Raw genomic sequence first — 55,185 nt, 5'->3', positions numbered from 1 at the left:
GGACTCGTTTGGCGTCGCCGATGAAGAACAGGTCAGAGGTCAGGTCGAAGAACCGTTCGAGTTCCGTACGGCTGGCTTCGAGTTCGGCATTGATGGCTTCGCGGTCGCGGGCGGCGGCGAGCATCGCCTCCAGCGAAGGAACCATCCGTTGCACCCGATGTTGTGCCGTCTCCGGCAGGTTCGCGGGGACCGACAACGTGCCGAGTTCGGTGCGCCCGTCGCACAGCGAGTACACCGCTGTGTGCTCGGTGGCTTCCGCGCGTTCGGTATTCAGCTTGACGAACGGCAGCCCGAGCATCTGTGCCATCCGCTTGCCCGCGGCGTCCAGCGCGGGCCCCAGATCGCCCGCACGCAGCATGAGCCTGCCCAGGTCGGCGGCCAGGTCGGCTTCACGGCGGCGCTGCTCCGACTCGGCGGCGCGCACTCGGGCCTGTCCGGCAAGGGCGTTGGCCAGCAGCGCGACGGGAAGAAAGATCAGGATCGACACCACATCCTGCGGGTGCCTGGGGATCAACGTCCCCATCGTCTCCATGTGGAAGTAGACGTAGACCACTGCACTGGCCAGCGAGGTGGCCACCGCCAGGCGGAAACCCCACCCGGCCGATATCACCAGCACTCCCAACAGGAACACTGCGCCGAATGCGTTTTCCGGCGCGATGCGATGCAGCTGCTTCACCAGCAGTGTTTCCGCGGTGATGAACGCGGCGGCCACCGATATGCCCAGCCACAGTGGAGGGGCAGTCGGCCGCACGACAAGCGCCAGCAGTCGCGCGTACAGCGAACGTCCAGGTTCAGGCGCACGCGACGGTGGGGAAATGCACTGCTGATTCATCTGGTTTCTCCAACACGGGATGCCCCCCGGATTATTGCCGGTGCCAAGCGGTCCCGCGCTATGGGCGCTACGTTCGAGTTCCTGTTGGTTTCAATGGCAGGCATTCCGGCTAGCCGGAATGTAATGACGGTTGACTTCTGCGAGGCTGAAGCAGTGTATTGCCGTGGGTTGCGATATGCGTTGTCTGATCGTTGACGACAGCGCCGACTTTCGCGATGCCGCGAGCGCCATGCTGGAGCGCGCGGGAATCGACGTTGTCGGAAAAGCATCGAATAGCGCTGAGGCGCTTCGATTTTACGAGGACATGCATCCCGACGTGGCGCTGGTCGATGTTGACCTCGGCGGCGAAGACGGCTTCGAACTCGCAGAGTTACTCGACCGCGTGAGCGCGGCGGCGAGCAGGCTGGCGGTCATTCTGGTTTCGACGTACGCCGAGTCGGACCTCGAAGAGATGATCCACGACAGCCCGGCAGTGGGGTTCTTGCAGAAGTTCTCGTTGTCCCCCGACGCCATCCGCAACTTGCTGGAGGTCAGCGAGCCTCGAGGTAGGTGATCACCGCGCGGACGCGGCGGTGGTCGTCACCGGTCTCCGGCAGATTGAGCTTTGTCAGGATGCTGCGGACATGCTTTTCGACGGTGCCCTCGGTGACCCAGAGCCGCCTGGCGATGCCGGCATTCGACCGGCCTTCGGCCATCAACATCAGCACCTCTTGTTCGCGCGAGCTCAGCACGGCCAGCGGGTCGTCGCGGCGGCGCGCCGATACCAACTCCTGTACCAGGGCGGGATCGACCACCGAGGCGCCCTTGGACACGCGTTCCAGGGTGTCGACGAAATCAGCCACATCGGTGACCCGGGTTTTCAGCAGGTAGCCGATGGCGTGCCCGCTGGCCAGCAGTTCGGTCGCATGCTCGACCTCCACGTGCGCGGACAGCACCATGATGCCGGTGTCGGGCAGTTCCGCGCGGATCACCTTGGCCGCGTCGAGGCCCTCGGTGGTGTGCGTCGGTGGCATCCGGATGTCGACGATGACGAGTTGCGGTTTGCGGTCGCGAACCAGGGCAAGCAACTCCGTCGCATCGGCGGCCTGCCCCACGACCTCGAAACCCGAACGTTCGAGCAGGCTGGCCAGTCCCTCGCGCAACAGCACGTCATCGTCGGCGACGACGACCTGCACGGCAGACATGATGATCCTTCCGGCTCCGGGATACAACAGGACGAACCCACCAATCTTGCACAAACTCACCGTTCGAGCAGCAAGATTGCGGCTAGCGGGTACGGCGCTCTCGCGCTAGCGCGAATGCCGAATTGCGGTCAGCGTTGACGACTTCGAGGCACCCGGCCGGGAGAGTTGTACCCCATGACCGCCGCCTCGCACTGGCTGGACGAGCCCCACACGACGAGCGCACTCGAAAATCCTCGCACGCTCGAAAGGTACCTCGTTGAGGCGGTCGGCACATTCGGGCTGGTCCTGACGGTCGGTGTGGCTCTGTGCAGCGGCCCATCCGTTGCGGCGCTGGGTCTGGGCGCGGTCGTGATGGTGGTGATCTACGCGGGCGCCTACCGCGTCGGCGCGCATCTCAATCCGGCCATCACGCTGGCGGCGACGCTGCGGGGCCGAGTTCCGATCGGTGAGGCGGCCGCACGCTGGACCACTCAGCTCGCCGCCGGATTGGGCGCGGCAATCGCCACTCGGCGGACTGTCGGAGTGGGGCAGTCGGCAGTGGGGATGATGTTGAGCGGGCGGGTGCTGGTGCTGGCGTACGGCGCGGAACTGTTGTTCACTTTCGTCCTCGCCTACGTGATCTTCGGTTGCGTGCAATCGCGGCCAGCGTCGAACAGCCTGTGGCACTTGACCGTCGGAGCGACGGTCATTGCGTGGTCGGTGGACTTCGCGGCGTTGTTTTCCAGCGTCTATCTGGTCAGCCAGGTGATCGCCGGAGCGTGCACGGCAATCGCGTTTCTCGCCATCGGTTCGGCGGCCCGCTGATGTTTCTGGAGCTTCGTATCCTCGGCGCGACGATCATCGTCACCTCGCCGTCGCATAATCGGCGTTGCCGCCGGGTAGACGACGACCATGACTACCGCAAAGTCGCTGTACCAAAGGTGGATCAACGAATTGTGGGCGGGCAAGCCGGTCGCGGCTGAGCTGGTCACCGACGACTTCGTCGGGCACTGGCCCGACCGCGTGGTCCGCGGTCCCGACGAACTGCAGGCAGTCGTCGACGAGACGCACGCGATGTTCACCGAGTTGCAGTTCGTCATCGAGGTCGAGCCGTTCGTCGAGCGTGATCTGGTCGCCGCGCGCTGGATCGGCACCGGGGCGACGGCACAGGGCCCTGCCCGGTTCACCGGAAACGACATCCTGCGCGTCGCCGACGACCGGTTCGTCGAGTACTGGACGGGCACGTCGACCGGCTAACCCGCCGCGTCCTGCAGCAGTTGACGCAACTTCTCGATCGGGTCCCCTGCGCCCGGGTTCAGCCGCAGCGGTCCGGTCGGCTCGTCGGGCTGCGGTGACGTCGTCGCACCTGCAGGCGGCGCGGGTGGCGGCGACGCAGGTGGCGGGGGCGGTGCGAGCGGCGCAGTGCCGAGGTTCGCGATCTTCGTGTTCAGTCGGTTCGCCGCGTCGTCGCGGATCGCTCGGCGCTCGGGGTCCGGATCGGCGTTGCCCGCGAAGCATCGGCCCGGCGCAGCGCCGATGACGCCGAGCGCACCGGTGTAGAAGCCGCGCGCGGCGTCCGGACGCCCCTCCCAGGCGGCCAGGTCCCCCTGGCGCTCCCGGACCAGTTCGAGGTTCACCCGTCCCTCACACGCCAGGCCCGGGTCGGCTCCGGCCAGCGCCTCGGAGAACCGGGCGTCGGCCTCGTCGAGGCGGCCCTCGAGCACCGCCAGCGTTCCCGCAGCGAACGACGCCTTCGCCGGTTCGACGACGTTGACGATCCGCATCGTCGACACGTCCGTGCGCAGCGCAGGCACTTGGCCATCGGCGAAATGTATGGCAGCCGCATGCCCCGCTATCACCGCCGAGATCAGCTTCGCGGCGGTCAGCAGCGTGGCAACGACCACCGGCGCCGAGAACAGCAGTAGGCGGCGGCGCAACCGCAGCCGGGTGGGCACATGCTTCACCATGCCGTCGTCCGTGTCCTGCGAAGTTCGCGAACGGTCAAGAACAGCTCGAACAGCAGCAGCACCGACGCCGGCAGCGTGAACACCCAGTACAGCTCCGTGGGCGCAGCCGCCACGAGCACCGTATTCGACTGTGTTCCAGCAGGATTCGACGTAACAGTGGTCTGGGGGAGCGGCTCACCGGCTTGCCGGTGCACGTAGGGGACCCCGAGCTGTTCGGCAACGAGCTGTAGACGAGCCTGGTCGAATGTCGGCGGGCCGCCGTAGCCCAGCACCGCTCCACCGTCGACCGTGCCTGCCACCGGCTGGAATTCGCCTTGCGGCACACTGGATCCGCTCACGCCCGATCCGAAGTAGAACACCAGGTTGGCCGAATCGCGGTACTGTTGCCCAGCGGCAATGAGTTGATAGCGCAACACGTTGGCGGCGGCGCCGGCATCGGCGGTCGACTCTCCGTCCGGTTCGTTGTATGGCGCCAGTCGTGCGATCACCGGCTGCAGGCTCCACACATCCTCGGAGAGCGGCCAATTCAGCGAGGCCCGCGACGAGAACACGATCACCGCGAACCGGGCGTGGGGGTAGCGGGCGAGCAATCCGTTGATGTCGGCGCGAATGCCGTCCATGCGTGACGCGTCCCCATAGTCGGTGACGCCGGCTTCCGGCGATCGGTCCACCACCAGGAACACGTTGACGTTTTCACCGCCTGGCGCTGACGCCGCAGTCTGCTGGCCGTCTGTCGCGAGACTTGGCCGCATCGCGGCGATCATCACCAGCATGACCGCCAGCGTCAGTCCGCACCAGCGCCACACGGTGCCCCATCGCGCCCCCGCCGAGGTGTGCAACTGGTACATCGTGATCAACCGGAGTGCAATGAGCGCGAACGCGATTGCGCCAAGCAGCGCCGGCGGCAGAACCGGGTCGAACCTCATCGCCGCAACACCGCCAGCGAGACGCACAGCAGCGCGGATGCGATGACGGCGACGGCGAGCGGAAGGTCGGGCGCATCCGATCGCCACCCGAGCGCCGTCGCGCCGCCGGGAAGGCCGGCCGCGGGTGGCCGCTGACCGATGCGGTCCAAGTCAGCGGGCAGCGTGGATTCCGCGGGGTCGTAGTAGAAGAACTGTCCCTTCGTGGCTTCGGTGATGGACCGCAGTCCGGCCTCTCGGCCGCGTGGCGAGGTGGTGACGACGTTGATCTGGACACCCGCTTTCGCCGCCATCTCGGTGACACGCTGGTCGACGAACAATGCGGGCCGACTCTCGTCGGGCGCTCGAATGGAACTGGGGCCCAGATAGATCACCGAACGGCCGTGGGTGCTCCTGGCGTCGAACGACGGGAACCCGGTCATGCACAACGCGAGGACATCGTCGATGCTGGGTGCGTAGTCGACGTAGGACACGGTCGGGGCGAACGCCGCGGCGTTGGCTCGACCCGCTGTGGCGAAGTTCCCGAATTGGCCTGCGGCGTACTGGTAGTCGCGGGTCAACGGCACAACGCGGCGCGTCGGTGAGGTCAGCCCGATGCGCTGGGTGCCGAACGTTTTCACCTTGGCCGCGTAATAGCTGAGGAACTCGGAGGTGGCCGTGTTAGCCAGCGGCTCCCCGACGCACAGCATGATGTCCTGCGGCACATCGCCTTCCGACGTCCACAACCATCCGGTGGGCCGCGCGCTGGCCAGCATAGCGGCGCAGAACACCGTCGACAACAGCGTCACGGTGACGACCATGGCGAGCATCCGCATGCGCGCGAGCCGGGCGTAGTCCGGTAGGCGGGTCAACCGCGAGGCGTTGGCCAGCGGCCGCAGTGTCCTGCGGGCATCCTCTTTCGCCGACAACACGGCCAGGGCGACGGCCCCTGCCAGGCAGCCGAATCCGACGACAGCGACCGGCCACCAACTCAGCTCCACGTCCGTATCAACTCCTCGGCCGTGCCTGCGAGATCGGCCATGTCCTCGCGTGACTCGGCGTTGAACCGGACGTCGTTGAGTGCGGCGATCACCGGACCGGCCGCGGCCAGTTCGCTGGCCATGATCGCGTCGACATGCATGTACTGGACCGGTGTCCCGGTGGCCTGATGCAGGAAGCTGCGCAGCGCGCCGCCGATACGTGCGCCTGCCTCCGCTGCGGTGAGGACGCCGGAGCGGTGCTGGGCGACCGCTCGACGGATGCTGCGGGAGAACCGCCTGCGCAACACGTAGCCGTGCCACGACCGGATCACCGGTATCCGACGCAGCTGTCGCGACGGCAGCGTCGAGACGAATACCACTGCGTACCAGGCGATCACCACCGCGATCAGCGTCAACGCCAACGACAGCCACCACAGCGAATACGGCGGTGTGCCGCTGACGAACCGCAGCAGGTCATCCGGCACGGGCGAACACCTCCGTCATCTCGACGAGGCGGTGCCGGATATCCCTGCTGCCGGCGATGATGGTGTGCGGTATGGCGTTCGCGGTCATGAATTGAGTGAGCTGTCGGGCTCTTTCCTTTTCGGCGCGGCGATACGCGGCGATGATCCTGGGACCCAGCGCGGCACCGCTCATCACGAATTGCCCGGTGGCCACGTCGTAGCCACTGTGGTCGTCGTCGGTGCCCGTCACCGCGGGCATATCCGCCACCATCGCCCACAACACGTCGTGGCGGGCACGCAGGCGAGCGACAGTGTCGGAGAGGCGGTCGTCGACGTCGGGCTCGTCGGACACCACGACCAGCAGCAATGGGTGCCGGTAATGCGTTGTGACATAGTCGAGTTGGCACGCGATGTCGCTGGGTCCCTGCTGTTCGCGGGTGTGGGTCTGAAATCGGTGCAGCATGCTCTCGATGTGTGTCTCACCCCGGCGCGCCGGGATGTTGACGCAGCCGCGACCGTCGCCGTACACCAGCCCGATCTGGTCGGCACGGCCGACGGTGATCAACCCGATTGCGCCCAGGATGTTGGTGGCGACATCGCGTTTCGTCTCTCCGCTGGGCGCCGACGCCGACATGTTGCGGCCCGCGTCGGCGACAAGCAGGATCTTGTGGTGCTTCTCGGAGACGAAGCGCTTTATCAACACCGCGCCGGACCTGGCCGACGCCTTCCAGTCGATGTCGCGGACGTCGTCGCCGGGGACGTACGGCCGCAACTCGTCGAACTCCATGCTGCGCGTGTGCAACAGGGCGTAGCGGCCGCCTTCCAACATGCCACGGGTGTCCGTGCCGAAATGCGCCTTGGCCCTGTTCAGATGCTTGCCCACGGCGATCTCTAGGGCACCCGCACCGCTTGCAGCACGGCATCGATGACCACATCCGGCGTGATGTTGGCGCTCACCGCCTCGAAGCCGAGAATCAGCCGGTGCCGCAGCACGCGGTGGGCGAGTCTGGCGATGTCGTCGGGGATGACGTGCGCGCGACCGGAGAGCACCGCGAGCGCACGCGCGGACTGGCACAGCGCGATGGTGGCACGCGGGCTGGCACCGTATTCGATAACGCGGCCAAGGTTTTTCGGCAGATACTGCTCGGGTGTGCGGGTCACGTTGACCAGCCTGCTGGCGTACAGCATCAAGGCGCGGTCCATGTGGACGTTGCGGACCGCGTGTTGCAGGCGGCGAATGTCGTCGAGGCCGACCACAGCGCGGGTGCGACGGTTGCGGTCGTACACACCCGCGTCCATCCGTGCCATCACCTCGACTTCTTGCTCCGAGGAGGGGTAGCTCAGGACGTCTTTGAGCATGAACCGGTCGGTCTGCGCCTCGGAAAGCGGATAGGTGCCTTCCTGGTCGACGGGGTTCTGGGTGGCGATCACCAGAAAGGGTTCCGGGATCGGGTACACCTGGCCTGCGATGGTGGTCTGGCGTTCCTCCATCGCCTCCAGCATCGCGCTCTGCGTTTTGGCGCTCGACCGGTTGATCTCGTCGAGCAGCACGATGTTGCTGTGCACCGGACCCAACTGCGTGACGAAGGAATGCGTTTCGGCTTCGTACACCTGCGTGCCGATGATGTCGCTGGGCAGCAGGTCCGGTGTGCACTGGATGCGCTGGAATCCGCCGTGAATGGCTTCGGCGATCACCCGGGCCGCCGTCGTCTTGGCCAGCCCGGGAACGCTCTCGACCAGGATGTGCCCGCCTGTGAGCAGTCCGATCAGCAGTGACTCACGCAGGTGCTCCTGACCGACCACCTTCGCCGAGAACGCGTCGGCGATCGCGCCGACGACGCGCTGGGCCTCGGCCACGTCGGACTGCACGCGCGCTGCGGTCATGGATGCCTCTCGGGGGGAACGAAGTGCGTTGAGTACCCGGGCCAGGGTATTCGCACACCGTCGTCAGGCGGTCAGCCGAAGCCCAAGGCCAGCGCCACCGCCACGGCCCACAGCAGCATCGTCAGGCCGGTGTCGCGCAACACCGGGATCAGATCCTTACCGCCGAGACCTCTCCGGACCGGACCGGACGCCCGTAACGCGAGCGGCGCCGCGATCAACCCCACCGCGCACCACGGGGTCGCCAGCATCAGCACCAGCGTCAGCGCGAACGCGACGAGCAGCAGCGCGTGGTACAGCACCCGGGTGCGGGCGTCGCCGAGGCGCACCGCGAGCGTGATCTTGCCGGACTCCGTGTCGGTCGGGATGTCGCGCAGGTTGTTGGCCACCAGCACCGCCGACGACAGCGATCCCATCGCCACCGCCAACGCCAACCCGACCCAGTCCACCCGCAGCGCCTGCGTGAACTGCGTGCCCAGCACCGCGACCAGGCCGAAGAACACGAACACCGCGACCTCGCCGAGACCGAGGTACCCGTACGGCTTGGACCCGCCGGTGTACAGCCAGGCCCCGGCGATGCACACCGCACCGACGGCGATCAGCCACGGCGCGGACGACCACGCCAGCACCAGACCGGCCACCGCCGCGACGCCGAGGCTCACCACCGCGGCCGTCAGCACCGCACGCGGCGCGGCCAGTTTCGAGCCGACCAGTCGCAGCGGGCCCGCCCGGACGTCGTCGGTGCCGCGGATGCCGTCGGAGTAGTCGTTGGCGTAGTTGACGCCGATGATCATCGCGACCGCGACGAGCAGTGCCAGCAACGCCTTCCACCAGCACGCGGCATGTAGCCAAGCAGCGCCACCAGTGCCTGCGATCACCGGCGCGATCGCATTGGGCAACGTCCGCGGGCGGGCACCCTCGACCCATTGCGCAAAACTGGCCACGAGCGTCATCGTCGCATGACGCACGATTGGGGCTGTCGGTCGCCCTGAAGTGTTAGCTCGGTGGGCGCGCACCCTGCTGCACCCGTCTGCGAGCAATCATCCGCTGAATCGGTTGGGGCCCAATGTGTTCGAGTGCTCGACGCGCTGCGACAACAGGCTACCGAAGTGGCCGAACGACGGACGCCGCGCGCAGATGCTGGCGAATTTGTCGATCACTTTTCCCGAGGTGCCGTCGGGGTGACACCTAGCGCAGTGTTGCGGTGACGGGCGCGGTCTGAGCAGTCGATTGGCGGTGAGGCGGACGGCAACAATTCGGCGTTGAGGATCTACTGAGGCTGGCATCGGATGCTGGTTTCGCCAGAAGGCAAACCAACACCATCACTGAAGGGAACATCCGAAATGTCAACGTACGCAACACGGTTAATGACCAAAGTCACCGCCCGCCGGATCATCGTCGGAGCCATGCTGTCACCAGCTGCGGCTCTGTTGGTGCTCAGCCCGGGCGCGAACGCAGCTGATCAGGTCATCAACGGGCCGGTCAAGCAGTCCGTGGTCCAGAAGCAAAACCTGAGTCAGGCGCCGGACGCCAAGATCCGCGATCTCACCAACGGCGGTACTCATATCCGATGCATCCGGATAAGAGTCTGGCACGACGGTTACGTACTCACACGTGTCCGCTGCGTCGGCTGGCGCGACTAGATGGACGTGACCATCGGGAACGGGGACGTGCCGCGCGTGGCGTGGCACGTCCCCGAGGGTGTGTTTAGACAATGTTGAGTGGTGCAGTTCCGGTGTGCATCAATGTTGGATCAGATCCGGGGTCCGTCTTGAATGCCAGAAGACGGGCTTCACATCTGCTTGCCGGAGCAAACTTCCACCAGCACGAAGTGCCGTGCATTCCTATCCTGGGCGGATATCACAGAGGATCCTGCGGCTCGGCCGGCTGCATCTCAAAAGTAAACTCGCGGTCGCCGATGCGGATATGGTCGCCATCGCTGAGGGTGGCGTTGCCGCGGATCTTGCGGCGCTCCACCTGAACCCCGTTGGCCGAGCCCAGATCGGTGATGACAAAGCTGGTTCCGGTGTCAACGATGACCGCGTGGTTCCGGCTTACCTTCGCGTCAGCCAGAACGATGTCACTGTTCGGTAGACGCCCGATCCGGGTAGCCGCACCCTTCAGCGGATAGCGACGCCCGGAGTCGTCCCGAAGAAGGGCCAAGGAGGACTCCACGGCAGAGGCGGTTCGCTTACCGAGGGTGGTCGCGGCTCGGGCGGCGGTTTTCTCGGCAGCCTTTTTGACGTCGAGCCGTTCCTGGCGCAGGACCTGCTCGTGGAGGGCACGCACCGCCGGGCTGGGTTCAATGCCGAGGTCGTCAGCGAGCGTTGTTCTCAAATGTCGGTAGGCATCTAGTGCGTCGGCTTGTCGATTATCGAGATAGTAGGCAGTGATCAGCTGTGCCCACAGCGGTTCGCGATAGGGATGTTCGACCGTCAGCGCTTCGAGCTCACTTATCACCGCATGGCCCCGGCCGCAGGCGATTTCGGCCTCAGCGCGGGCAGTGTGCGCCAGCACCTTGTCCTCCACAAGCGCGGTCGCGAACGCGTCGACAAAAGTGAACTCGCGCAGATCCTCGAGCACCGGACCGCGCCACTCGGCCAGCGCGGCCGACAGGTGCTGGCTCGCCTGCTCGAATTGGCGGGCTGCCGCGGCCCGCACTCCGGCGTTCTTCTCGAGGATGAATCGGCCGATGTCACAGTCCGCGTCGGCGACGCTTAGCCGATATCCCGGCGGCGCATTCGCCAACACCGTGCGCGAATCGACCCCCCCACCGGTTAGGACTCGGCGCAGGTTGGAGACGTATGTGTGCACAGTCGCACGCGCCCCCGGCGGAAGCCACTCATCCCAGGCCGCGGTGATCAACGACTCGATGCCCACTGGCCGATTACGGTTGATCACCAACATGGCCAGCACGGCTCGCTGCTTCGGCGTCCCCAACGACAACGACTTGTTGTCGACGGTCACCTGCAACTGCCCGAGGACACCGAACCCGATACCCTTCTCCGCCATACGCTTGGAGTCCTCCACGTCACCGATGTCAGGACGGGCTCAACGCGGTTCTGGCGCGGGCCAATTCAGGCAGGGCGCTGTCGCCGGCCATGTGTTCGGTCGCCGCGATGAGCAATGCCCGCGCAGCCGCCCCACGTAGATCGAAATCGTCCAGTGCTGCCCGCAATTCGAACAGCGGCGCGTCCTGACGGCGGGCCAGTGCCATCGCGGCCGCCAAATCCGTGGCCCGCAATTCAGGGTCGGGGTACGTGCGGGCCCGCACCCGAAGCAACTCAGCGTCGTAGACATGCATTCCGGTGCCCTCAGCAATTTGCAGTGCAGCGTCGACGCGGACGCGAGCCTGGTCCCGCTGGCCCGCGGTGATCATGAGTTGCCCGAGAATGCCGTCGTGGCGCGTTCCGTAGGCATAAAACCCGACGGAGCGCCAGAAGTCGATACACCCTGCGGTGGCGTCGATCTGAGCCGACAAGGCGGCTTCGTCCGCCTGCTCAGTGGCCATCAGCTCATACGAATCGATCAGGCACTGTTCGGTGGCGCCATACATCTGCCAGAAATCGAATCCATACCGCTCAGCTCGTTCCAGCAGGTCCGCGATAAGCTGTCGGGCGGTTTCGAACTGTCCTTGCCAACATCGCATTTCGATCTCAAAGTCGGTCACCGTGGCATGGTTGTACGGGCCTTGCGGGAAACCGAGTTGCTCGGCGTGCCTATAGGCGTTGGTCAAGTCCGCCTCGGCGAGTGCAAGATCACCGTGGAGTGTATGGATCAAAGCCAAGTGTTCATGCCCCACCACAACCGGGTCTTCGGGAATGAACCACAATGCTTCCATGCGGTGTTCGTCGTCTTCGGCTACGCCCGCGACCGCTTTCTCGAAGTTCCCCCGCGCAACTGCAAATTCACCGCGGTGGAAAGCCACCATCCCCAATCCGCATTCAATCGCAGGGGCGAACCACTGCCGCTCCTCGGCGGCGCTGGCTTGCAGGACTCCTAGCAGTTGCGCCGCCCGCGACAAGTCGGCGCGCGGAATGTAATAGCTGCACAGCGCAAGCAACGTCGCGAACAGCTGGTCGTCGCGCAGGTCAGTACCGGCAAGTTGCAGGCAGCGCTCGAATTCCTCGACCACGGCGGGGCTTTGGTATCCCTCGGCGGCAGCAGCGAGGAACCCACGCTCCAGACGGGGGGCGATCTCGCGGCGGTCGCGGTCACGGCCGGCCGGAGCGCTTCCGAGTTGCGTGATGGCACGCGTGAGGTAGTTGCGCGCCTCATCAAGTGCGCCGCGACGTCGGGCACTGGTGGAGGCCCGCTGGTAGGCGGAGGCGGCGTCGGCGTGGCGTTCGGCCTGCTCATAGTGGGTAGCCACCAGTCGCCAGTCGGGGTCACCTACGGCGCCCTCGACCAGCGCGTCGGCGACTCTGGCATGCAGCTCGCGCCGCACGCTGGGGGGTGCCAGTTCGGCGGCGACCTCACGCAGCAGTTCGTGGCGGAACCGCCATGCGTCCGTCCCCTGGGGCTCGAGAACTCGAGCGTCCTCGAGTTCGTCGACGACGACGTCGACCTCGTCGGCGCTCAACGCCGACGCCGCCTGTAGTAGACCTCGGTCGACGTGGCGTCCGATGACGGCGGCGGCCTGGACCACTGGCCCGGCATCGGGGGTCGCGAGCAGCCGCGCGAACAGTGGCTCATAGAGCGGGTCGGGCACTGGCGGCCGTTGGGCGTCCGCCGGTACACGCAGTCCGCTGACGACCTGTTCGATGTAGAAAGGCACTCCGTCGCAGCGCTCCCGCACCGACGCGCACTCTTCGGGAGTCACTGTGGGGTCCAGCGCCCGAACGAGTTCATCGGAGTGTTCATCGCTCAACGGCGCCAGATCGAACACCTTGACCGGCCAGCCGTCGGACAGCCACGTCCCCGAGCGCCCGGTTATGACCACCAGCAGCCGTCCTTCAGTACCGTGGAGCAGCGCGTCGAGCAGTTCGAGGCTGGAGGAATCGAACCAGTGCACATCCTCGGCGAGGATCAATCCCGATTCGCCTCCGAAGCACGCCAGGAGATAGCGCTGTACCGCCTGGGCGATCAGTTCCTGCAGCTTGCGGCCCTCGGCCGGCATCGGTCTGTAACCATGCTCGGGAGCGATGCCCAACACCGGCGCCAGCAATGGCACTGCTGCGGAATCGACGCGCTGGGCAGTGAGTTCGGCATGCAGCAGCCGCAGCCGCTGGGCCGGCTCGGTGTGCCGGTTGATACCACAGCGGAACTCGAAGAGTGACCTGACGGGATGCAGCCCCGCGTCGGGGTGTAGCGGGGAGCCCGCCAGCTCCAGGACCTTTCCACCGCCGCCCTTCACCAGTGCGGTGGCCGCGGCCGCGAGTCGGCTCTTTCCGATCCCCGCCTCACCGCGGAACACCAGCCCGGGTGTGGTCAACGTGCCCGCCTGCGCCCGACTCCAACTCTTGTGCAGCCGCGCCAGTTCTCGGTCGCGTGCAATCAGCGGCCCCAACGACGCCCCAGGGGGCTCGATCCGCTCACACACCACCCGGTAAGGGCGCACCGCCCCATCGACCGTTTGAAGGGGCACGGCGTCGAAGGGTTCCACCTCGAAGGCGCGCCGGATCAGCCGCTCCACCGAATCGGAAACGAGGACGACACCTGGGGGGGCCAAAGCGGACATCCTCGTGGCCAGATTTGCCGCCAACCCGTAGACGTCGTCGTGAGCCTTGTCCAGGTACACCAGCCCACGGTGTACGCCAATCCGAATGTCAATCTGGGATTTGAACCGGCGGCTGGCCTGTTCGCTGAGCCGGGACACCTCACGCATGATCTCCAGGCCTGTCTCCACTGCCCGACGGACGTCGTCTTCGTGAGCGTTGGGATAGCCGAACACGACTAGCAGTCCATCCCCCTTCGCGGAGTTGACGTGGCCCCCAAAGCGGTCGGCAACCTGCAGCACAAGATCGTGATATCGGGCGACCAACACTCGGTAGGTCTCGGCATCGACGCGCATCGACAGGGCGGTCGAGTCCGCCAGATCAGTCGACAGGATCGTCAACCGCCGAATTTGACCACCATCGGTTGGAACAGACAGCAAATCTTCGGCGTCTGCATTCCCGTCGTCGACCGCCAACACCTGATCGGCTAGCGCCGTAGCGACCACTCGATCATCGCTATTGATCGCCGCCACCGCCCGATCTAGCAAGTCGTCGATCGAGGCTCCAGCGCTTACGGGTTCCGAACTGGGCCGCACAGGGTCCTTCCCCGGTGCCAACCTTGTTGTGTCCACCGAAAGAGACGCCTCTTCCGGCAATGGCGCGTGGCCCTCTGAGCCTGTCTCGCTACCGACAAGCGTCGCAGGACGCGTTGGCGCAGGCTCTTCGCACGAAGCAGCCGCATTGGCACTCGACAGCACCGCCCGGGCGGCCTCAGCCAACTCCAGCGGCGTTTGATAACGCTCGGCGGGATCCTTCGCCATGCCCTTAGCGATCACCGCGTCGAACTCCGTAGGCACGCCCGGGTTAGTTGTTGACGGCTGTGGGGGCGGCGTCGCGAGATGCGCCATGACCTGTTGCTCCACACCGTCGCCTGCGAACGGCCGCTTGGCAGTCAAGCATTCCTGCAACACGCAGGCCAACGCGTAGACATCAACCCGTCCGTCAGCATCGCCATCGCGGAACCGCTCGGGCGCCATGTAATGCATCGTTCCGACGAAGTGCCCCGAACTGGTCAACCCGGTTTCCTGGGCGGCCCGAGCGATGCCGAAGTCGATGAGATATGCGAAGTCATACCGGGTGATCAAGATGTTGGAAGGCTTGACATCGCGGTGTATTAGGCCACTCTGGTGGACCGCATCTAATGCGTGGGCCACCTGCTCAATGATCGCAACCGCACGGGGCGGGATCAGCGGACCCTCGGCCAGCAAGGCGTGCAGATCCCGGCCCTCGATGAGCCTCATCTCGACATACAGCCGGCCGTCAATTTCCCCGAAGCTGTGGATCGGAACCACATGCGGTTCGTGGAGGCGAGCGGCAGCTTGAGCCTCGCGGCGAAAGCGCTGCCGGAACACCTCGTCTTGTGCCCATTGTGGGGGCAGCACCTTCACAGCCACGATGCGGTCGGCGACGGTGTCATGCGCCCGCCAGACCTCGCCCATTCCGCCACGGCCAAGCAATTCCTGCAGGAGATAGTGGCTGAATGAAGTCCCCTTGACCAAGCCGTCCACAGTGACCCCCCGATCAGCGCTGGCTAATTCACCTTAAGCCGACGTAAATAATGACGCAGACGGTTCGCGGATTAAGGGCAGAACTGGCAACCCGCCTGTCACACAGCTGGACCGCGGCGTCGCATCCGTGCGGCGGTTGCGGCCTTCCCGCCGGCGGGATGACCCGCTCAACGCGCCACTGTGCCTATCCAACAGCGAACGGGCTTGTTGCCGAGGGCGCGACGAGGCGCAGCCAGCTTCAGCGTCCGACGGCCGGCCCACCGCGCGCACAGGTACCTGAAAACGCGGCGCCATCGTCGCATGACCCACAATGGTCCGGTGTTAGGTGTCATCGGCGGCAGCGGTTTCTATACGTTCTTCGGTCCCGACGCGCGCAGCATCAATCTGGATACGCCGTACGGTCCGCCGAGTGCCCCGATCACGGTGGGCACGGTCGGCCAGCACGAAGTCGCGTTCCTGCCGCGGCACGGCGTCAAGCACGAGTTCTCGCCGCACACTGTGCCGTACCGCGCCAACATGTGGGCGCTTAGGGCGTTGGGCGTGCGCCGCATCTTCGGGCCGTGCTCGGTCGGCAGCCTCACCGCCGAGTTGGGCCCCGGCGCCATGGTGGTGCCCGATCAACTGGTGGACCGCACCACGGGCCGCACCGATACGTACTTCGACTCCGGCGGCATCCACGTGGCGTTCGCCGATCCGTACTGCCCGACACTGCGGGCGGCGGCGGCCGATCTGCCCGGCGTGGTCGACGGCGGCACGATGGTGGTGATCCAGGGGCCCAGGTTCTCGACCCGCGCCGAGAGCCAGTGGTTCGCGCGGCAGGGCTTCACGCTGGTCAACATGACCGGATATCCCGAGGCGGTGCTCGCCAGGGAACTCGAAATGTGTTATGCCGCCATTGCTTTGGTCACCGACCTGGACGCGGGCATCGATGCCGGGACGGCGGTACGGGCGGTTGACGTGTTCGCCGAGTTCGAACGCAACTTGGTGCCGTTCAAGAAGTTGGTGCTCGAGGCCATCGAGAGTGTGACGACCGAACGCACCTGTACCCATTGCCTGCCGCACGAGGGTGTCGAACTGCCCTTCGAGCTGCCGTGAGGGTGCTGCTGACCGGCGCGGCCGGGTTCATCGGGGCGCGGGTGGCCGCGGCGCTGACCGAGCAAGGCCACGACGTGGTGGCGGTCGACGCGATGCTGTCCGCCGCGCATGGCGCGAAAGCCGAACTGCCACAAAGTGTTCAGCGTGTCGACGTACGCGACGCCGCGGCACTGGCGCCACTGCTCGATGGCGTCGAGGTGGTGTGTCATCAGGCCGCGGTGGTCGGCGCCGGGGTGGATGCCGCCGACGCGCCGTCCTACGGCAGCCACAACGACTTCGGCACCGCGGTGCTGCTCGCCGAGATGTTCGCCGCAGGCTGTCAGCGGCTGGTGCTGGCGTCGTCCATGGTGGTGTACGGGCAGGGCCGGTTCGAATGTGTCGAACACGGACTCGTCGACCCCCCACCGCGTACCAGGGCCGACCTCGAGGCGGGGATCTTCGAACACCGCTGTCCGATCTGCAGGGAGCAGGTGGGCTGGCGGTTGGTGGACGAAGATGCACCGTTGCGACCGCGCAGTCTCTATGCGGCCAGCAAAACCGCGCAGGAGCATTACGCGCTGGCGTGGGCCGAGTCCACGGGTGGCTCCGTAGTGGCGCTGCGCTATCACAACGTCTACGGCCCCGGCATGCCAAGGGATACGCCGTACTCGGGGGTGGCGGCGATCTTTCGCAGCCAACTCGAAGCGGGCGATGTGCCAAGGGTTTTTGAAGACGGCGGCCAGATGCGCGACTTCGTCCACGTCGACGACGTCGCCGCTGCCAACGTGGCGGCGGTCGACAGCGAACTGGGCGGGTTCTCGGCGTTCAACGTCTGCTCGGGTCGGCCGATCTCGATCCTCGAGATGGCCACCGAACTGTCGGAGGCTCGCGGCGATGTGCTGCCGGTCGTCACCGGTCAGTACCGCAGCGGCGACGTGCGCCATATCGTGGCGGATCCGACCCGCGCCGCCGACGTGCTCGGATTCCGGGCGGCCGTCGACCCACGCGACGGGCTGCGGGAGTTCGCGTATGCACCCCTTCGGGCGTAGAGGTTCACCTAGTACAACTGGTGGGATGAAGCCAGCGATCTGCGAGCAGTTCGGTATCGATTTCCCCCTGTTCGCGTTCAGTCATTGCAGAGACGTGGTGGCCGCGGTCACCAACGCGGGCGGGTTCGGCGTCCTCGGGGCGACCGCGTTCACGCCCGACTGGCTGGACAAAGAGTTGTCGTGGATCGACGAGCACGTCGGCGGCAAACCGTACGGCGTCGATCTGATCGTGCCCGCCAAGTTCGAGGGCAAGGGCGAGAAGCTCAAACCCGGTGAACTGGCGTCGCGGATTCCCGACGAGTACCGCGGCTTCATCGCCGACCTGCTCGCGGCGCACGGCATCGAACCCGAGGAGGCACCGCGGACCGGTCCGTCGTTCCTGTCGGGGGACACCGGTGCCGACCTGCTCGATGTCGCCTTCGGACACCCCATCAAGCTGATCGCCAATGCGCTCGGGGTGCCGCCCGACTACATGATCGAGGCAGGCAAGGAGCGCGGCGTTCCGGTGGCCGCACTGGTCGGCGCCAAGGAGCATGCGGCCAAACAGGTGCAGGCCGGCGTCGACCTGATCGTCGCCCAGGGCACCGAAGCCGGCGGCCACTGCGGCGAGGTGACGACGCTGGTGCTCATCCCGGAAGTGATCGAAGCGATCGACGGCGCGGTGCCGGTGCTGGCCGCGGGCGGCATCGTGACCGGCAGGCAGATGGCCGCCACCGTCGCGATGGGCGCCGACGGCGCGTGGACCGGGTCGGTGTGGCTGACCACGGAGGAGGCGGAGACCGCGCCGCACACCGTGCAGAAGATGCTGGCCGCCACGTCGCGGGACACCGTGCGGTCTGCCGGTCGGACCGGAAAGCCTGCGCGGCAACTGAAGTCGGAGTGGACCGACGCGTGGCTGCCCAACGAAGGCGGGCAGAAGCCGCTGCCGCTGCCGCTGCAGTCGATGTTGAGCGAGCCCGTCATCCGCCGCGTCGACATGCTGGCGTCACAAGGCCACCAAGGTGCCCAAGCGTTGGCCACCTACTTCGTCGGCCAGGGAGTGGGGCTGATGAACAAGGTGAAACCCGCGCGCGAAGTGGTGCGCGAGTTCATCGAGGACTACCTGGCGGCGACGGAGCGGCTGAGCAACTCGCTGCCGGACTGAGGCCGTTACGGCACGCTGACGCAGCCCACACCCGGCACGCAACCGCCTCCACCACCGGGGCCGCCGCCGCCGGTCGGGCCGCCGGGAATCGAGCCGCCGCCGCCCGCGGGGCCACCGCCACCGGTGGGCCCGCCCGGAATGCCGCCACCGCCGCCCTCGGGACCGCCGCCGCCGGTGGGTCCACCCGGAATGGTGCCGCCACCACCTTCTGGACCGCCGCCCCCGGTGGGGGCGCCCGGAACCGCGGTCCCCGTGGTCGTCGCCGGGGCGGGAGTAGTCGTTGAGGTGTCTGACGTGGTGGTCGTCGTCGTCGACGTGGTGGTCTCGCCGCCGTTGTCACCACCGCCGCAGCCGACCGCCAGCACCATCGCCGCCGCGCCGCCGAACAGCGCCAAACTCGTTCTTGCACCCGATTTCATGGCGGCAGTGTTACCCGCCGCTACAGCGCCGAAACGCTAGGCCCTTAGTCGGCCAGCGGCAACCGCACCTCGAAGCGCGCGCCCGTGCCGAGGTTGTGCGCCGACAACGTGCCGCGATGCGCCTGCACCAACCCGGCCGCGATGGCAAGCCCCAACCCCGATCCGCTCGGCAATGACGAATCGGCCCGCGGCACCCGGTCATTGGAGCCGCGGTACGCGACGTCGAACACCCGCGGCAGGTCGGCCTCGTCGATGCCGACCCCGGTGTCGTCGACGCGGGCCCATGCGCCGTGCTCGTCGGAGCCCAGCGCCAGCAACACCTTGCCGCCGGACGGCGTATGGGCGATCGCGTTCGCAACCAGATTGGACAGCACCCGCACCAGCGCCCGGTCGCTGCCAAGGACCTGCACTGGCTTGTTTGGCAACTCCGCCTTCAACAACACCCCGGCCCGCTCAGCGGCAATCCGGTGTGCGGCAAGCACATCGTCGACAACCTCGTCGAGCGCCACCTTGTCGAGCACCGGTTCCACCGCACCCGCATTGATCTTGGACATCTCGAACAGGTCGTCGACCATTTCGGACAGCCGAATCGATTCCTGCTCAATCGTTTTCGCGTGCACTCGAACCTCAGAATCGGGCACCACGCCGTCGGCGATGGCCTCCGACACGGCCCTGATGCCCGCCAGCGGCGTGCGCAGGTCGTGGCTGACGAATGCGACCAACCGACGACGTGAATGCTCAGCAGCGCGTTCGGAATCGCGAATCTCCTGCTCCCACACCGTCCTTCGTGCCTGATAACGCGCCAGCATCACCGCGGCAGGCAGGGTCACCACCGACACGATCACCAGCACGACGGCGGTGCGCTCGAACGTCTCGGTGATCATGAACCCGCTGGCGCCCAGCACGCCGCTGAACGTCGCCAACACCGGGATCAGCACCAGTGCCACCATGCTGACGGCCAGCGACCACGACCGCGCCAACCGGATGATGATCGCTCCGGCGAGCACCACGGGCACCGAGCATGCCAGCGCCCACGCGGCGATCTCCCACAAGTCATTCGGCACTGTTGCCATCCCACAGGTATCCGCGGCCCCACACGGTCTGCACCCGATGGTGTCTGCCGAGTTTGGACCGTAGCCGCTTGACGTGCACGGTGACCGTCGACAGGTCGCCGAAGTCCCAGCGCCACACTTCCTTCAACAACTCCTCGCGCGAGAACACGGTGTCGGTATGGGTGAGGAAGAACGTCAGCAGATCGAACTCGCGGTTGGTCAAGCTGACGGGCTCTCCGGCGATGGTCACCGACCGTGCGGCGGTCGAGACGGTCATCTCGCCGACGGTGACGTCCGTGGGCAACGTGTTGACCGGTGAGGCGGCCCGCCGCAGCACCGAGCGGACGCGCAGCGCCAACTCCCGCGGGCTGAACGGCTTGGTGACGTAATCGTCGGCCCCGGCCTCGAGGCCTGCGATCCGGTCGTCCTCCTCGCCGAGCGCGGTCAGCAGGATCACCGGCATGGCGTAGCTGCCGCGCTGCCGCAGGCTGCGGCACAGCGTGAGCCCGTCCGGTCCCGGCATCATCACGTCGAGCACCGCGACGTCGATGTGCTGGGAGCCGAGTAGCCGCATCGCCTCGGCGCCGTCGTGTGCGATCGAGACGTCCAGGCCGTCGCGCTCCAGGTACCGGCGCACGACATCACGCACGACAATGTCGTCGTCGGCGATCAGTACGCGCGTCATGGTTTAGACCTTAATCCGGCGGTGCCGCTACCTGCGCCTATGTCATTGTTCCGTCACTGTTCATTCGTTGCAGCTTGCGTCGTGGACGGCCTAACGTCGGAAACCATGCCGGACGTCACGGTGGTGCTGCCCTGTCTCAACGAGGCGTCGTCGCTACCGGGGGTCCTTGCCGCCATGCCCGATGGCTACCGGCCGCTGGTGGTCGACAACAACAGCACCGACGGCACCGCGGACGTCGCGCGCAGGCACGGCGCCGAGGTGGTCGCCGAGCAGCGGCCCGGCTACGGGTCTGCGGTGCACGCGGGGGTGGTGGCAGCCACGACGCCGATCGTGGCGGTCATCGACGCCGACGGCTCCCTCGACGCTCGCCAGTTGCCGGCCCTGGTGGACGAACTCGACCGCGGCGCCGATCTGGCCATCGGTCGCCGCCGCGCCGTCGCCGGGTTGCGCTGGCCATGGCATGCGCGCCTCGGCACAGCGGCGGTGTGCTGGCGGCTGCGTAGCCGCTATGGGCTCGCCGTTCACGACATCGCGCCGATGCGGGTGGTCCGCCGCGACGCGCTGCTGGCGCTGGGGGTCACCGATCGCAGGTCCGGCTATCCGCTGGAACTGCTGGTCCGCGCGGCGCAAGCCGGTTGGCGGGTGGTGGAACGCGACGTCGCATACGGCCCGCGCACCGGAGGCAAGTCAAAGGTCAGCGGTTCGATACGCGGGAGTTTCATTGCTGCACTTGACTTCTGGCGCGTGATCTCGTGATCCCGGTCGTCGTGCTTGTGGTGGCCAAGGCGCCCGTGCCGGGCCAGGCCAAGACCAGGTTGGCGGCCACCGTGGGAGACCGCGCAGCGGCGGACATCGCCGCGGCGGCATTGCTGGATACGCTGGACGCAGTGGTCGCGGCGCCGGTCGCCGCGCGGGTGGCGGCGCTGACCGGCGACCTCGACAGCGCCAGCGCAGGAGCCGAAATCCGTTCGCGCCTCGCCGATTTCACGGTGGTGCCGCAGCGCGGTGCGGACTTCGCGGCCAGGTTGGCCAACGGGCACGCCGATGCCGCGGCCGCGACCAACGGCCTGCCCGTGCTGCAAATCGGCATGGACACCCCGCAGGTGACCGGTGAACTGCTGGCCGAGTGCGCGCGTGAACTGCTGGCCGCCGACGCGGTGCTCGGCCTGGCGCGCGACGGCGGTTGGTGGATTCTCGGCGTCACCGATGCCGGTGCCGCCGATTGCCTGCGCACGATTCCGATGTCGCGATCGGACACCGGCGCGGTAACGCTGGCCGCGCTCTCCGACACGGTCGCGGATGTGAAGATCCTTCCGACGCTGGCCGATGTCGACACCGTCGACGACATCGAGGCCGTCCGCACCCGATGCGCGCCGGACAGTCGGTTCGCACGCGCGACCGCGGGGGTCAGCCATGCTCGGTAACCTCTACGACCGCGCCCTCGACGGCGAGCGCTGCTGGCTTCGACACGACGACGGCCGCCTCGATCGGCTGCCGGTGCGCAGGTGGCTTGGCGGCCGGAACGCCGATGCGCATTTCGACCGAACGCTGGTCGGGATGTGCAGCGGCCCGACGATCGACTTGGGTTGCGGCCCAGGGCGTTTGGTTGCCAATCTGGTGCAGCGGGGAGTGCCCGCGCTCGGGGTGGACCAGTCAGCCACCGCGGTCACCCTGGCGCGCCGCAGCGGTGCGCCAGCCCTGCGCCGCGACGTGTTCGACCCGTTGCCAGGTGCCGGGCGGTGGCACACCGTGCTGCTGGCCGACGGCAATGTCGGCCTTGGCGGTGACCCGTGGCGGATCCTGCGGCGGGCGGGCGAACTGCTGCGCCAGGGCGGACGCTGTCTTGCCGAATTCGATTCAGCCGTCGAGGGGATTCACACCGGATGGGTTCGGCTCGAGTCGGCGCGTGCGATCGGCCCGTGGTTTCAGTGGGCGTCGGTAGGTATCGACTGCGCAACGCGACTCGCCGACGACGTGGGTCTCACGGTCGCGGGCATCCACCCGATCGGCCGCCGCGTGGTGGCCAGCCTGGCGGCGGGACCCGGTCGAGTGGCCACCTGAGGCGAAAATGCGTGCCATAACAGGCCACTCGACTCCGAGCGGCACTCAACTGGTCATACCAGCGAACATCCCGGGCTGGTAGTCGCCTGCCGGATTCCGCACGATCACGTTCAGCCGGTTGGCCGCATTGATCAGCGCGACCAGGCAGACCAGCGCCGCAATCTGATCGTCGTCGTAGTGCTCACGCACCTGCGCCCAGGTCGCGTCGGACACCCCCTCATGAGCATCGGCGAGCCGGGTGCCCTCCTCGGCCAACGCCAGCGCCGCGCGTTCGGCATCGGTGAACACGATCGCCTCACGCCACGCCGCAACCAAGTTCAGCCGCACCGCATCTTCACCGGCCGCCGACGCCTCCTTGGTGTGCATGTCGACGCAGACGGCGCAGCCGTTGATCTGACTCGCCCGCAGGCTGACCAACTCCTGGGTGGCCTTCGGCAGCGTCGACTGGTCGAGCACCAGGCTGGCGTTGACGAACCGCTTGGCGAACTTGGTGGCCACCTCGTTGTTCATCAGATCGATTCGGGCGTCCATTGCTTCCTCCTCTGTCGTGGTGCACATCAGATGCCGACGGCCCGTCGTTTGTGACATCCTCAGCCGATGTCACAAATCGGTGCCGGCCGGTGTCTTGTGGACATGTCCGACATCGCAACCCAGGCGTTCCTGGCGCATCGCAACCTGCTCTTCACCGCCGCTTACGAGTTGCTGGGTTCGGCCGCCGACGCCGAAGACGTGCTGCAGGAGACCTGGCTGCGATGGGTGGATGTGGACCTCGACTCGGTCCGCGATCAGCGCGCGTACCTGGTCCGCATCGCCACTCGTCAGGCGCTGGGCCGGTTGCGGACGCTGGGCCGCCGCAAGGAGGCCTACGTCGGGCCCTGGCTACCAGAGCCACTGCTAACCACGCCCGATGTCGCCGAGGACGTCGAATTGGCCGACAGCGTGTCGATGGCGATGTTGTTGGTGATGGAGACGTTGACGCCGACCGAACGCGCGGTGTTCCTGCTGCGCGAGGTGTTCGAGTTGGATTACGACGAGATCGCCGACGCCGTCGACAAGACTCCGGCCGCGGTCCGCCAGATCGCCCACCGCGCGCGGTCACACGTCGCCGCGCGCAGGCCGCGCGGTGTCGTCAGCTCCGTCGAAACCCGGGATGCGCTCGCCGCGTTCCAGCGAGCGATCGAAACCGGCGATCTGCAGGGTCTGGTCGACATCCTCGCTCCCGACGTGGTGATGTTGAGCGACGGCGGCGGGGTCAAACAGGCGGTGCAGCGGCCGATCCGGGGCGCGCACCGGGTGGCGCGCCTTCTGGGTATGGGCCTGCCGAGGATCGTCGGCGAGGTGTCCGTCGAACCGGTGCAGATCAACGGCGGGCCCGCGCTGATCATCCGGATCGACGGCCAGATCGACAACGTGGTCGCGGTGCGCATCGACGACGGCCTCGTCTCGGGGCTCTACATCGTGCGCAATCCCGAGAAGCTGTCGTACCTGAACCGCGAAACCGCGCTGCGCCGTTGACTACCAGTTCGTCAGGATGAAGTGGTTGAGCAGCAACGCGCCGATGACATTGAGGGCCAGCCACCAACGCTGTGACCGCGACGGCAGCAAGGAGCCCGCCGCGGTGAGCCAAACCATGAACGGCAGCCAAATACGTTCGGTCTCAGCCTTACTCAGCATCGACAGGTCCGCGCACACGATCGACAACAGCGCGCCGAGCACCACCAGGTGCAACCCCGAGCGGCGCTTGATCGCCGCGATGTCGAACACCCTGCCGATGCCGGCGACGCTGCCGAGGCCGATCGCACACACCACCGACGCCAGGTTCGCCCACGACCAGTATTGGAATGGCCGGTCGTTCGCGATGCCCTGCCAATAACGATGCTGCACCAGCGTGTAACCGTCGAACCACCAGAATCCCGCCAGCGCGAACACCCCGACGACCGCCAGAGCGGCAAGCACCGCGGGCACCAGGGCCGCGACGGCCGACCGCCAATTCGCCGCTGCGATCAGCACGGCCACCGCTGGCAACGCCATCAAGCCGAGGCCGTAGTTGAGGAAGATGCCCCAGCCGAGCAACAGTCCCGAACCCACGGCGGCCAGCACGGGCCATCGCACCGTGCGCCGAACCGCCAACGCCAGCAGAGCGACACCCCAGGCCGCCACCCCCGCGAAGTAGCCGTCCGCCGACACCGCGATCCAGATGGCTGTCGGCGCGACCGCGACGAACGGTGCCGCCGACCTGGCCGTCGGTTCGTTCGCCAAACTGCGCAGCGCGACGACGATCGCGGCCGCGGCACTCGAGCCGACGAGCAGGCACAGCAGTCCCGCCCACGCGCCACCGCCCAGCCCGATGCGGTCGAGCCAGACGAATGTCAACAATGCGCCAGGCGGATGCCCCGACACGTGAGTGATCCACGAATTCGCTTGAAAGTCAGGGATTCTGCTCGCGAAGGTGCGCACCGCGTTCGGGATGTCGGTGATGGTGGGCACCTGGCGCAGGTACTCGTGCTGCGCGGCGAGGCGATGCGCGAAGCCGCGGTACCAACCGTCGATCATCGCCAGCGAGAACGCCCACGCGCACGAGGTGGCCCATGCGGCCCACGGCACAGCACGCCACGGCAGACGCGCTGCGACGGCCTGACCCCACAGCACTGCGGCGACGCCGATCACGATCGCAGGGCCGGTGCCCCACCCGATGTGCGCGTTCCACCACCCGAAGATCGGTGCGGTGTCGGCGAAGCTGTAGAACCGGGCGGGCGAGGCGCGGATCAGCGGCGTGACGATGCCCAGATGCAGATGTGGGACGACGAACGCCGCGACCACCAGGAGCGCGCCGACGGCGACTGCCACCGTCTCCTTGCGACCGATCCGCACGAAGGCCAGCCTATTCGGCGCAACCTGCAACTAATCTGACCATTCGATGACTACTGACGCGACGCCGCTCTTCGGCAGCACAGCCCTGGCCGAACGTATTGAACGTGTTGAGACGCAGATGATCACCACCGCGACCGAGTTCGCCGGGCAACGGGTGGGTGCGGCGGTGTTCGTGGTTCCGATCGCGGGCGGTGCGGCGTGCTACGCCGGGGAGGGCTCGCCGCTGAACAAGGTCGTCGGCCTCGGTTTCGGCGGAGCGCCGGACGGCGATGCGCTCGAGGCGATCGAGCACGAGTTCGCCGCGCGTGGCGCCGCGACCCGGGTCGAACTGACCAACCTCGCCGACCCCGCGATCGGCGCGGCCCTGACCGCCCGCGGCTATCAACTGGTGTCGTTCGAGAACGTGTTGGGCCGGTCGCTGGACGGCGACATGGAGACCGTCACGCCGCCTGGTGTCGAGGTCCGGCCGAGCGACGACCGTGCGGCGTGGCTCGAGGTCGTGATCGACGGCTTCGCCCACCCCGATGAAGAGGGCGTGCCCGCGCACGAGGACTTCCCCCGCGAGACCATCGAGAATGTGATCGGCGACACCGAACAAGCAGGCGCCAAACCGTATCTCGCGCGGCGCGACGGCGTGGTGGCCGGCGGTGCAAGCATGCGGATATCCGAGGGCATCGCGCAGTTGACCGGTGCCGCGACGTCACCCGCGCACCGCCGACGCGGCGTGCAGACCGCGCTGCTGGCCGCGCGACTGGCCGACGCCGCGCGCGCCGGCTGCGACATCGCCGTCGTCACCACCGCACCAGGGTCGAAGTCGCAACAGAACGTTGCGCGCAGGGGTTTTCATCTGCTCTACACGCGCGCGGTGCTGGTCAAGGGCTGATTCGTACTAACCGGTCCATAACGCGCGTACACTGAGGGAATGCCTCGACCTCGCAAGTTCGACGAAGGTGAAGTGATCGCCGCCGCACGCGACGAGTTCTGGTCGCGGGGGTACGCCGCGACGTCGGTCGACGACCTGACCTCGGCCACCGGTCTCGGCAAGGGGTCGCTGTACGGGGCGTTCGGCGACAAGCACGCGCTGTTCATGAGGACTCTCGACGACTACATCGGCACCGCGATGGACCGCGTTCGCGACGCACTGCGAGATCCCAGGTACAGCGCCTACGACCGACTGGTGCGGCACATTCGCGGGCAGGTCAAGGACATCAACGCTGACAAAATGCGGCGCGGCTGCATGATGGCCAAGAGCGCCGCCGAACTGAGCGCCACCGACGGCGTCGTGGAACATGCGATCGAAAGTGCTTATGCGACATGGGCGGCCGAGCTTGCCCGATGCATTGAAGAGGCCCAGCGCGACGGCGCCATCGACAAGAAGCAGGACCCCCAGGCGCTGGCCACCACCGTGCTGGCGTTCATGCGCGGCCAGGAGGCGCTGCACAAGGGCGGGGCCAAGCCCGCGGCGCTCAAGGCCGCCGCCGAGCAGATGATCTCGCTGCTGTCGGCGTAGCGGAACAGATCCCGCCCCCGTCGTGTCCTAGTTCTTGACTGTATAGTCCAGAATTAGGAAAGGGCAGGACAATGGCACTTCTCAAAGGCAAGGGCGTGGTCTTCACGGTGCAGAAGGCGTTGCCACTGCTCAACGAGGGCGGTTCGATCATCTTGAACTCGTCGAACACCCACGCCAAGGGTAGTGACGGTATCGGGGTATACGCAGCGATCAAGGCGGCATTGCGATCGTTGGCGCGGACTTGGGCAAGTGAGTTGCGGGACCGCAAGATTCGTGTGAACGTCGTCAGCCCGGGCGCCACCGAGACACCCGGCATCAACACGCTCGCGGAGATACTGTTTCCCGGCCCCGACGCGGTCAAGCAGTTCGAGGACTACCAGATCAGCGGCGTCCCGATGGCCCGGTTCGGCGCCCCGGAGGAAGTCGCGAACGCGGTGGTGTTCCTCGCCTCAGATCTGAGCAGTTTCACCACCGGCGCCGACATCCCCGTCGACGGCGGCATCAACCAGATCTAGTACAGCACCTTGCGGACGGCGTCCTCGCTGTAGCGCGCCTCGAGTTCTTCCAGGCTCCAGTCGTAGCGGATGGCCTTGGCCAGTTGCGCGACGCTGGGCACCGCGGTCGGATTCCACGTCGACGGGTCCCACACGTCAGAGCGCAGAAAAGCCTTGGCGCAGTGGAAGAACACCTCCTCGACACCGATCTCGAGGGCAAGGATCGGTCGTTTCCCCTTGACGGCCATCACATCGAAGTAGTCGGCATCGGAGAGGATGCGCGCGGAGCCGTTGATACGCAACGTGTCCCCGCGACCGGGGATCACGAACAAGGTGCCGACGTGTGGCTGCTGCAGCACGTTGAGGTAGCCGTCGACGCGCTTGTTCCCCGGCCGCTCGGGTATCGCGATCGTGTTGTCATCGATGACGTGCACGAAACCCAGTGGATCGCCCTTCGGCGAAACGTCGACGCGGCCCTGCGCATCGGTGGTCGCGACGAAGCCGAGCGGGGAGTGCGCCAGCCACTGGCGGTGTACCGGCGAGAGCCGGTCCTTCACCTTGTTGGCGACGTATTTGTCGGGCTCACCGACGATCGCGCGCAACTGGTCGGCGGTGGTCACTTCTCGGCGCATCAGCCCATCATCCCCCTGGGGTGAATCGCCCGGCGAGCCCCCGTCGGTCCACCTTCCCGATACCGCGGCGGGGCAACTCGTCGACGACGTGCACGTCTCGCGGCGCCGCCGTGGCGGACAGCGTGGACGCGACGTGTACGCGCAGGTCCGCCAGTGTCGGTGCGTCGGCATCGGGTACAACGACGATCGCGGCCGCCACCCGTTGGCCCAACCGGTCGTCGGGCACCCCGAACACCGCCGCCTCCGCGACAGCGGGATGCGTCGCCAGTGCGGCCTCCACCAACTGCGGCAGCACCGTCAACCCACCGGTGCTGATCGCGTCATCCACCCGGCCAAGAACCCGCAACACGCCCGAATCGTCAACGACGCCAATGTCATCGGTGCGAAACCAGCCTGGCTCTGCGAACGGATCCGGCTGCACCGGGTTGCGATAGCCCTTGGCAAGCGTCGCCCCGCCGAGCACCACCCGCCCGTCGTCGATGCGCACCCGCACCCCGTCGAGGGCCACGCCGTCGTACACGCATCCGCCCGCGGTTTCACTCATCCCGTACGTCCGCACCACCGAAATGCCTGCCGCCGAGGCTCTTTCGGCCACTCCAGCAGGCATCGGTCCACCGCCGATCAGAACCGCGTCCAGCGACGCGAGCGCCGCGGCAGCGTCGGGATCCCGCAGCGCCTTGTCCAACTGCGCCGCCACCAACGACGCATAGCGGCGGCCAGCGCCCAATGCGGCCACCGCAGAAACCAATTGGGCGACGTCGAACCCCGCGCGCACCGCGACCGGCGTCGTACCCGCTACCACACTGCGTATCAAGACCTGCAGGCCCGCGATGTGGTAGGCGGGCAGCGCCAGTAACCACGTCCCCGGCCCGCCCAACCGCCGATGGGTCGCATCGGCACTGGCTGTCAACGCGGCCGCGGTGAGCATCGCCCCCTTGGGCCTCCCCGTTGTGCCGGACGTCGACACCACCACCGCGACGTCGTCGTCGATCGGCTCACCAGCCCGCAAAGACGATGTCAGCAACGATGTTTGACGTTCGTCGTCGGCCGGCACCGGCAGCACACAGACCCGACAGGCGAGCGCGTCGGCCACCACAGGCAGCAGTGACAGCGCTGACTGGCCTGACGGGACGGCGACGGGGCGTAGCTCGGCTATCCGGACTCCTCGTCGTCGCGCGGTTCGTCCAGCGGCCAGCCCTTGGCGGCCAACCGATTTCGCACCCGCTCGACATCCTCGGGTGCAGGTAGCCCGTCGGTGATCTGGGCGATCAGCACGCCGATGTCGACGGGATCGAATTCGCCGCGAGTCGTCAGTTCTGCAGCGACCGTCTTCACCTCCTCGTCGGTCAACCGCCGCTTGAGGAGCGCGAACAGCGGGACCCGGTCCGGGCCAGGGACCCCTTCGGGATAGCCGGCGGTGATCCACGCCACAATCCTGGCGAGAAACCTGGTCACAGCGTCACCTCCCCACCACGGCCGCGACGGCCTGGAATCCCATGCCGGATCGATGGTAGTGCTCGGACCTGGCAGCACCACACGCCAACGGTCCGGGCTAGCTGGTGAACACTTGGTGAACACCTGTGCGAGCGTGGCAAAGTCACTGGTCAAACCGCGCGCGCTGGGCGGCGGGTCGTTAGGCAAATGCCAGCCTCGCACCGCAGAATTAGCGCCATGAGCGCAGAGACGATCATCTTGCTGCTGCTGATAGCAACAGCACTGGCGTTCGACTTCACCAATGGGTTCCACGACACGGGCAACGCCATGGCGACGTCGATTGCCACGGGCGCTCTCAAGCCGAAGACCGCCGTGCTGCTGGCGGGCGTCCTCAACCTCGTCGGCGCCTTCCTCTCGGTCGAGGTCGCTGTGACGGTGACCACTTCGGTGCTCAAGGTCCAGGACAGCAAGACCGGCCACCTGGTTCCGACGATCACACCGTCGATGGGTCTGACGATCATCTTCGCCGGCCTCATCGGCGGCATCCTGTGGAACCTGCTGACTTGGTTGTTCGGCATCCCGTCGAGTTCGTCGCACGCGCTGTTCGGTGGTCTGATCGGCGCAGGCCTCGCAGCACTCGGCACCGCGGGTGTGAACTGGGGCGGCATCACATCCAAGGTGCTCATTCCCGCGGTCGCCGCGCCGGTGATCGCCTGCGTCGTCGCCGCCGCAGGCACCTGGCTGGTCTATCGCATCACTCGCAACGTCATGGCCAAGCGCCGTGAACAAGGTTTCCGCTGGGGCCAGATCGCCACCGCGTCACTGGTTGCCCTGTCGCACGGCACCAACGACGCCCAGAAGACCATGGGCGTCATCGCGCTCGCCCTGATCACCACCGGCCATTTGACCGGCGACGTGAAAAAGGACGGCCTGCCGTTCTGGATCATCTTCAGCTGCGCTCTGGCCATCGGCCTCGGCACCTACATCGGTGGCTGGCGGGTGATCCGCACGCTCGGAAAGGGTCTCGTTGAGATCGAGTCACCGCAGGGCCTGGCCGCGGAAGCCTCGTCGGCGGCCATCATCCTGAGTTCCAGCGCCGCCGGGATGGCGCTGTCCACCACCCACGTCGCGACGGGCTCGATCCTGGGCGCCGGTGTCGGCAAGCCCGGCGCCGAGGTCCGTTGGGCGGTCGCGGGTCGGATGGTCGTCGCGTGGCTGATCACCCTGCCCGCCGCGGCTTTGGTTGGGGCACTTGCCTATTGGCTGTCCAGCGGAGTCGAATCGGTCACCGGATCGGACCTGGCAGGCGATGGGCTGATCTTCGTCATCCTGGTCGCGCTGTCCGGTTACATGTGGTGGCGGGCCCAGCAGCAGAAGGTCGACAGCCGCAACGTCAACGCCGACTGGGACGACACGACGAATTCCGTCGTGCCCGCCGAAGTGCGGGAGCCGTCGAAGGAAATCAAGCGCAAGGCCGGGGTCTGAGTCGATGTCCTATCTGGAAGCCATCACCAAGGTCCTCATCGTGGGGCTCATCCTCGGCGCCGGATTGCCCGCGGTGTTCGCGGCGGGCATGGTCGCCTTCTCGGCGGGCACAGGCGGAGAACATCCGGACGGCACCGTCAGCGCGCCCAACCGGGCGTTGAAATATCTCGGGCTGGCGTTGTTCACGCTCGTCGGTGCCGTGGTGGTCATCGCGATCCTGTGGATCACGAGGACGACGATCATCCACCACTTCGGTATCGACCCGTTTCCCATGCTGAGCAAGTGAGTTGGAGCTGATGACCCAGAACCGCAGTGTCATGGACAACGTGCTCGGGTGGCTTCACGACGGCTACCCCGAAGGCGTTCCGCAGAAGGACTACTTCCCGCTGCTGGCGCTGCTGAAGCGGTCGTTGACCGAAGAACAAGTCGTCAAGGCCGCACAGGCCATCCTGAAGGCCAACGACTCCGACACCGTCACCGAGGGCGAGATCCGCGACGCGGTGCATGCGGTGATCGAGAAGGAACCCAACCCGGAGGAGATCCACCAGGTCGCGGCGCGGTTGGCGTCGGTCGGGTGGCCGCTGGCCGCGCCCGCCGGCTGAGTTCAGCGTCGGGTGTCGCGTCGCAGCGGGTGATCCTCGGGCACCTGCACGAAGATCAGCCGCACCCCGTCGGGGTCGAGCACGTGCAGTTCGTGCAGCCCCCACGGTTCCTGTCGGGCCTCGCGGGCGATCTCGACGCCGCGGCCGATGAGTTCCTGTTCGGTGGCGTAGACGTCGCGGACCTGAAGCCACATCGTGCCGCCCGCACTCGGTGAGCCGTGGCCCGCGAGTTCGATCAGCGACTGGCCGGCGTAGAACACCGTGCCCGCACCGTAGTCGCGGGCGATCGCCAGACCGAGTCGGTCGCGGTAGAACTGCAGCGACATCTCGTAGTCGGCCGGCCGAATGAGCATCCGGCTGGCCAGGATCTCCATGGGGCCTGTCTATCACGTCGACTCAGCCGATCCGGCGCCCGACACCCGCCCAATACGGTTCCCGCAGCGTGCGCTTGAGCAGTTTGCCGCTCGCCGTGCGCGGCAGCGTCTCGACGAAGTCGACCGATTTGGGCAGCTTGAATCCTGCGAGTCGGGCGCGGGCGTAGCCGATGAGGTCGGCCGCGCTCACCGCGACGCCCGCGGCGGGCACGACCACGGCCTTGACCGCCTCGCCCCATCGTGGGTCGGGGACACCGATGACCGCCACGTCGGCCACGGCCGGATGGGTCATCAGCACGTTCTCGACTTCGGCGGGCGAGACGTTCTCACCGCCGGACACGATCATGTCCTTCACCCGGTCGCGCAGGAAGAGGTAGCCGTCGTCGTCGACGTAACCGGCGTCGCCGGTCTTCAGCCAGCCGTCGGAGGTGAGCGCGGCGGCCGTCGCATCGGGGTTGTTCCAGTAGCCGAGCATGTTCTGCGCCGACCGGGTCCACAACTCGCCGACGGTGCCGCAGGGCACGTCGACGCCTGTCTTGTCGACGATTCTGACGTCCACCCACGGATAGGGCTTGCCGCACGACCGCAACAGGTCCGGCCGGTGCACGGGGTCGTGATCGTCGAGTTGCGTTATGGAGCCGGTTGTTTCGGTCAACCCGTAGACCTGCAGGAGCGCGCAGCCGAACCGTTGCAGCCCCTTCACCAGCACGTCGTCGGTGATGGGCGATGCGCCGTAGACGATCGCCCGCACGCTGGAGAAGTCGGCGTCGTCGTGGGTGGCTAGAAGCATCTGGATCACCGCGGGCACCAACAGCATGTTGGTGATGCGGTGGCGCGCAACGGCATCGAGGATCGCGGGCGGATCGACGTCGCGCAGCACCACCGTCGGGCAGCCCTCGGCGAGGCCGACCAGAACCCATCCCGAACCTGCCATGTGGAACATCGGCATCACCGCGAGGCTGACACTGTCGGCGTCGAACCGCCACCGCTCTGCGATGCCGGTGGCCTTGCTGAAGTAGTTGGCGTTGCTCAGCATCACGCCCTTGGCCGGGCCGGTGGTGCCCGAGGTGTACATCAGAAACGCCACATCGCCGGATTCCGTTGTGACGCCGGGGTCTTCGGCGGGGCGATCGGCGATCCACCGCTCGAAGTCGGGCCAGCGCGGATGCTCACCGATCGCGATGATGCTGGCCGCCAGACGGTCCTCGATAACCTCGACGTGGCCGAAGAACTCCGCGCCGACGACCACGGCCTTCGCCTGCGCATCGTCGACGATGTGCAGCATCTCGGGTGGGGCCAAGCGCCAGTTCACCGGCACACCGATGGCGCCGAGTTTGGCAAGCCCGAACATCACGTCGAAGAACTCGGCGCCGTTCTTCTCGATGAACGCCACCCGGTCCCCGACGCCGACACCGGCAGCCGAAAAGGCTTGCGCTGCTCGATTACTGCGGGCGTCGAGTTCGGCGAAGGTGAGGCAGTGATCACCCACCACCAGCGCGACCGCATCGGGCCGCATGCGCGCGTGCACACGAACGATGTCGGCGATCGTGGTGACTGTCGGTGGCGGCATCGTCAGTCGGTCGGCTGTACTCGCTGCCGCTTCATGATCGCGTCAACAGCGTTGGGGGCGAAGCTGTTCACGGCGTGTGCGGTGACGGCCATCCGAGGAGCGATGCGCACCGGACGGGTGCGGGCGGCGGTGATCATCCAGTCCGCGGCCTCCGCGGAGCTCAGTCCGGGCAGGCCGTCGTACGCGCGGGTCGGCGCGATCATCGCCGTCTTCACCAGCGGGTAGTACAGCGTCGTGGAATGCACCCCCTTGTCGGCCCATTCGGTTTCGATGACGCGACTGACCGCCGACAGCGCGGCCTTGGAGGCGTTGTACACCGAGAACAGCGGCGACGACTCGCTGAGCACACCCCATGTCGACACGTTGATGATGTGCCCGTCGGCGCGGGTGATCATGCCGGGCGCGATGCCGCGGATCAGTCGCAGCGGCGAGTAGTAGTTCAGCGTCATCGTCCGCTCGACGTCGTGCCAGCGGTCCAGCGACTCGGCCAGCGGCCGGCGGATCGACCGACCGGCATTGTTGACCAAGATGTCCACCCCGCCGAGGTCCTGTTCGACCTTGGCGACCAGTTCGTCAACGGCGTCGAGGTCGGACAGGTCCACGGCATGCGCCTTCGCCTCGCCGCCCGCTTCGGTGATGCGGTCGACGAGCGCGTCGAGCAAGTCCTGCCTGCGCGCCACCACGACCACCCGCGCGCCCCGCCGGGCGAACTTCTCCGCCGCCGCCTCGCCGATGCCCGACGACGCGCCCGTCAGCAGCACGCGCTTACCGGTCAGGTCGATCGGGTTACGTCGACGGCGCAGTGCCTGCTCGGTCAACGCTGGTCGCATGCTGTTCAGCAGCAAACTCTCGGACAACCGGCGCAGCGGACTCTTGCTCACGGACCCCGAGTTTAGGTGGGCTATTTCGTCGGCCCGCGCGCACTCAGCGCGAGCAGGTCTCGTATCGGTTGATCAGCGCCTGTTCCGGTGGGATCGGCTTGTACACCAGCGGGTCGTGCCTGGTGCAGCCGCCGATGGTCACCGAAACCGGTCCGCGGGCTATTCCGAGGTCGCCGATGCGGCCGGAGGGCTCGTCGCTGGCTGTGTACAGGACGGGTGCAGGCAGCGTCGCGGCGATGGGCAGATGGCGCTGCGCCAATTGCAGGGCCACTGCGACGTCGCGTGAGCGTGTCGTCTCCTCGGAGATCCAGACCGGCGGGGCGTTGGGCCGGTTGATCTGCAGCCGGACGAAGTGGGGGATGGTCTGGTCGGCGTTGAGGCGGTTCCACACGTCGAGTTCGGCGGGCGTGGGCAGCCGTCGTGACGTCACGATCTGTGCGGGATGGTCCTTACCCGCGTTGAGCGTCCAGTCGATTCCGGCCAGAGGCGCAAACCGCTCGGCAAGGGCCCGCGCGGTGGCGGCGACGCCGGTGTAGTCGGCACCCCCGTTGAGGGTGATGGTGGCGTGGTTGGAGTGGCCGAACTCCTGGATCGGCATCTGACCGCCCGGATGCTCGATGGTTGCCCGGAAAGTCACTGTGGCACCGGGGAATTCACGCCGCAGCGCCACCCATTCGTTCGCCTGCTGCACGATCTGGTCGGTGTTGACGATGGGCAGCCGCCCGTTGTCGACGGCGAAACGGTTCCAACCGTGCCGCACGTCCAATTCCGCGCGGTAGCCGGCGTACTTGCCGGTGCGAAGCTGCCGAAGATACCTGGCGGTGATCATCTTGAGTTGCTCGCCGGTGACATTCTCGGCGACGTCGAGGTAAACGGTGAAGTAGATCAGGCCCTGCGGTCTGCTGTCGGCGAAGTCGAAGCTGGCATGGACGACGCCGGGCATCTCGCGTAACCGGTCGGTGAACGACGCGACGTCGGCGCGGCGGTCGGGCGGGGTAGTGCCGCAGGCGGCCAGCAGGACGGCGAGCAGCGCGACGACCCCGGCGAGCAGGCGGTGGCGGTGCGCAGTGAACATCGGCGCCGAGTGTAGGTCGAGTCGCTGTCGGTGAGCATCCGGCCATGCCTGCGTCGAATTCGACAAGATTCTGCGTAGCGGACTATAGTTCTGCTCGTTCGTGGAGGGGAGTATTCCTCGCGCGGCACCGTCGTCATCACGGAAGGCCCATGGCCGACCCGGCGGTGTCGGTCCCGGCCAAGGCCGCGGACGGAAGAGACCTCCGGACTGTTGCTTCATGCCGTCCGGAGGTCGACTGTGGTTTCTGTTGTCTCGCCGCTGGTTTGGATCGTCACCGTGGTGGCGTTGCTCGCGATCATCGTGCTCGATCTGACCGTGATCGCCCGCAGACAGCGCACGGTCACCACCGCCGATGCCGTCCGCTGGGTGCTCGTCTACGTCGGATTGGCCGCGGTGTTCGCCGCAGGGCTGTTCATCTTCTTACCGGGCCCCGCGGGCCAGCAGTTCGTCGCGGGCTACATCACCGAGTACAGCCTCAGCGTCGACAACCTGTTTGTCTTCATGATCATCATGGCCCGCTTCGGCGTGCCTGCGCTGGCGCAGGACAAGGTGCTCTACATCGGGATCGTGCTGTCGCTGGTGTTCCGCGCGGTGTTCATCTTTGCCGGCGCGGCGGCGATCGCCGCAGCGAGTTGGGTGTTCTACATCCTCGGCGGTTTCCTGTTGTACACCGCGATCCAGTTGGCGTTGGAGGATCCCGATGAGGAACCGGACTTCCACAACAACGCCGCGCTGAAGTTCCTGCACCGGATCTTGCCGATCAGCGAGGACTACGACGGCAGGCGGTTACTCACACGCGAGGGCAAACGCCGCATGTTCACCCCGCTGGTCATCGTGATCGCGGCGATCGGTATGGCCAACGTCGTGTTCGCGCTCGACTCGATTCCGGCGATCTTCGGGTTGACCAGCGACGCATACATCATCTTCACGGCCAACGCGCTGGCCCTGATGGGGTTGCGGCAGCTGTACTTCCTGATCGAGGGGCTGCTGGAGAAGGTCGTGTACCTGAGCAAGGGGCTGGCCGTCATCCTCGGGTTCATCGGCGTGAAGCTCGTGATCGAGGCGCTGCACGGTTCGCATCTCGACGAGTTCGGCTCGTTCCACCTGCCTGAGATCGGCACGGTGACGTCGCTGCTGTTCATCGTCGCGACGCTGGCCGTCACGACGGTGCTCAGTGTGCTGAAGACGAACAGGGAGATCCGCCGCGCCGCCGAAGCCGAGTGATTTGCCCACGAATAGCCCCTAGAAGTAGCGGGGGAACGGCGTCCAATCCGGCTCGCGCTTCTCCAGGAACGCGTCGCGGCCCTCGACGGCCTCGTCGGTCATGTAGGCCAATCGCGTTGCCTCACCGGCGAACAGCTGCTGACCGACCAGCCCGTCGTCGGTCAGGTTGAACGCATACTTGAGCATCCGGATCGCCTGCGGCGACTTGCCGTTGATGGCCGAAGCCCATTGCAGGCCAATAGATTCCAGGTCAGCGTGGTCGACGACCTCGTTGACCGCGCCCATCGCGTGCATCTGCTCGGCGTCGTAGGGCCTGCCGAGGAAGAAGATCTCGCGGGCGAACTTCTGACCGACCTGCTTGGCCAGATACGCGCTGCCGTAACCGCCGTCGAAGCTGCCGACGTCGGCGTCGGTCTGCTTGAACCGGGCATGCTCGCGGCTGGCCAACGTCAGGTCGCACGTCACGTGCAGGCTGTGCCCGCCGCCGGCCGCCCATCCGTTGACCAGGCAGATGACCACCTTCGGCATGAAGCGGATCAGCCGCTGCACCTCGAGGATGTGCAGTCGGCCCGCGCGGGCCGGGTCGACCGTCTCCGCGGTCTCGCCGGAGGCGTACTGATAGCCGCTGCGGCCCCGGATGCGCTGATCGCCGCCGGAGCAGAACGCCCAGCCGCCGTCCCTGGGTGACGGGCCGTTGCCGGTCAGCAGGATCACGCCGACGTCCGACGACATCCTGGCGTGGTCGAGCACTCGATACAGTTCGTCGACGGTGTGCGGGCGGAACGCGTTGCGCACGTCCGGCCGGTCGAAGGCAACCCGCACCGTCGGCTGCGGCTTGCCGTCGACCACATGCCGGTGATAGGTGATGTCGGTCAGGTCGAAGCCGTCGACGGCCCGCCACAGGGACGGGTCAAATGGGTTGTCGCTCATGCGGACACGGGATCCAGCCGGAACACGGCCAGTCGACCGGCCAAAGCTTCGAACTCGTCGGGATTCGGACCGGTGACCAGGCCGGCGTTCTTGATGAAACCGACGCCGGAGGGCACTTCGATCGGAAACGCCCGCAGCAGCGGCCGTGCCTCGTCGGCTGACATCTCAACCATCTGGATGGTTTCCGCCCGCCTGCCCGCGTGCAGCGTGGCCGTGCCCGCGGCCCGCGCGTTGGCGGCCCAATCCGAGTCGGGCAGACCAGCCACCACGTAGCGCTTGCCGTCGACCATCATCGGAGTGACCGGCGTCGACCGCGGTATACCGGTCTTACGGCCAGGGACCGTCAACACGACGGGCCCGAAGCTCACACCGAGTCGCTGGATGCCGATCATCACCTTGTTTACGTACTTCAGCCACCACGGCAATGCGCTCTTGGACATGCCGCTAACGCTACTCAAGCGAGGTCGATGCGAACCACGGGCAGGCACGCCTCATCACCTGATATGACCGTGATATCACCGGCGACATCGAGTTCGCGAAGCGCCTCATGGCCCGGACAGCCCTTTTCCCGACCATGCGTGCCATCTGAAATTCGATATCACCGGCGATATCCCGGTCATACCGTCACACCGTGGTCGGCGACGGCCGTGCGCAGACCGTCGGTCCGTTGAGCCGTCGGCAGCGGGTCGACGAGACTGAACCGGCAGCCGATCGCGCGGGCGCCGCCGTCGGCCTCGTCGCTGTCGCCGACCATCACCGCGCGTTCGGCGTCGACACCGAGGCGGGCCAGCGCGGTTTGGAAGATCGCGGCGTCCGGTTTGACGGCGCCCACCTCGAAGGAGAGCACGAATTCGTCGACGAAGTCGGTGACGCCCAGCGCCGCGAACGCCGGTCGAACGTCGAACGCGATGTTCGACACGACGGCGGTCTTGATGCCCTGCCGGTGCAGGCCGGCGAGCACGTCGGCGGTGTCGGGGTACGGCGTCCAGTTCATCGGGTCGATCACCAGGCCGTAGAGCGCCTCGGCGTGGTGATCGGCGAGTCCGGATTCGCGCAGCACGTGCAAGTAGGCCTCGCGGTGCAGGTGTGGTGCGAGGTCGCGGTTGACCCACGCGTGGTATGCGTCGGGCGGCATGTCGACGTGCTGGCCGGTGGGTGCGGTCAGCCTGCGCATCAACTCGGCCTGTACATGACCGTCGATCTGGCGCTCGTCGACCTCGATGCCCGCGAACCAGCTGTCGTCCTCTTCGAGCCGAAACAGGGTGCCGGAGTAGTCGAACAGTACGGCGTCCACCCGGCCCATACTAACCACGGACCCGAGCCGCCTTGTCTTGCAATACTTCTCGTTCCCGCTCGTTGTCAGTCAGCGTGGCCGCGCGGGCGAACTCGTCGGCGGCCTCGGCGTTTCGGCCCAGCCGCGACAGCAACTCCCCGCGCACGCTGGGGAGCAGGTACGAGCCGTCCAGCCCCTCGATGCCGTCGACGATCTGCAAAGCGTCCGCAGGATTCGAGGCCATCGCCACCGCCACCGCGCGGTTGAGTTCGACCACCGGCGACGGCGCCACCTGACGCAGCCCGTCGTAGAGCAGCACTATGCGCGCCCAATCGGTGTCCGCCGCCGTCGGCGCGACGGCATGACATTCGGCAAGCGCAGCCTGCAGTGCATACGGACCCCACCCGGTTCCCTTGCGCTGCAACGTATCAGCCGCGCGCTCCAATGCGGCCACCCCACGCTGGATCTGCGCGCGGTCCCACCGGGCGCGGTTCTGGTCCTCCAGCAAGATCGGCTTGCCGTCAGCGTCGGTGCGGGCGGCGAACCGCGACGACTGGAACTCCATCAGCGACACCAGGCCGTGTACTTCGGCTTCGTCAGGGACCAGTGCGGCCAGCACCCTGCCGAGGCGCAGCGCCTCGTTGCACAACTCGTCGCGGATCCACCGCTGTCCGAACGACGCCGAATAACCCTCGTTGTAAATCAGGTAGATCACGGCCAACACCGCCGACAGCCGTCGCGGGTACTCCGACCGGTCCGGCACCTCGAACGGCACCTTCGCCGCGGTCAGCGTCTTCTTGGCGCGGGTGATGCGCGCGGCCACCGTCGTCGTCGAGGTCAGGAATGCGCGGGCGATCTCGTCGGTGCTCAGGCCGCCGACGACCCGCAGCGTCAACGCGATCTGGCCCTCGCGGGACAGCACCGGATGCGACGAGATGAAGATCAGCCGCAGCACGTCGTCGTCGATGCGGTCGGGATCCCACCCCTGGCAGACCTCGGTCTCCAGGTCGCGGGCCAGCACCGCGTATTTGGTGTCGAGGTTCTCCTGGCGGCGCCAGAGGTCGATCGCTTTGCGCTTGGCGACGGTGGTCAACCAGGCGCCCGCGTTGCGTGGCACCCCCGACGACGGCCACTGCTGCAGAGCGTCGACCAGGGCCTCCTGCGCCAGATCCTCGGCGAGACCGACGTCGCCTACCACCCGCGTCAGGGTCGCGACGATCTTGGCGGCCTCCATCCGCCACACCGCGTCGACGGTCTGGTGTAGATCCGGCACGTGCCCCATTGTGCCGACCGGGTCAGCCGCGCAGTGCGGCGGTGGCGTTCGCGAACATCGTCGACTTGATCGCCTGCAGGGTGCCGGGGTCCTTGCCCTTCAGCGGCGCAACCAGGTCGACGGCCGTCGAGACCACCTTGTCCTCGGACGCGGTCGCGGTCACCAAGCCGATCGCCTCGGCATCGGTGCCGCCGTACCGACGACCGGTCGTCATCGCATCGACCGCCGCCGCGGGTGTCAGCTTGGCCTGGATGAGCGCGGCCATGCCCGGTGTGAACGGAATGCGGATGTCCACCTCGGGGAAGCAGAAGAAGCCGCGGTCGACGCGCATCACGCGAAAGTCGTGCGCCATGGCCAGCATCGAACCGGCGCCGAAGGCGTGGCCGTTGACCGCGGCCACCGTGGGGACGGGTGCGACCAGCACGCGGGCGAGCAACCGCTGGACCTCGCCGACGTACCAGTCGCCTCGATCACTGTGAGCGCCAAGCCAATCCAAGTCCAAGCCGTTGGAGTAGAACTTGCCGTCGCCGGTGGTGACGAGCGCCTTGGCCTCGCCTGCGTCGACGCGGTCGAGGAAGCCGTTGACGGTGTCCAGCCATTCCGGCGAGAACCGGTTCTCGTCGTCGCCGAGATTCAAAACGGCGATGTCATCGGTGATTTCGAGATGTGCGGGCATCCTTTTCCTCCTTGAGGGACAAAATCGCCTCCACGGCGGCCGCGAGTCGGTGGCGGGTGGCGGTGGTCGGTGGCATGGGCCTGCGCAGCATCAGACCGGTCGGCAGGCCCACGACGCAGTCCTCGATCACCGCGACGGACGCGGCGTCCTTGCGATCCCACATCGCGACGGAAAGCCGGATCAGCATGTCGCGCAGGTCGCCCTGCAGCGCACGGAGTTCGGTCTGCACGTCTGGAGGCGCGTCGCCCATCACCTCGTCGCGCGTGATGGCCAGCCACAGCCGCGCCGACGCCGGGTACTGCTCGCTGAACACGGCGGGCGCGTCGGCGGCGGCGATGACGGCGCGCACGGGGTCGGCCTCGGCGTCGACGGCCTGCTTCTGCAGGGTCAGGAAGCGGCGGGCGGCACGCACCCAAGCGCGGCCGACAAGCCCGCCGCGGGAACCGAAGGCGTGATAGATGGCCCCGTTGGAGATGCCCGCCCGTTCCGACACCGCGCGGATGGTGACGGCGGTGAGGCCGCCCTCGACGGCGAGGTCCTCGGCCGCGTCGAGCATCGCGTCGCGGTCGTACACCTGCGGCCGGGGCATGAGCCCGAAGATAACAGAGCAGATGCTCTGTTATCAAATGGGTGCATGACACGCCGAGGCAAAACGGGCGCCGGCAACCACCGGGGGCGGACAGTAGTGCTATGGCACACCGGCTGGTCATCGCCTACCGCGAAGGGCGAAAGGCGTTCGGGCAGACGCTTCTCAACCCCTACGCGGGAATGGGCGACCGTGCCGTCGCGCGGATGTGGCGGCTCGGTTGGCAACGCGCAGCCGAGGAGAGTCGCGGCATCCCGCCCGAGGCCGAACGCATCGAACGGTTGCGCGCCGAGATCGACGCGCTGCTGGATTAGCCCTCTCCCGCGAGTGACCGTGTCTGCACGCCGACACGCCGCGTCTGTGCGTACAAAAGCGGTCGCTCGCCGAAAGAAACTCAGCCGACGGCGCGGTCGGCGCCAGCCCAGAACTGCGCGCGCACAGCCTTCTTGTCGGGCTTGCCCAGCGCGGTCACCGGCACCGAGTCGACGACGATCACCTGCTTCGGCGACTGCACCGAGCCCTTGCGCTCCTTCACCGCGGCCTGGATCTCGGCGGTCATCCGCGCGACGGCCTCATCGGAGCGGTCTGCGTCGGGCCGCAGCACGACCACCGCGGTCACGGCCTCGCCCCACTTCTCGTCGGGTGTGCCGATCACACACACCTGCGCGACCGAAGGATGCTCTGCGACAACGTCTTCCACCTCACGGGGGAACACGTTGAACCCGCCGGTGACGATCATGTCCTTGGTCCGGTCGACGATGTACCAGAAGCCGTCCTCGTCCTCGCGGGCCAGGTCGCCGGTGTGCATCCAGCCGTCGCGGAAAGTCTCCGCCGTCGCCTCCGGCTTGTTCCAGTAACCGCCCGACACCAGCGGACCGGACACACAGATCTCGCCGACTTCGCCCTGCGGCACCGGGTTTCCGTCACCATCCAGCAACGCGGTGCGGGCGAACACCGTCGGCCGCCCGCAGGACGTCAACCGCTTCTCGTCGTGGTCGCCCTTGGGCAGATAGGTGATCACCATCGGCGCCTCTGATTGCCCGTAATACTGAGCGAAGATCGGGCCGAACCGCCGGATGGCCTCGGCCAGCCGCACCGGGTTCATCGCCGAGGCGCCGTAGTACACGGTCTCCAACGACGACAGGTCGCGGGTGTGCGAATCCGGATGGTCCATCAGCGCGTAGATCATCGACGGCACCAGCATGGTCGCCGTGATCCGCTGCTCCTCAATGGTTTTCAGCACTTCGGCCGGATCGAACTTGGTGAGCACCACCAGCTGACCGCCTTTGATGATCGTCGGCACGAAGAACGCCGCGCCTGCGTGCGACAGCGGCGTGCACATCAAAAACTTCGGTCGTTCGGGCCATTCCCATTCGGCGAGCTGGATCGTCGTCATCGTGGTGATCGACTGCACCGTGCCGATCACGCCCTTGGGCTTGCCGGTCGTCCCGCCGGTGTAGGCCATCCCGCCGATGTGGTCCGGCGGAAGGTCGGCGGCCACCAGAGGTTTGGGCGTGTACTTCGCGGCCTCGGCGGTCAGGTCCACCGCGACGTCGGACAGCTCGGGCGGCACCCGGCCGATGGTCAGCACCTGCTTGAGCCCGGGCACCTTCTCCAGTAGGCCCTTGGCCCGCTCGACGAACATCGGATTCGGGTCGATGATCAGCGAGCTGACTCCGGCGTCGTTGAGCACATAGGCGTGGTCATCCAGCGACCCGAGAGGGTGTAGTGCGGTGCGGCGGTAGCCCTGGGTCTGGCCGGCGCCGAGGATCATCAGCACCTCGGGCCGGTTCAGCGACAGCAGCCCGGTCGCGACACCCGAACCCGCGCCAAGCGCCTCGAAGGCCTGAATGTACTGGCTGATGCGTTCGGCCAGCTGACCGCCGGTGAGCGTGGTATCACCGAGGAACAGCACCGGCTTGTCCCTGTTGCGCTTCAGCGCCCCGACGGTGAGGTGGCCCGAGTGGATGGGATAGCGCAGCAAGTCGTCCGACGAGCGCTCGCGCGAGGAGACATCAGCGTGGCTCATGCCTTCAGATTAGAACGTGTTACAGAAATGGTTTCAAGCGCCGCCCGGTGGGGCTTCCTTGAAAGCGTGACCGAGCAGCGCCTGCGGGCCGCGATCGTCGACCTCGCCAGAGCGCGAGGGCCGGCGAAGACCATCTGCCCGTCCGACGCGGCGCGCGCCGTCGGCGGCGACGACTGGCGCGACCTGATGGAGCAGGCCCGCGACGCCGCCAGGGCACTGGCCAGGTCCGGCGAGGTCGAGATCACCCAGCAGGGCGAGGTGCTCGACCCCGACGCGGACTGGCGCGGACCGATCCGGATCCGCGCCAGGTAGCCACCCAACCGCCGAAACGGCATTCCAGCACGCTGTTACTCGAACTTTCCGTGCTGGAATGCCGTTTCGGCGCAAGCCAACCTCAGCGGCCCGCGGCCTTGGCCGCCTGATCGGCGATCTTTTGCGCCAGGTCCGCGCGCCACTGGATCTCCTTTTGAATCCACGGGTTGTCCGGAGCGAACTCCTCGGCTTCGGACACTCGCCGCACCTCGAGCTTGACGCCTGGACCGAGCGGGCACTTGCGCGCCCATTGCTTGGCCTCTTCCTTCGACGACACGTCGATGATCCAGAACCCGTTGAACAATTCCTTGGCCTCGGTGTACGGGCCATCAGTGACCACCGGCGGGTCGGCGTCGAAGTCGACGACGAAACCCTCCTCAGGTCCGGTCAGGCCCTCACCGGCCAGCATCACACCGGCCTTGATGAGCTCCTCGTTGTAGCGGCCCATCGCCTCGATGATCTGGTCGAAGTCGATGTTCTGCTCGGCCATGGCCTGCTCGGCCTCGGGGGTGGACCGCATGATCAGCATGTAGCGCGACATTGGTTGTCTCCTTCTAGTCGGGAAGGGGCGCGTCTATCGTGCCCCTCGCACTGACGTCGAACGGGCACCGACCAGAATCGACACGGCGGCCGAAATTCCTCAAGTATTTTTTCGCGCACTGCGAGGATGTCCGCATGCCCACAGCTGACCTGGCCTTTCGCGGAACCGTGCTCACCGTCGACGAGCGCCAACCCACCGCGGAGGCGCTCGCGGTGGCCGACGGCCGCATCGTCGCGGTCGGCTCCAGCGCCGACATCGACAGCTGGATCGGCCCGGAAACGCAGACGCTCGACCTGGGCGACGGCTGCCTGATGCCTGGACTCGTTGAAGCCCACGGGCACCCGATGATGGAGGCGATCGTGCTGTCCGACCGGATGGTCGACATCCGGCCGGTCACGATGACGAAGGCCGACGACATCGTCGCCGCGATCCGCGCCGAGGTCGACAAGCGCGGCGAGGCCGGCGCCTACCTCAACGGGTGGGATCCGCTGCTACAACCGGGTCTACCGGAGCCGACGCTGGCCTGGCTCGACGACGTCGCGCCGAACTCGCCGCTGGTGATCGTCCACAATTCCGGGCACAAGGCGTTCTTCAACAGCGTCGCCGCCAAACACGCCGGCCTGACCCGCGACACCCCCGACCCGAAGGGTTCGCGCTACGGCCGCGACGCCAACGGCGACCTGGACGGCACCGCCGAAGAAACCGGCGCGGTGTTCAGCCTGCTGACCGGTGCGATCCAGCCGAGCGACTACCCGGCGATGCTGCACGCCGAACTGGCGCGACTCAACCGCGCCGGCCTGACCACGTGCTCCGAAATGGCGTTCGCACCCCCGTTCCGGCCGGTGCTGGAGCAGATGCACGACGCCCTCACCGTGCGCCTGCGGGTCTACGAGATATCCAACGCCGAGATGACGACGGATATGACGCCCGACAACGGCGACGATCTGGTCCGGCAGGTCGGCATCAAGATCTGGGTCGACGGCTCACCGTGGATCGGCAACATCGACCTGTCCTTCCCGTATCTGGACAGCGACGCCACCCGCGCCATCGGCGTCCCGCCGGGATCCTGCGGGCACGCCAACTACACCGGCGAGCAGTTGACCGAGATCGTGCACACGTACTTCCCCAAAGGCTGGCCGATGGCGTGCCATGTGCAGGGCGACGCAGGCGTCGACACGATCCTCGACGTCTACGAGGACACGCTCAAACGCTGGCCCCGCGACGACCACCGGTTGCGCCTCGAGCACGTCGGCGCGATCCGCGACGAACAACTGCAACGGGCGCACGACCTCGGCGTGACGTGCAGCATCTTCGTCGACCAGATCCACTACTGGGGCGACCTGATCGTCGACGGCCTGTTCGGCGCCGACCACGGAAGCCGTTGGATGCCATGCGGTTCCGCTCTCGCCACCGGGATGCGGATCTCGCTGCACAACGATCCGCCGGTCACCCCGGAGGAGCCGCTGCGCAACATCAGCGTCGCGGCCACCCGCATCGCGCCGAGCGGGCGCGTGATCGGACCCGAACAGCGGATCACCGTCGAGCAGGCCATCCGTGCGCAGACCCTCGATGCGGCATGGCAGTTGTTCGCCGACGACGTGATCGGCTCGCTGGAGGTCGGCAAGTACGCCGACATGGTGGTGCTGTCGGCCGATCCACGTGCGGTGCTGCCCGAGGACATCGCCGACCTGGAGGTGCGGGCGACCTATTTGGCGGGCAAGCAGGTTTACGGCTGACCTGCTGCCTCGTCTATGTCGGGGAACATAGACTGTGCCAGTGGCTGTCAGCAGACGCGCGCAGACCAGCGCCGAGAGCCGGCGTCTGCTGATCGATGCCGCCGCTGAGCTGTTCGCCGAACAAGGCTTCCGCAGAACGACTTTCGTCGACATCGCCGAACGTGCAGGCATCAGCCGCGGGTCGATTCCGTGGCATTTCGGCAACAAGGACGGGCTGCTGAAGGCGGTCGTCGACGATGTCACCGGCGGAACGCTCAGCGACGCGCCCCGTCCTGTCGGGGTGGACGACGGCATCGCTCATGTCCGCGAATTCCTCCGCCAACCCACCACCCGACTGCTCATCACCCTGATCGCCGAAGCGGTCGAACCGGATTCGCCGGTCCACGGGTTCTACGAGGAGTTTCACCGGGCCATGCGCAAATGGGTGACGGGCTGGACGGACGGCCTTGCGATGCCGGCGGGCGTCCGCCGCGAGGAATTCGTCACGGTGGTTGCGGGCGCGATCATCGGTGTCCATCAGCAGTGGCGGGTCGCGCCCGACGACGTCGACCTCGACAAAACCCTCGACGCGCTGAAGGCGATCATCGGCGATGGGAGCAAGCGTCGCGTCAAACGTTCACCGGCGGGCTGACATTCGCTCGCTTGGCGTGCCACTCGGCCTGCAGAGCCAACAGGGAGGTGACGGGAACCTCCGGCATGTCGGCGCCGAGTTCCCGGTAGCGTTGGTAGACGTTGACGACGACGCGTTCGGCGTCCAGCCAGTCGGCGTACGGTCCGAGGTCGATCGCGAGCGCGGCCTCCTGAAACGAAAGACCGTCGCGGTGCGCCGCGTCCGCCTGCTCGCTGACGTGTTCGAGATAGCCACGCACAGAACGGATTCCGTTGGCGTCGGTGATCGGTCCGTGCCCGGGAACGACGGTCGGCGCGTCAAGCGCCAGCATGGTGTCGCACGCGGCAATCCAGTTCGCGATCGGGCCCGCCCACACGATCGGGGTGCCCCCGATGAACAGCAGATCGCCTGCGAACAGCACGCCTGCGTCGGGCACGTGCACCACGGTGTCGGCGCCGGTGTGCGCGGGCCCCAGGTTCAGCAGCGTCACCTGCCGACCGCCGACGTCGACGACCATCTTGTCGTCGAAGGTCGTGTCGGCATTGCGCAGCCGGATCCCGCTGAAGTCGAACGGGCCGAACCGCTCTCGCGCCCACGGCGTCGCGATCGGTCCGAGGTCGGCGACCTGCGTCATGGCGAGCATCTCCGGCGGCACATCGTGCGTGATCTCCTCGGCGGTGCACGCGGCCGCGATGATGCGGACCGACGGATCCAGCAGTTGATTGCCGTGGGTGTGGTCGCCGTTGGAATGCGTGATCACCATGTCGGTGATCGGCGCGCCGTCGGTGCATCGCCGCATCGCCGTCAGCATCTCGCGGGTCAGCTTCAGATCGAACAGCGTGTCGACGAGCATTGAGGCACCGTCGCCGACCACCAAACCGGCGTTGCTCCAACCATATCCGCCGTCGGGCAGCAGCCAGGCCCACACGCCGTCGCCAACCTCATGCAGGCCGCGCGTGTAGGGCCTGCGGGTGGGCGCGGGGTTGCGGCGAGAGGTCGTGACCGGCCGGTCGGGGCTGGGCCGCGGCGGCAGCGGATCGGGTGCGGGGCGGTGGCGCACGACATTTCGCGTCTCGCCCAGTCCCTCGACCCGCAGCGTCACCTCGTCGCCGTCGCGCAGCCAGCTCCTGAAGTTCTGCAACTCGGCCATTTTGAGGTGTTCCACGAGCGTGCACGTGGGTACGGTGCCCGATCCGAACACCTCACCGGGATGAAGCGTCACACCGCGGGAGGCGTACGAGATCACCTCGGCGAAACTCCAGTCCATCGCACCGGTGGATCCCGAACCGATCACCTCGCCATTCACCAGCGCAGTGACGCCGAGGCTGAGGGTGCCGTCGCGCAGATACGGATCGAGCTCATCGGGGGTGACCAGATAGGGCCCGAGGGTGATTCCGGTGTCTTTGCCCTTGGCCTGCCCGATGCCCAATTGACCTTCCAGCAGTTGCAGATCGCGCGCCGACCAGTCGTTGAAGATGCTGTATCCGATGATCGCCTCTGCGGCTTGCCGCACCGACAGGTCGGCGCCGCCGGGCCCGCCGATCACCGCCGCGATCTCCAATTCGAAGTCCTGCCAGGCACTTCCGGGTGCGCTCGGCACCTCGTCGTAGGGTCCGAAGACGGCCGACGGGTTGGCGAAATAGAACGCCGGGATGCGGTACCAGGTGTCCTTCAGCGTCCGACCGCCGCCCATCGCCTCCTGGCAATTGCGCATGTGGTCCAGAAAGCACAGGCAATCGCGGATGGCAGGGGGCCGCGGGATCGGCGGGCGCAGCGTGACCTCCCGCAGGCCCACCACCTCGGACGGGCCACGCAGCGCGCGTTCACCGGCCTCACGCAGACCGTCGGCGCCGAGTGCGACGAGGTCGACCAGTTGCGTACCCGGCGGCAGCGCGTGGATCGCGTCTTCGAAGACCACGCCGATGCGGTCAGTTGTCTCAGTTCGATACGTCGCCCAGCGCATGGTCGCCGCCTCTCTCTATGTTGACCAACATAGAAACTGTCGGGCGACATGTAAACCCCGGTTTGTCCGAAAGGCCGCTGACATCTCAGCCTCGCTGACTACGCTCGGGGCCATGTCTGACCTGTCCGACCTGCCGGTCCCGCGCTTCCTCGACGAACGCACCGCTCACTGGGCGCAAGCCAAAGCCGACGAAGAAGCGTTCACGTACCTGGACCGCACCTGGACATGGTCGGAGTGGAACGACCGGGTCCGCAGGCTCGCCGGCGCGCTGGCCGACCGCGGCGTCAAGCGCGGCGACGTGGTGGCGTTCCTGGACAAGAACCACCCGGCCTGCGTCGAGTTGACCATCGCCGCGGCGTCGCTGGGAGCGGCCAACGCCATCATCAATTTTCGACTGGCCGCCGACGAACTGGATTATGTGCTCAACGACTCCGGTGCCAAGCTGCTGATCGTCGGCGAGGAACTCAAGCCGGGCGTCGACAAGATCCGCGACGCGCTCACCAACGTCGAGCACCTCATCACCGTGACCCCCGAGGGCGGCGACGGTGACGAGTACGAGGCGCTGCTGGCTGGCGCGACGCCCGTCGGCCGCAGCGTCGACGTGGAACCCGACGACGTCTGCATCATCATGTACTCGTCGGGCACCACGGGCCGACCCAAGGGTGCCGAGCTGACGCAGGCGAACATCATCGCGCACACGGTCAACGCGCACGAGGGCTTCGAGTTCGACGAGGGCGACAAGAACATGGTGTCGATGCCGCTGTTCCACGTCGGCGGGTCGTCGTATGTGCAGTTCGGCATTCACGACGGCTTCCCGAGCGTGATGACGCGCGACGTCGACGGCATGACACTGGCGGGGGCAATTCTCAAGGGCGCCAACAGGACTTTCCTGGTGCCCGCCGTGCTGGCGAAGGTGCTCGAATCCGGTGAAGATGCCGTGAAGCTGTTCGGTGCGCTGAAGACGTATGCCTACGGGGCGTCGCCGATGCCGCTGCCCCTGCTGCGGGCGGCTTTGAAAGCATGGCCGAACACCGACTTCATCCAGGCCTACGGGTTGACCGAAGTGTGCGGTGTGATCAGCCATCTGCTGCCGGAGGCGCACCGCGATCCCGGTAAGGAGGAACGCCTCTCGAGCGCGGGCACGTTGGTGCCCAATGCCGAGGTGCGAGTGGTCGACCCGGACACGCTGCAAGACGTCCCCGAGGGTGAGCAGGGCGAATTATGGTTCCGCACACCGCAATTGATGAAGGGTTACCACAACAAGCCGGAGGCCACGGCCGAGGCGATCACCGAGGACGGCTGGTTCCGCAGCGGCGACATCGGCCGCGTCGACGACGGCGGCTTCATCTTCGTCGAGGACCGACTCAAGGACATGATCATCTCTGGCGGGGAGAACATCTACTCGATCGAGGTGGAGCGGGTCCTCGCCGAACACCCCGCGGTGGTCGACGTCGCGGTGATCGGGATACCTGACGAGAAGTGGGGCGAAGTGGTGAAAGCCGTTGTCCAGCTTGAAGGTGAGGCGTCCGAGCAGGAGCTGATCGCGTACTGCCGCGAGCATCTGGCCGCCTACAAATGCCCGAAGACCGTCGACATCAAGGACGAGCTGCCCCGCAATCCGACCGGCAAGATCCTCAAGAAGGATCTGCGCAAGCCGTACTGGGAGGGCCGCGACCGCGCGACGGTCTAGCCTCGGATCCATGACCCCGCCGCTGGACGACCTGCTGGACCGCCTGCACGTCGTCGCGCTGCCGATGCGAGTTCGGTTCCGCGGCATCATGGTTCGCGAGGTCGCGCTGCTCGACGGGCCGGCAGGCTGGGGGGAGTTCGGACCGTTCCTGGAGTACCAGCCGCCCGAGGCCGCGCACTGGCTGGCCGCGGCCGTCGAGGCCGCATACGGGCAACCGCCCGACATCCGGCGTGACCGTATCCCGGTGAACGCCACCGTGCCCGCCGTCGTCGCCGAACAGGTGCCCGCGGTGCTGGCCCGCTTTCCCGGTGCAGGTACCGCGAAGGTGAAGGTGGCCGAACCGGGCCAGTCGCTGGCCGATGACGTGGTGCGGGTCAACGCCGTTCGAGCGCTGGTGCCGATCGTGCGCGTCGACGCCAACGGCGGGTGGACCGTGGATGAAGCCGTCACGGCCGCGGCAGCGCTGACCGCCGACGGGCCGCTGGAGTACATCGAGCAGCCCTGCCGGACCGTGCCCGAACTCGCCGACGTCAGGCGTCGTGTCGATGTGCCGATCGCCGCCGACGAGAGCATCCGCAAGGCCGACGACCCGCTGCACGTGATACGCGCGGACGCGGCCGACGTCGCGGTGTTGAAGGTGGCGCCGCTGGGCGGGGTGCGCAAATTGCTCCAGATCGCCGCGCAGATCGACATCCCTGTCGTGGTGTCCAGCGCGCTGGATTCGGCCGTCGGCATCAGTCAAGGTTTGTTGGCCGCCGCGGCATTACCCGACCTGAAGCATGCGTGCGGGTTGGGCACCGGGGGGCTGTTCGTCGAAGACGTCATCGCACCCGAGGCACCCGTCGACGGGTATCTGTCGGTCAAAAGGGTGACACCCGAGCCCGGCCGACTGGACGCCCTGAAGGCCTCGGCGGACCGCAGGCAGTGGTGGATCGACCGCATCACGGACTGCTACCGCGTGAAATTCGAGTAAGCGCCTACGCTATCCGGTCGGGCCCGCTGGCCGAAGACTCCAGGCATGACCGGTTTACGCGTTGGCTTGCTGGACTTGATCGTCGCGGGCCGCCCGGCCGCCGACACGTTCACCCGCGTCAACTATCTCAGCGCCGCGGCGATAGGCGTCGACTCATTCTGGGTGCCTGACCATCTCAACTCCATTTTTCCTCGAGCGTTGTGGCAGCCGAAGTACTGCGGCGCCGCGCGGATTCAACCGTCGGTCGACGCGTCGATGGAACCGTGGACGATGCTCGGAAACATCGCCGCGCGCAATCGGATCGCTCGACTCCCGTTGGGTATCGGCGTCACCGACGCGGGCCGTCGCAATCCGGCGGTGACGGCGCAGGCCGCCGCGACGGTGAACCTGCTCAACCGCGGACGATTCATCCTCGGCATCGGGCCGGGCGAACGCGAAGGCAACGAGCCGTATGGCGTCGACTGGTCCAAGCCGGTCGGCCGGTTCGAGGAGGCGATGGCGACCATCCGGGCGTTGTGGGACTCGAAAGGTGAACTGGTCAACCGGGATTCGCCGTTCTTTCCGCTGCGCGACGCCGTCTTCGACCTGCCGCCGTACAAGGGTGAATGGCCGCAGATCTGGATCGGTGCGCACGGTCCGCGCATGTTGCGCGCGGTTGGGCGCTACGCCGACGGCTATTTCCCCGCGTTCCCACACAGCCCGACGGAATACGCGCAGCGCCTTCAGGCGGTCAGGACGGCCGCATCCGACGCAGGCCGCGATCCAATGGCCATCGTGCCTGCGATCCTGATGCCGATCCTGACGGGACGAAACCGCGACGACATCGATGAGGCACTCGAATCGGACGTGCTCAAGACCGTGGCGTTGAGCGCCTCCGACGAGTTCTACGCCCAGCACGGTGCCCAGCATCCGCTCGGCGTCGGGTTCGGCGGAGGCCAGGACCTGTTGCCGCAGACGCTGGAGGAAGAGACCGTGCTGTCGCACATCAAGGGCGTCACACCGGCGTTCCTGCGGTCCATGATGCTGACCGGAACACCCGACGAAGTCGTCGAACAAGCAGCGGCATGGCGCGATTGCGGCGTGCGGTACTTCGTCGGAATCAACACCAGCTTCCTGCAACAGAGTTTGCGCAACGGGATCGGGTCTGTCGTGCCCTTCCTGCGAATCCTGCGACGGCTGAAGAGGCTCTGAGTGGCGCCTGTCCTAATCCGTGGGGACCATGGCCTAGACGCCACCGCGACCGTCGCCAACACTGGGAGACGTGCGATCGGTGGTAGTCCTCGGCTATCCGGGCGTCCAGGCTCTCGACCTGGTCGGCCCGTTCGAGGTGTTCACCGGCGCCACCATCTACCTGGCGAGCCAGGGACGCGCGGATGAGGGCTACGCCGTCAACGTGGTGTCCCGCGGCGGCGAACCGGCCAGCACGCTCACCGGACTCGCGCTGGTGACCCAACCGCTGCCGGACCCGCGCGCACCCATCGACACCCTGGTCCTGCCCGGCGGCATCGGCGTCGACGACGCGCGCCGCGACGCGGACACCGTCGGCTGGATACAGATCGCCGCCGAGAACACCCGTCGGGTCGTCAGCGTGTGCACCGGCGCGTTCCTGTGCGCGCAGGCAGGCCTGATCGACGGGTGTACCGCCACCACGCACTGGGCGTTCGCCGACCGCATGTCACGCGAATTCCCCGCTGTGACTGTCGATCCCGAACCGATCTTCGTCCGCAGCTCCGAGAAGGTGTGGACCGCCGCTGGAGTCACCGCGGGTATCGATCTGGCGCTGTCGCTGGTGGAAGACGACTACGGCACCGACGTCGCGCAGACCGTGGCCCGCTGGCTGGTGCTGTACCTGCGTAGGCCCGGTGGGCAGACGCAGTTCGCGGCGCCGGTGTGGATGCCCCGCGCCAGGCGCGCGCCGATCCGCGAGGTCCAGGAGGCCATCGAGTCCGAACCCGGTGGTGCGCACAGCATTCCGGAGTTGGCCCGGCGCGCAGCGATGAGCCCCCGGCACTTCACCCGGCTGTTCACTGAGGAGGTCGGCGAGGCGCCGGGCACCTACGTCGAACGGATCCGCACCGAAGCCGCCCGCCGCCAACTCGAGGAGACAGACGACACCGTCACGGTGATCGCCGCTCGCTGCGGATTCGGCTCAGCGGAGACTCTGCGCCGCAGTTTCATTCGCCGCCTCGGCATTTCGCCGGACCAATACCGCAAGACGTTCGCGCACGCGAAAACCGGAATCGAAACCGGCTAGTCAAAGGAGATGGCAATGACGCAGATCGCAATCGTGGTGTATCCCGGCTTCACCGCGCTGGACTTCATCGGCCCCTACGAGGTGCTGCGCAGCCTGCCCGATGCGGAGGTGCGTTTCGTGTGGCACGAACCGGGGCCGATCGCCGCCGACTCGGGCGCGCTGCTGATCGGCGCCACGCACTCGTTCGACGAGACGCCGTCGCCGGACATCCTGCTGGTGCCTGGCGGCATGACGACGTTCGAACATGCCCGCGACGAGAAGCTGCTCGACTGGGTGCGGCAGGTGCACCAGACGACCACCTGGACCACGTCGGTGTGCTCGGGCTCGGTCATCCTGGCCGCCGCCGGGCTGCTGCGGGGACACCGCGCGACCTCGCACTGGATGGCGCTGCCCATGCTGAAGCCGTTCGGTGTCGAGGCCGTCGGCGACCAGCGGATCGTGCACGAGGGCAAGATCGCGACCGCCGCCGGGGTGTCGGCGGGCATCGACCTCGGGCTGTGGCTGGCCGGGCAGATCGTCGGTGAGGCCAAAGCCAAGGCCATCCAGCTCACCATCGAATACGACCCGCAGCCCCCGTTCGACTCCGGTCACATGTCGAAGGCGTCGGCGGCCACCAAGGCGTCGGCCACCGCGCAATTGACCAAGGAGACCGCCAAGCAGCACCAATTGAGCCAGCCGGCCCGGCTGCTGTGGGACGCCGCGATCCAGCGGGCGCGCGGCCAGCGCCGCAGCCGTGTCAAGGTGTGACCGCCGCTGTCACCCGCGCAACGCCAGCGGTACTGGGCCGCGATCGAAGGGCTCGCCGCGCGTTGAGTAGCGTCGGCGGGGTGAATCTGGCCTACGACGACCGCGGCAGAGGCGACCCCGTGCTGTTCATCGCGGGGCGCGGCGGCGCGGGACGCACCTGGCACCTGCATCAGGTGCCGGAGTTCGTGCGGGCGGGTTATCGCTGCGTCACTTTCGACAACCGCGGTATCGGCGCGACGGAGAACGCCGAGGGTTTCACCACCGAGACCATGGTCGGCGACACCGCCGCGCTGATCGAGAAGCTCGACCTCGCGCCGGTGCGCATCGTGGCGGTGTCGATGGGCGCCTACATCGCGCAGGAATTGATGGTCGCCCGCCCGGAGCTGGTCCGCTCGGCGGTACTGATGGCCACCCGCGGCCGCCACGACCGCACCCGCGACTTCTTCCGCGGCGCCGAGCTGGACCTGGTGCGCTCCGGGGTTCAGCTGCCGCCGTCCTACGACGCGAAAGTGCGTCTGCTGGAGAGCTTTTCCCCCAAGACG

At 67.0% G+C, this 55,185-nt stretch carries 60 protein-coding genes (2 of these 60 cut by a window edge); 28 read left to right on the top strand and 32 right to left on the bottom strand.

The features are described 5' to 3' along the window. Positions 1 to 832, bottom strand: partial view of a DUF4118 domain-containing protein gene (locus tag A5724_RS24985; protein ID WP_082965256.1) — the start only. It extends 1,445 nt beyond the left edge of the window; 832 of the gene's 2,277 nt are visible here — the first part of the coding sequence; the start codon lies at positions 830 to 832; its stop codon lies beyond the left edge, outside the window. A 175-nt stretch (positions 833 to 1,007) separates the two neighbouring features. Here A5724_RS24985 and A5724_RS24980 point away from each other — a divergent pair, with 175 nt between their 5' ends. Further along, on the top strand, positions 1,008 to 1,385 hold the full coding sequence (locus tag A5724_RS24980) for a response regulator (RefSeq protein ID WP_067808639.1): 378 nt from the start codon (positions 1,008 to 1,010) through the stop codon (positions 1,383 to 1,385). On the opposite strand, the gene A5724_RS24975 is transcribed toward A5724_RS24980, so the two are convergent. After that, a complete protein-coding gene (locus A5724_RS24975) occupies positions 1,363 to 2,016 on the bottom strand; it encodes a response regulator transcription factor (protein WP_067808820.1) in 654 nt (217 codons plus the stop codon). The genes A5724_RS24980 and A5724_RS24975 overlap by 23 nt on opposite strands. Before the next feature lie 174 nt (positions 2,017 to 2,190). On the opposite strand from A5724_RS24975, the gene A5724_RS24970 reads away from it, so the two are divergent. Continuing rightward, a complete protein-coding gene (locus A5724_RS24970) occupies positions 2,191 to 2,820 on the top strand; it encodes an aquaporin (protein WP_067808636.1) in 630 nt (209 codons plus the stop codon). A gap of 87 nt (positions 2,821 to 2,907) precedes the next feature. Continuing rightward, on the top strand, positions 2,908 to 3,252 hold the full coding sequence (locus tag A5724_RS24965) for an ester cyclase (protein ID WP_067808634.1): 345 nt from the start codon (positions 2,908 to 2,910) through the stop codon (positions 3,250 to 3,252). Here the strand turns inward: A5724_RS24965 and A5724_RS24960 are convergent. From A5724_RS24960 to A5724_RS24930, 7 genes are all read right to left on the bottom strand, one after another. Then, on the bottom strand, positions 3,249 to 3,962 hold the full coding sequence (locus A5724_RS24960; protein WP_067808632.1) for a hypothetical protein: 714 nt from the start codon (positions 3,960 to 3,962) through the stop codon (positions 3,249 to 3,251). The genes A5724_RS24965 and A5724_RS24960 overlap by 4 nt on opposite strands. Further along, on the bottom strand, positions 3,956 to 4,888 hold the full coding sequence (locus tag A5724_RS24955; protein ID WP_067808818.1) for a hypothetical protein: 933 nt from the start codon (positions 4,886 to 4,888) through the stop codon (positions 3,956 to 3,958). Before A5724_RS24955 ends, A5724_RS24960 begins: the two co-directional genes overlap by 7 nt. Further along, a complete protein-coding gene (locus A5724_RS24950; protein WP_067808630.1) occupies positions 4,885 to 5,865 on the bottom strand; it encodes a hypothetical protein in 981 nt (326 codons plus the stop codon). Before A5724_RS24950 ends, A5724_RS24955 begins: the two co-directional genes overlap by 4 nt. Next, entirely contained in the window at positions 5,856 to 6,329 is a 474-nt protein-coding gene (locus A5724_RS24945; protein ID WP_067808628.1) for a hypothetical protein, read from the bottom strand. Before A5724_RS24945 ends, A5724_RS24950 begins: the two co-directional genes overlap by 10 nt. After that, positions 6,319 to 7,191, bottom strand: a complete 873-nt coding sequence (locus A5724_RS24940) for a DUF58 domain-containing protein (protein ID WP_067808626.1) — start codon at positions 7,189 to 7,191, stop codon at positions 6,319 to 6,321. Before A5724_RS24940 ends, A5724_RS24945 begins: the two co-directional genes overlap by 11 nt. Before the next feature lie 8 nt (positions 7,192 to 7,199). Beyond that, positions 7,200 to 8,192 (bottom strand): MoxR family ATPase, encoded by a 993-nt coding sequence (locus A5724_RS24935; RefSeq protein WP_067808624.1) that lies wholly within the window; start codon positions 8,190 to 8,192, stop codon positions 7,200 to 7,202. A gap of 71 nt (positions 8,193 to 8,263) precedes the next feature. Beyond that, positions 8,264 to 9,133, bottom strand: coding sequence for a 1,4-dihydroxy-2-naphthoate polyprenyltransferase (locus A5724_RS24930; protein ID WP_067808816.1), 870 nt, complete (start codon positions 9,131 to 9,133; stop codon positions 8,264 to 8,266). 423 nt (positions 9,134 to 9,556) lie between these two features. Between A5724_RS24930 and A5724_RS24925 the strand changes: the two genes are divergently transcribed. Beyond that, a complete protein-coding gene (locus tag A5724_RS24925) occupies positions 9,557 to 9,832 on the top strand; it encodes a hypothetical protein (protein ID WP_067808622.1) in 276 nt (91 codons plus the stop codon). Between the two features lie 217 nt (positions 9,833 to 10,049). On the opposite strand, the gene A5724_RS24920 is transcribed toward A5724_RS24925, so the two are convergent. Both A5724_RS24920 and A5724_RS24915 read right to left on the bottom strand, forming a co-directional pair. Next, a complete protein-coding gene (locus A5724_RS24920; protein WP_067808620.1) occupies positions 10,050 to 11,201 on the bottom strand; it encodes a BTAD domain-containing putative transcriptional regulator in 1,152 nt (383 codons plus the stop codon). Positions 11,202 to 11,229: 28 nt separating this feature from the next. Beyond that, positions 11,230 to 15,405, bottom strand: coding sequence for a protein kinase (locus A5724_RS24915; protein WP_232004972.1), 4,176 nt, complete (start codon positions 15,403 to 15,405; stop codon positions 11,230 to 11,232). Between the two features lie 309 nt (positions 15,406 to 15,714). Between A5724_RS24915 and A5724_RS24910 the strand changes: the two genes are divergently transcribed. Genes A5724_RS24910 through A5724_RS24900 form a run of 3 tightly spaced genes read left to right on the top strand, consistent with a single transcriptional unit; the run spans position 15,715 to position 18,681 of the window. Next, the gene (locus A5724_RS24910; protein ID WP_156752443.1) at positions 15,715 to 16,509 is read left to right on the top strand and encodes an S-methyl-5'-thioadenosine phosphorylase; all 795 of its coding nucleotides are present in this window, start codon (positions 15,715 to 15,717) and stop codon (positions 16,507 to 16,509) included. Continuing rightward, positions 16,506 to 17,537, top strand: coding sequence for an NAD-dependent epimerase/dehydratase family protein (locus A5724_RS24905; protein ID WP_067808616.1), 1,032 nt, complete (start codon positions 16,506 to 16,508; stop codon positions 17,535 to 17,537). The genes A5724_RS24910 and A5724_RS24905 overlap by 4 nt, the downstream gene beginning before the upstream one ends. Positions 17,538 to 17,562: 25 nt before the next feature. Beyond that, a complete protein-coding gene (locus A5724_RS24900; protein ID WP_067808614.1) occupies positions 17,563 to 18,681 on the top strand; it encodes a nitronate monooxygenase family protein in 1,119 nt (372 codons plus the stop codon). Positions 18,682 to 18,686: 5 nt separating this feature from the next. Here the strand turns inward: A5724_RS24900 and A5724_RS33930 are convergent, their stop codons facing one another. Genes A5724_RS33930 through A5724_RS24885 form a run of 3 tightly spaced genes read right to left on the bottom strand, consistent with a single transcriptional unit; the run spans position 18,687 to position 20,837 of the window. Then, the gene (locus tag A5724_RS33930; protein WP_067808612.1) at positions 18,687 to 19,100 is read right to left on the bottom strand and encodes a hypothetical protein; all 414 of its coding nucleotides are present in this window, start codon (positions 19,098 to 19,100) and stop codon (positions 18,687 to 18,689) included. 44 nt (positions 19,101 to 19,144) lie between these two features. Beyond that, complete coding sequence (locus A5724_RS24890; protein ID WP_156752442.1) at positions 19,145 to 20,173, bottom strand: cell wall metabolism sensor histidine kinase WalK; 1,029 nt, start codon at positions 20,171 to 20,173, stop codon at positions 19,145 to 19,147. Next, on the bottom strand, positions 20,154 to 20,837 hold the full coding sequence (locus A5724_RS24885; RefSeq protein ID WP_067808611.1) for a response regulator transcription factor: 684 nt from the start codon (positions 20,835 to 20,837) through the stop codon (positions 20,154 to 20,156). The genes A5724_RS24890 and A5724_RS24885 overlap by 20 nt, the downstream gene beginning before the upstream one ends. Positions 20,838 to 20,942: 105 nt before the next feature. Between A5724_RS24885 and A5724_RS24880 the strand changes: the two genes are divergently transcribed. The 3 genes from A5724_RS24880 to A5724_RS24870 are packed head-to-tail and all read left to right on the top strand — an operon-like array spanning position 20,943 to position 22,898. Further along, on the top strand, positions 20,943 to 21,593 hold the full coding sequence (locus A5724_RS24880) for a glycosyltransferase family 2 protein (protein ID WP_156752441.1): 651 nt from the start codon (positions 20,943 to 20,945) through the stop codon (positions 21,591 to 21,593). Next, entirely contained in the window at positions 21,590 to 22,261 is a 672-nt protein-coding gene (locus tag A5724_RS24875) for a DUF2064 domain-containing protein (protein WP_067808607.1), read from the top strand. The genes A5724_RS24880 and A5724_RS24875 overlap by 4 nt, the downstream gene beginning before the upstream one ends. Next, on the top strand, positions 22,251 to 22,898 hold the full coding sequence (locus A5724_RS24870) for a class I SAM-dependent methyltransferase (RefSeq protein WP_067808605.1): 648 nt from the start codon (positions 22,251 to 22,253) through the stop codon (positions 22,896 to 22,898). The genes A5724_RS24875 and A5724_RS24870 overlap by 11 nt, the downstream gene beginning before the upstream one ends. A 45-nt stretch (positions 22,899 to 22,943) precedes the next feature. Here A5724_RS24870 and A5724_RS24865 read toward each other — a convergent pair whose 3' ends face one another. Then, positions 22,944 to 23,429, bottom strand: coding sequence for a carboxymuconolactone decarboxylase family protein (locus A5724_RS24865; protein WP_067808603.1), 486 nt, complete (start codon positions 23,427 to 23,429; stop codon positions 22,944 to 22,946). A gap of 102 nt (positions 23,430 to 23,531) precedes the next feature. Here A5724_RS24865 and A5724_RS24860 point away from each other — a divergent pair, with 102 nt between their 5' ends. Next, a complete protein-coding gene (locus A5724_RS24860; protein ID WP_232004971.1) occupies positions 23,532 to 24,413 on the top strand; it encodes an RNA polymerase sigma-70 factor in 882 nt (293 codons plus the stop codon). Here A5724_RS24860 and A5724_RS24855 read toward each other — a convergent pair whose 3' ends face one another. Beyond that, positions 24,414 to 25,769, bottom strand: coding sequence for a hypothetical protein (locus tag A5724_RS24855; RefSeq protein WP_067808806.1), 1,356 nt, complete (start codon positions 25,767 to 25,769; stop codon positions 24,414 to 24,416). A 46-nt stretch (positions 25,770 to 25,815) separates the two neighbouring features. On the opposite strand from A5724_RS24855, the gene A5724_RS24850 reads away from it, so the two are divergent. The 3 genes from A5724_RS24850 (at position 25,816) to A5724_RS24840 (ending at position 27,794) form a co-directional block, all read left to right on the top strand. Beyond that, positions 25,816 to 26,652 (top strand): GNAT family N-acetyltransferase, encoded by an 837-nt coding sequence (locus A5724_RS24850; RefSeq protein WP_067808599.1) that lies wholly within the window; start codon positions 25,816 to 25,818, stop codon positions 26,650 to 26,652. Positions 26,653 to 26,691: 39 nt separating this feature from the next. After that, complete coding sequence (locus tag A5724_RS24845) at positions 26,692 to 27,279, top strand: TetR/AcrR family transcriptional regulator (protein WP_067808597.1); 588 nt, start codon at positions 26,692 to 26,694, stop codon at positions 27,277 to 27,279. Between the two features lie 71 nt (positions 27,280 to 27,350). Next, positions 27,351 to 27,794 carry an SDR family NAD(P)-dependent oxidoreductase gene (locus A5724_RS24840; RefSeq protein WP_232004970.1) on the top strand — a complete coding sequence of 148 codons (444 nt, stop codon included), beginning with the start codon at positions 27,351 to 27,353 and terminating at the stop codon, positions 27,792 to 27,794. Here A5724_RS24840 and A5724_RS24835 read toward each other — a convergent pair. From A5724_RS24835 to A5724_RS24825, 3 genes are read right to left on the bottom strand one after another with little or no spacing between them, the layout of a single operon-like run. Continuing rightward, a complete protein-coding gene (locus A5724_RS24835) occupies positions 27,791 to 28,405 on the bottom strand; it encodes a pyridoxamine 5'-phosphate oxidase family protein (RefSeq protein WP_067808595.1) in 615 nt (204 codons plus the stop codon). The two genes, A5724_RS24840 and A5724_RS24835, sit on opposite strands and share 4 nt — an antisense overlap. A 7-nt stretch (positions 28,406 to 28,412) precedes the next feature. Further along, complete coding sequence (gene menE, locus A5724_RS24830) at positions 28,413 to 29,561, bottom strand: o-succinylbenzoate--CoA ligase (RefSeq protein WP_082965265.1); 1,149 nt, start codon at positions 29,559 to 29,561, stop codon at positions 28,413 to 28,415. Next, positions 29,558 to 29,860, bottom strand: coding sequence for a DUF3349 domain-containing protein (locus tag A5724_RS24825; RefSeq protein WP_067808802.1), 303 nt, complete (start codon positions 29,858 to 29,860; stop codon positions 29,558 to 29,560). Before A5724_RS24825 ends, menE begins: the two co-directional genes overlap by 4 nt. A 216-nt stretch (positions 29,861 to 30,076) precedes the next feature. On the opposite strand from A5724_RS24825, the gene A5724_RS24820 reads away from it, so the two are divergent. Genes A5724_RS24820 through A5724_RS24810 form a run of 3 tightly spaced genes read left to right on the top strand, consistent with a single transcriptional unit; the run spans position 30,077 to position 31,926 of the window. After that, complete coding sequence (locus A5724_RS24820) at positions 30,077 to 31,324, top strand: inorganic phosphate transporter (protein WP_067808593.1); 1,248 nt, start codon at positions 30,077 to 30,079, stop codon at positions 31,322 to 31,324. Between the two features lie 4 nt (positions 31,325 to 31,328). Continuing rightward, on the top strand, positions 31,329 to 31,610 hold the full coding sequence (locus A5724_RS24815) for a hypothetical protein (RefSeq protein WP_067808591.1): 282 nt from the start codon (positions 31,329 to 31,331) through the stop codon (positions 31,608 to 31,610). Between the two features lie 10 nt (positions 31,611 to 31,620). Further along, on the top strand, positions 31,621 to 31,926 hold the full coding sequence (locus A5724_RS24810; protein WP_067808800.1) for a DUF3349 domain-containing protein: 306 nt from the start codon (positions 31,621 to 31,623) through the stop codon (positions 31,924 to 31,926). Between the two features lie 2 nt (positions 31,927 to 31,928). On the opposite strand, the gene A5724_RS24805 is transcribed toward A5724_RS24810, so the two are convergent. From A5724_RS24805 to A5724_RS24790, 4 genes are read right to left on the bottom strand one after another with little or no spacing between them, the layout of a single operon-like run. Next, positions 31,929 to 32,300 carry a VOC family protein gene (locus tag A5724_RS24805; RefSeq protein WP_067808589.1) on the bottom strand — a complete coding sequence of 124 codons (372 nt, stop codon included), beginning with the start codon at positions 32,298 to 32,300 and terminating at the stop codon, positions 31,929 to 31,931. 22 nt (positions 32,301 to 32,322) lie between these two features. Further along, the gene (locus A5724_RS24800) at positions 32,323 to 33,870 is read right to left on the bottom strand and encodes a long-chain-fatty-acid--CoA ligase (protein ID WP_067808587.1); all 1,548 of its coding nucleotides are present in this window, start codon (positions 33,868 to 33,870) and stop codon (positions 32,323 to 32,325) included. Positions 33,871 to 33,872: 2 nt separating this feature from the next. Then, positions 33,873 to 34,751: an SDR family oxidoreductase gene (locus tag A5724_RS24795; protein ID WP_067808585.1), complete on the bottom strand. Its 879-nt coding sequence runs from the start codon at positions 34,749 to 34,751 to the stop codon at positions 33,873 to 33,875. 43 nt (positions 34,752 to 34,794) lie between these two features. After that, the gene (locus A5724_RS24790) at positions 34,795 to 35,826 is read right to left on the bottom strand and encodes a hypothetical protein (RefSeq protein ID WP_067808582.1); all 1,032 of its coding nucleotides are present in this window, start codon (positions 35,824 to 35,826) and stop codon (positions 34,795 to 34,797) included. Between the two features lie 237 nt (positions 35,827 to 36,063). On the opposite strand from A5724_RS24790, the gene A5724_RS24785 reads away from it, so the two are divergent. Then, on the top strand, positions 36,064 to 37,050 hold the full coding sequence (locus tag A5724_RS24785; protein WP_067808581.1) for a TerC/Alx family metal homeostasis membrane protein: 987 nt from the start codon (positions 36,064 to 36,066) through the stop codon (positions 37,048 to 37,050). 18 nt (positions 37,051 to 37,068) lie between these two features. Here A5724_RS24785 and A5724_RS24780 read toward each other — a convergent pair whose 3' ends face one another. The 6 genes from A5724_RS24780 to A5724_RS24755 form a co-directional block, all read right to left on the bottom strand. Next, positions 37,069 to 37,980, bottom strand: a complete 912-nt coding sequence (locus A5724_RS24780) for a 1,4-dihydroxy-2-naphthoyl-CoA synthase (protein ID WP_067808578.1) — start codon at positions 37,978 to 37,980, stop codon at positions 37,069 to 37,071. Next, positions 37,977 to 38,420 carry a nitroreductase/quinone reductase family protein gene (locus A5724_RS24775; protein ID WP_067808577.1) on the bottom strand — a complete coding sequence of 148 codons (444 nt, stop codon included), beginning with the start codon at positions 38,418 to 38,420 and terminating at the stop codon, positions 37,977 to 37,979. Before A5724_RS24775 ends, A5724_RS24780 begins: the two co-directional genes overlap by 4 nt. Before the next feature lie 176 nt (positions 38,421 to 38,596). Next, the gene (locus A5724_RS24770; RefSeq protein WP_067808575.1) at positions 38,597 to 39,283 is read right to left on the bottom strand and encodes an HAD family hydrolase; all 687 of its coding nucleotides are present in this window, start codon (positions 39,281 to 39,283) and stop codon (positions 38,597 to 38,599) included. A 1-nt stretch (position 39,284) separates the two neighbouring features. Beyond that, positions 39,285 to 40,535 (bottom strand): RNA polymerase sigma factor, encoded by a 1,251-nt coding sequence (locus tag A5724_RS24765; RefSeq protein ID WP_067808573.1) that lies wholly within the window; start codon positions 40,533 to 40,535, stop codon positions 39,285 to 39,287. Positions 40,536 to 40,548: 13 nt separating this feature from the next. After that, the gene (locus tag A5724_RS24760; RefSeq protein ID WP_067808571.1) at positions 40,549 to 41,202 is read right to left on the bottom strand and encodes an enoyl-CoA hydratase-related protein; all 654 of its coding nucleotides are present in this window, start codon (positions 41,200 to 41,202) and stop codon (positions 40,549 to 40,551) included. Next, a complete protein-coding gene (locus tag A5724_RS24755; protein ID WP_067808569.1) occupies positions 41,174 to 41,791 on the bottom strand; it encodes a TetR/AcrR family transcriptional regulator in 618 nt (205 codons plus the stop codon). The genes A5724_RS24760 and A5724_RS24755 overlap by 29 nt, the downstream gene beginning before the upstream one ends. Positions 41,792 to 41,892: 101 nt before the next feature. Between A5724_RS24755 and A5724_RS24750 the strand changes: the two genes are divergently transcribed. Next, positions 41,893 to 42,102, top strand: a complete 210-nt coding sequence (locus A5724_RS24750) for a hypothetical protein (RefSeq protein WP_067808567.1) — start codon at positions 41,893 to 41,895, stop codon at positions 42,100 to 42,102. A gap of 80 nt (positions 42,103 to 42,182) precedes the next feature. Here the strand turns inward: A5724_RS24750 and fadD8 are convergent, their stop codons facing one another. Beyond that, complete coding sequence (fadD8, locus tag A5724_RS24745) at positions 42,183 to 43,817, bottom strand: fatty-acid--CoA ligase FadD8 (protein WP_067808565.1); 1,635 nt, start codon at positions 43,815 to 43,817, stop codon at positions 42,183 to 42,185. 66 nt (positions 43,818 to 43,883) lie between these two features. Between fadD8 and A5724_RS24740 the strand changes: the two genes are divergently transcribed. Then, a complete protein-coding gene (locus A5724_RS24740) occupies positions 43,884 to 44,129 on the top strand; it encodes a DUF3253 domain-containing protein (protein WP_232004969.1) in 246 nt (81 codons plus the stop codon). Between the two features lie 82 nt (positions 44,130 to 44,211). Here A5724_RS24740 and A5724_RS24735 read toward each other — a convergent pair whose 3' ends face one another. Continuing rightward, complete coding sequence (locus tag A5724_RS24735; protein ID WP_067808560.1) at positions 44,212 to 44,670, bottom strand: YciI family protein; 459 nt, start codon at positions 44,668 to 44,670, stop codon at positions 44,212 to 44,214. 134 nt (positions 44,671 to 44,804) lie between these two features. Between A5724_RS24735 and A5724_RS24730 the strand changes: the two genes are divergently transcribed. Continuing rightward, the gene (locus A5724_RS24730; protein ID WP_067808798.1) at positions 44,805 to 46,406 is read left to right on the top strand and encodes an amidohydrolase; all 1,602 of its coding nucleotides are present in this window, start codon (positions 44,805 to 44,807) and stop codon (positions 46,404 to 46,406) included. A gap of 40 nt (positions 46,407 to 46,446) precedes the next feature. Then, complete coding sequence (locus A5724_RS24725) at positions 46,447 to 47,037, top strand: TetR/AcrR family transcriptional regulator (RefSeq protein WP_067808558.1); 591 nt, start codon at positions 46,447 to 46,449, stop codon at positions 47,035 to 47,037. Here A5724_RS24725 and A5724_RS24720 read toward each other — a convergent pair. Next, on the bottom strand, positions 47,015 to 48,979 hold the full coding sequence (locus tag A5724_RS24720; RefSeq protein WP_067808556.1) for a fumarylacetoacetate hydrolase family protein: 1,965 nt from the start codon (positions 48,977 to 48,979) through the stop codon (positions 47,015 to 47,017). The two genes, A5724_RS24725 and A5724_RS24720, sit on opposite strands and share 23 nt — an antisense overlap. A gap of 121 nt (positions 48,980 to 49,100) precedes the next feature. Between A5724_RS24720 and A5724_RS24715 the strand changes: the two genes are divergently transcribed. The 6 genes from A5724_RS24715 to A5724_RS24690 form a co-directional block, all read left to right on the top strand. Further along, positions 49,101 to 50,669, top strand: coding sequence for a long-chain-fatty-acid--CoA ligase (locus A5724_RS24715; protein ID WP_369830665.1), 1,569 nt, complete (start codon positions 49,101 to 49,103; stop codon positions 50,667 to 50,669). Positions 50,670 to 50,679: 10 nt separating this feature from the next. After that, complete coding sequence (locus A5724_RS24710) at positions 50,680 to 51,642, top strand: o-succinylbenzoate synthase (RefSeq protein WP_067808550.1); 963 nt, start codon at positions 50,680 to 50,682, stop codon at positions 51,640 to 51,642. A gap of 45 nt (positions 51,643 to 51,687) precedes the next feature. Beyond that, positions 51,688 to 52,833, top strand: coding sequence for an LLM class flavin-dependent oxidoreductase (locus A5724_RS24705; RefSeq protein WP_067808548.1), 1,146 nt, complete (start codon positions 51,688 to 51,690; stop codon positions 52,831 to 52,833). A gap of 79 nt (positions 52,834 to 52,912) precedes the next feature. Next, the gene (locus A5724_RS24700; RefSeq protein ID WP_067808796.1) at positions 52,913 to 53,896 is read left to right on the top strand and encodes a GlxA family transcriptional regulator; all 984 of its coding nucleotides are present in this window, start codon (positions 52,913 to 52,915) and stop codon (positions 53,894 to 53,896) included. Positions 53,897 to 53,911: 15 nt separating this feature from the next. After that, positions 53,912 to 54,643, top strand: coding sequence for a DJ-1/PfpI family protein (locus A5724_RS24695; RefSeq protein WP_067808546.1), 732 nt, complete (start codon positions 53,912 to 53,914; stop codon positions 54,641 to 54,643). A gap of 80 nt (positions 54,644 to 54,723) precedes the next feature. After that, positions 54,724 to 55,185, top strand: partial view of an alpha/beta fold hydrolase gene (locus A5724_RS24690; RefSeq protein WP_067808544.1) — the 5' portion only. It continues 321 nt past the right edge of the window; the window shows 462 of its 783 coding nt (coding positions 1-462); it begins with the start codon at positions 54,724 to 54,726; its stop codon lies beyond the right edge, outside the window.

This window comes from Mycobacterium sp. ACS1612, assembly GCF_001667505.1.
In the GTDB taxonomy this organism is placed as follows: Bacteria; Actinomycetota; Actinomycetes; order Mycobacteriales; family Mycobacteriaceae; genus Mycobacterium.
Note: the sequence above shows the minus strand (reverse complement) of the source record. Positions and strands in the feature narration are given on the sequence as shown.

What these genes read in the sequence shown, in the direction of transcription:
- A5724_RS24980 (WP_067808639.1), top strand. Translation starts at nt 1,008, where the DNA reads ATGCGTTGTCTGATCGTTGACGACAGCGCCGACTTTCGCGATGCCGCG.
- A5724_RS24975 (WP_067808820.1), bottom strand. Translation starts at nt 2,016, where the DNA reads ATGTCTGCCGTGCAGGTCGTCGTCGCCGACGATGACGTGCTGTTGCGC.
- A5724_RS24970 (WP_067808636.1), top strand. Translation starts at nt 2,191, where the DNA reads ATGACCGCCGCCTCGCACTGGCTGGACGAGCCCCACACGACGAGCGCA.
- A5724_RS24965 (WP_067808634.1), top strand. Translation starts at nt 2,908, where the DNA reads ATGACTACCGCAAAGTCGCTGTACCAAAGGTGGATCAACGAATTGTGG.
- A5724_RS24960 (WP_067808632.1), bottom strand. Translation starts at nt 3,962, where the DNA reads ATGGTGAAGCATGTGCCCACCCGGCTGCGGTTGCGCCGCCGCCTACTG.
- A5724_RS24955 (WP_067808818.1), bottom strand. Translation starts at nt 4,888, where the DNA reads ATGAGGTTCGACCCGGTTCTGCCGCCGGCGCTGCTTGGCGCAATCGCG.
- A5724_RS24935 (WP_067808624.1), bottom strand. Translation starts at nt 8,192, where the DNA reads ATGACCGCAGCGCGCGTGCAGTCCGACGTGGCCGAGGCCCAGCGCGTC.
- A5724_RS24925 (WP_067808622.1), top strand. Translation starts at nt 9,557, where the DNA reads ATGACCAAAGTCACCGCCCGCCGGATCATCGTCGGAGCCATGCTGTCA.
- A5724_RS24920 (WP_067808620.1), bottom strand. Translation starts at nt 11,201, where the DNA reads ATGGCGGAGAAGGGTATCGGGTTCGGTGTCCTCGGGCAGTTGCAGGTG.
- A5724_RS24910 (WP_156752443.1), top strand. Translation starts at nt 15,715, where the DNA reads ATGACCCACAATGGTCCGGTGTTAGGTGTCATCGGCGGCAGCGGTTTC.
- A5724_RS24900 (WP_067808614.1), top strand. Translation starts at nt 17,563, where the DNA reads ATGAAGCCAGCGATCTGCGAGCAGTTCGGTATCGATTTCCCCCTGTTC.
- A5724_RS33930 (WP_067808612.1), bottom strand. Translation starts at nt 19,100, where the DNA reads ATGAAATCGGGTGCAAGAACGAGTTTGGCGCTGTTCGGCGGCGCGGCG.
- A5724_RS24890 (WP_156752442.1), bottom strand. Translation starts at nt 20,173, where the DNA reads ATGGCAACAGTGCCGAATGACTTGTGGGAGATCGCCGCGTGGGCGCTG.
- A5724_RS24885 (WP_067808611.1), bottom strand. Translation starts at nt 20,837, where the DNA reads ATGACGCGCGTACTGATCGCCGACGACGACATTGTCGTGCGTGATGTC.
- A5724_RS24880 (WP_156752441.1), top strand. Translation starts at nt 20,943, where the DNA reads ATGCCGGACGTCACGGTGGTGCTGCCCTGTCTCAACGAGGCGTCGTCG.
- A5724_RS24870 (WP_067808605.1), top strand. Translation starts at nt 22,251, where the DNA reads ATGCTCGGTAACCTCTACGACCGCGCCCTCGACGGCGAGCGCTGCTGG.
- A5724_RS24865 (WP_067808603.1), bottom strand. Translation starts at nt 23,429, where the DNA reads ATGGACGCCCGAATCGATCTGATGAACAACGAGGTGGCCACCAAGTTC.
- A5724_RS24860 (WP_232004971.1), top strand. Translation starts at nt 23,532, where the DNA reads ATGTCCGACATCGCAACCCAGGCGTTCCTGGCGCATCGCAACCTGCTC.
- A5724_RS24850 (WP_067808599.1), top strand. Translation starts at nt 25,816, where the DNA reads ATGACTACTGACGCGACGCCGCTCTTCGGCAGCACAGCCCTGGCCGAA.
- A5724_RS24845 (WP_067808597.1), top strand. Translation starts at nt 26,692, where the DNA reads ATGCCTCGACCTCGCAAGTTCGACGAAGGTGAAGTGATCGCCGCCGCA.
- A5724_RS24840 (WP_232004970.1), top strand. Translation starts at nt 27,351, where the DNA reads ATGGCACTTCTCAAAGGCAAGGGCGTGGTCTTCACGGTGCAGAAGGCG.
- A5724_RS24835 (WP_067808595.1), bottom strand. Translation starts at nt 28,405, where the DNA reads ATGCGCCGAGAAGTGACCACCGCCGACCAGTTGCGCGCGATCGTCGGT.
- A5724_RS24820 (WP_067808593.1), top strand. Translation starts at nt 30,077, where the DNA reads ATGAGCGCAGAGACGATCATCTTGCTGCTGCTGATAGCAACAGCACTG.
- A5724_RS24815 (WP_067808591.1), top strand. Translation starts at nt 31,329, where the DNA reads ATGTCCTATCTGGAAGCCATCACCAAGGTCCTCATCGTGGGGCTCATC.
- A5724_RS24810 (WP_067808800.1), top strand. Translation starts at nt 31,621, where the DNA reads ATGACCCAGAACCGCAGTGTCATGGACAACGTGCTCGGGTGGCTTCAC.
- A5724_RS24805 (WP_067808589.1), bottom strand. Translation starts at nt 32,300, where the DNA reads ATGGAGATCCTGGCCAGCCGGATGCTCATTCGGCCGGCCGACTACGAG.
- A5724_RS24800 (WP_067808587.1), bottom strand. Translation starts at nt 33,870, where the DNA reads ATGCCGCCACCGACAGTCACCACGATCGCCGACATCGTTCGTGTGCAC.
- A5724_RS24790 (WP_067808582.1), bottom strand. Translation starts at nt 35,826, where the DNA reads ATGTTCACTGCGCACCGCCACCGCCTGCTCGCCGGGGTCGTCGCGCTG.
- A5724_RS24780 (WP_067808578.1), bottom strand. Translation starts at nt 37,980, where the DNA reads ATGAGCGACAACCCATTTGACCCGTCCCTGTGGCGGGCCGTCGACGGC.
- A5724_RS24775 (WP_067808577.1), bottom strand. Translation starts at nt 38,420, where the DNA reads ATGTCCAAGAGCGCATTGCCGTGGTGGCTGAAGTACGTAAACAAGGTG.
- A5724_RS24770 (WP_067808575.1), bottom strand. Translation starts at nt 39,283, where the DNA reads ATGGGCCGGGTGGACGCCGTACTGTTCGACTACTCCGGCACCCTGTTT.
- A5724_RS24765 (WP_067808573.1), bottom strand. Translation starts at nt 40,535, where the DNA reads ATGGGGCACGTGCCGGATCTACACCAGACCGTCGACGCGGTGTGGCGG.
- A5724_RS24760 (WP_067808571.1), bottom strand. Translation starts at nt 41,202, where the DNA reads ATGCCCGCACATCTCGAAATCACCGATGACATCGCCGTTTTGAATCTC.
- A5724_RS24755 (WP_067808569.1), bottom strand. Translation starts at nt 41,791, where the DNA reads ATGCCCCGGCCGCAGGTGTACGACCGCGACGCGATGCTCGACGCGGCC.
- A5724_RS24750 (WP_067808567.1), top strand. Translation starts at nt 41,893, where the DNA reads ATGGCACACCGGCTGGTCATCGCCTACCGCGAAGGGCGAAAGGCGTTC.
- fadD8 (WP_067808565.1), bottom strand. Translation starts at nt 43,817, where the DNA reads ATGAGCCACGCTGATGTCTCCTCGCGCGAGCGCTCGTCGGACGACTTG.
- A5724_RS24735 (WP_067808560.1), bottom strand. Translation starts at nt 44,670, where the DNA reads ATGTCGCGCTACATGCTGATCATGCGGTCCACCCCCGAGGCCGAGCAG.
- A5724_RS24730 (WP_067808798.1), top strand. Translation starts at nt 44,805, where the DNA reads ATGCCCACAGCTGACCTGGCCTTTCGCGGAACCGTGCTCACCGTCGAC.
- A5724_RS24720 (WP_067808556.1), bottom strand. Translation starts at nt 48,979, where the DNA reads ATGCGCTGGGCGACGTATCGAACTGAGACAACTGACCGCATCGGCGTG.
- A5724_RS24710 (WP_067808550.1), top strand. Translation starts at nt 50,680, where the DNA reads ATGACCCCGCCGCTGGACGACCTGCTGGACCGCCTGCACGTCGTCGCG.
- A5724_RS24705 (WP_067808548.1), top strand. Translation starts at nt 51,688, where the DNA reads ATGACCGGTTTACGCGTTGGCTTGCTGGACTTGATCGTCGCGGGCCGC.
- A5724_RS24695 (WP_067808546.1), top strand. Translation starts at nt 53,912, where the DNA reads ATGACGCAGATCGCAATCGTGGTGTATCCCGGCTTCACCGCGCTGGAC.